The sequence below is a fragment of the Bacillus sp. OK048 genome, from assembly GCF_900103525.1.
GTDB lineage: Bacteria > Bacillota > Bacilli > Bacillales > Cytobacillaceae > Neobacillus.
The window spans coordinates 1-57,671 of sequence record NZ_FNHN01000018.1 but is presented as its reverse complement, the minus strand read 5'-3'; the positions used below and the strand labels follow the sequence as shown (position 1 = coordinate 57,671).

60 protein-coding genes, 2 pseudogenes and 1 riboswitch (1 of these 63 running past the window's edge) are annotated in these 57,671 nt (G+C 38.2%); of the genes and pseudogenes, 17 read left to right on the top strand and 45 right to left on the bottom strand.

All coding sequences use genetic code 11. The annotated features are described in order from the left end of the window. Positions 1–462, top strand: partial view of a squalene--hopene cyclase gene (gene shc, locus BLR86_RS23245; protein ID WP_090767483.1) — the 3' end only. Its footprint begins 1,404 nt before the window's first position; only the last 462 of its 1,866 coding nucleotides appear in the window; its start codon lies off the left edge, out of view; it ends in the stop codon at positions 460–462. A gap of 351 nt (positions 463–813) precedes the next feature. Here shc and mug read toward each other — a convergent pair whose 3' ends face one another. The 13 genes and pseudogenes from mug to BLR86_RS23180 form a co-directional block, all read right to left on the bottom strand. Beyond that, positions 814–1,311 (bottom strand): G/U mismatch-specific DNA glycosylase, encoded by a 498-nt coding sequence (gene mug, locus BLR86_RS23240; protein WP_090767505.1) that lies wholly within the window; start codon positions 1,309–1,311, stop codon positions 814–816. Positions 1,312–1,386: 75 nt separating this feature from the next. After that, complete coding sequence (locus tag BLR86_RS23235; RefSeq protein ID WP_090767480.1) at positions 1,387–1,956, bottom strand: YitT family protein; 570 nt, start codon at positions 1,954–1,956, stop codon at positions 1,387–1,389. An 84-nt stretch (positions 1,957–2,040) separates the two neighbouring features. Next, entirely contained in the window at positions 2,041–3,369 is a 1,329-nt protein-coding gene (locus tag BLR86_RS23230) for a Na+/H+ antiporter NhaC family protein (RefSeq protein WP_090767477.1), read from the bottom strand. A 99-nt stretch (positions 3,370–3,468) separates the two neighbouring features. Then, positions 3,469–3,576: pseudogene (locus BLR86_RS26720) on the bottom strand (cell wall hydrolase); the annotation flags it as partial. Positions 3,577–3,593: 17 nt separating this feature from the next. Beyond that, positions 3,594–4,586: an L-glyceraldehyde 3-phosphate reductase gene (gene mgrA, locus BLR86_RS23220; protein ID WP_090767474.1), complete on the bottom strand. Its 993-nt coding sequence runs from the start codon at positions 4,584–4,586 to the stop codon at positions 3,594–3,596. A 91-nt stretch (positions 4,587–4,677) separates the two neighbouring features. Continuing rightward, on the bottom strand, positions 4,678–6,558 hold the full coding sequence (gene abc-f / locus BLR86_RS23215; protein WP_254782438.1) for a ribosomal protection-like ABC-F family protein: 1,881 nt from the start codon (positions 6,556–6,558) through the stop codon (positions 4,678–4,680). A 142-nt stretch (positions 6,559–6,700) separates the two neighbouring features. Then, positions 6,701–6,835 carry an RAxF-45 family protein gene (locus BLR86_RS26905; RefSeq protein ID WP_090767468.1) on the bottom strand — a complete coding sequence of 45 codons (135 nt, stop codon included), beginning with the start codon at positions 6,833–6,835 and terminating at the stop codon, positions 6,701–6,703. 114 nt (positions 6,836–6,949) lie between these two features. Next, positions 6,950–7,363 carry a hypothetical protein gene (locus BLR86_RS23205; protein WP_090767465.1) on the bottom strand — a complete coding sequence of 138 codons (414 nt, stop codon included), beginning with the start codon at positions 7,361–7,363 and terminating at the stop codon, positions 6,950–6,952. Between the two features lie 22 nt (positions 7,364–7,385). Continuing rightward, positions 7,386–8,279 (bottom strand): peptidylprolyl isomerase, encoded by an 894-nt coding sequence (locus tag BLR86_RS23200; protein WP_090767462.1) that lies wholly within the window; start codon positions 8,277–8,279, stop codon positions 7,386–7,388. A gap of 21 nt (positions 8,280–8,300) precedes the next feature. Beyond that, positions 8,301–9,854, bottom strand: coding sequence for a S1C family serine protease (locus BLR86_RS23195; RefSeq protein WP_368086822.1), 1,554 nt, complete (start codon positions 9,852–9,854; stop codon positions 8,301–8,303). Between the two features lie 190 nt (positions 9,855–10,044). Further along, complete coding sequence (locus tag BLR86_RS23190) at positions 10,045–11,463, bottom strand: sensor histidine kinase (RefSeq protein ID WP_175493032.1); 1,419 nt, start codon at positions 11,461–11,463, stop codon at positions 10,045–10,047. Continuing rightward, the gene (locus BLR86_RS23185; protein ID WP_090767457.1) at positions 11,435–12,136 is read right to left on the bottom strand and encodes a response regulator transcription factor; all 702 of its coding nucleotides are present in this window, start codon (positions 12,134–12,136) and stop codon (positions 11,435–11,437) included. The genes BLR86_RS23190 and BLR86_RS23185 overlap by 29 nt, the downstream gene beginning before the upstream one ends. A 184-nt stretch (positions 12,137–12,320) precedes the next feature. Beyond that, positions 12,321–12,515, bottom strand: a complete 195-nt coding sequence (locus BLR86_RS23180) for a hypothetical protein (protein WP_090767454.1) — start codon at positions 12,513–12,515, stop codon at positions 12,321–12,323. Between the two features lie 235 nt (positions 12,516–12,750). Between BLR86_RS23180 and BLR86_RS23175 the strand changes: the two genes are divergently transcribed. Further along, positions 12,751–13,632: a VanW family protein gene (locus tag BLR86_RS23175; RefSeq protein ID WP_090767451.1), complete on the top strand. Its 882-nt coding sequence runs from the start codon at positions 12,751–12,753 to the stop codon at positions 13,630–13,632. 31 nt (positions 13,633–13,663) lie between these two features. On the opposite strand, the gene BLR86_RS23170 is transcribed toward BLR86_RS23175, so the two are convergent. Both BLR86_RS23170 and pssA read right to left on the bottom strand, forming a co-directional pair. Further along, entirely contained in the window at positions 13,664–13,933 is a 270-nt protein-coding gene (locus BLR86_RS23170) for a hypothetical protein (RefSeq protein WP_254782437.1), read from the bottom strand. A 152-nt stretch (positions 13,934–14,085) separates the two neighbouring features. Continuing rightward, a complete protein-coding gene (pssA, locus tag BLR86_RS23165; RefSeq protein ID WP_090767446.1) occupies positions 14,086–14,577 on the bottom strand; it encodes a CDP-diacylglycerol--serine O-phosphatidyltransferase in 492 nt (163 codons plus the stop codon). A gap of 149 nt (positions 14,578–14,726) precedes the next feature. Between pssA and BLR86_RS23160 the strand changes: the two genes are divergently transcribed. After that, positions 14,727–14,978 carry a sigma-G-dependent sporulation-specific acid-soluble spore protein CsgA gene (locus BLR86_RS23160; RefSeq protein ID WP_090767444.1) on the top strand — a complete coding sequence of 84 codons (252 nt, stop codon included), beginning with the start codon at positions 14,727–14,729 and terminating at the stop codon, positions 14,976–14,978. 207 nt (positions 14,979–15,185) lie between these two features. On the opposite strand, the gene BLR86_RS23155 is transcribed toward BLR86_RS23160, so the two are convergent. From BLR86_RS23155 to BLR86_RS23145, 3 genes are all read right to left on the bottom strand, one after another. Beyond that, positions 15,186–15,368, bottom strand: a complete 183-nt coding sequence (locus BLR86_RS23155; RefSeq protein ID WP_090767441.1) for a type II toxin-antitoxin system antitoxin — start codon at positions 15,366–15,368, stop codon at positions 15,186–15,188. A 13-nt stretch (positions 15,369–15,381) separates the two neighbouring features. Further along, positions 15,382–16,248, bottom strand: coding sequence for an SPFH domain-containing protein (locus BLR86_RS23150; RefSeq protein WP_090767439.1), 867 nt, complete (start codon positions 16,246–16,248; stop codon positions 15,382–15,384). A 99-nt stretch (positions 16,249–16,347) separates the two neighbouring features. Then, positions 16,348–17,265 (bottom strand): YitT family protein, encoded by a 918-nt coding sequence (locus tag BLR86_RS23145; protein ID WP_090767436.1) that lies wholly within the window; start codon positions 17,263–17,265, stop codon positions 16,348–16,350. Positions 17,266–18,543: 1,278 nt separating this feature from the next. Here BLR86_RS23145 and BLR86_RS23140 point away from each other — a divergent pair. From BLR86_RS23140 to BLR86_RS23125, 4 genes are all read left to right on the top strand, one after another. Beyond that, positions 18,544–19,323, top strand: coding sequence for a GNAT family N-acetyltransferase (locus BLR86_RS23140; protein WP_090767433.1), 780 nt, complete (start codon positions 18,544–18,546; stop codon positions 19,321–19,323). Positions 19,324–19,445: 122 nt separating this feature from the next. Further along, a complete protein-coding gene (locus BLR86_RS23135; RefSeq protein ID WP_090767430.1) occupies positions 19,446–19,649 on the top strand; it encodes a DUF1657 domain-containing protein in 204 nt (67 codons plus the stop codon). An 81-nt stretch (positions 19,650–19,730) separates the two neighbouring features. Continuing rightward, the gene (locus BLR86_RS23130; protein ID WP_090767427.1) at positions 19,731–19,937 is read left to right on the top strand and encodes a DUF1657 domain-containing protein; all 207 of its coding nucleotides are present in this window, start codon (positions 19,731–19,733) and stop codon (positions 19,935–19,937) included. A 16-nt stretch (positions 19,938–19,953) separates the two neighbouring features. After that, positions 19,954–20,814, top strand: coding sequence for a DUF421 domain-containing protein (locus BLR86_RS23125; protein ID WP_090767424.1), 861 nt, complete (start codon positions 19,954–19,956; stop codon positions 20,812–20,814). A gap of 314 nt (positions 20,815–21,128) precedes the next feature. Here BLR86_RS23125 and BLR86_RS23120 read toward each other — a convergent pair whose 3' ends face one another. From BLR86_RS23120 to BLR86_RS23110, 3 genes are all read right to left on the bottom strand, one after another. Beyond that, the gene (locus BLR86_RS23120) at positions 21,129–22,097 is read right to left on the bottom strand and encodes a DMT family transporter (RefSeq protein WP_090767421.1); all 969 of its coding nucleotides are present in this window, start codon (positions 22,095–22,097) and stop codon (positions 21,129–21,131) included. A 205-nt stretch (positions 22,098–22,302) separates the two neighbouring features. Beyond that, a complete protein-coding gene (locus BLR86_RS23115) occupies positions 22,303–22,503 on the bottom strand; it encodes a cold-shock protein (RefSeq protein WP_090767418.1) in 201 nt (66 codons plus the stop codon). 375 nt (positions 22,504–22,878) lie between these two features. Further along, positions 22,879–23,130, bottom strand: coding sequence for a helix-turn-helix domain-containing protein (locus BLR86_RS23110; RefSeq protein ID WP_139185716.1), 252 nt, complete (start codon positions 23,128–23,130; stop codon positions 22,879–22,881). Positions 23,131–23,274: 144 nt separating this feature from the next. Between BLR86_RS23110 and BLR86_RS26305 the strand changes: the two genes are divergently transcribed. Then, on the top strand, positions 23,275–23,445 hold the full coding sequence (locus BLR86_RS26305) for a hypothetical protein (protein WP_175493027.1): 171 nt from the start codon (positions 23,275–23,277) through the stop codon (positions 23,443–23,445). Positions 23,446–23,679: 234 nt separating this feature from the next. Here the strand turns inward: BLR86_RS26305 and asnS are convergent, their stop codons facing one another. Then, the gene (gene asnS / locus BLR86_RS23105; protein WP_090767412.1) at positions 23,680–25,071 is read right to left on the bottom strand and encodes an asparagine--tRNA ligase; all 1,392 of its coding nucleotides are present in this window, start codon (positions 25,069–25,071) and stop codon (positions 23,680–23,682) included. 204 nt (positions 25,072–25,275) lie between these two features. Between asnS and BLR86_RS23100 the strand changes: the two genes are divergently transcribed. Then, positions 25,276–25,548 carry a hypothetical protein gene (locus tag BLR86_RS23100; protein WP_139185714.1) on the top strand — a complete coding sequence of 91 codons (273 nt, stop codon included), beginning with the start codon at positions 25,276–25,278 and terminating at the stop codon, positions 25,546–25,548. Here the strand turns inward: BLR86_RS23100 and BLR86_RS23095 are convergent. After that, entirely contained in the window at positions 25,545–26,015 is a 471-nt protein-coding gene (locus BLR86_RS23095) for a GNAT family N-acetyltransferase (protein ID WP_090767407.1), read from the bottom strand. The genes BLR86_RS23100 and BLR86_RS23095 overlap by 4 nt on opposite strands. A gap of 59 nt (positions 26,016–26,074) precedes the next feature. On the opposite strand from BLR86_RS23095, the gene BLR86_RS23090 reads away from it, so the two are divergent. Next, positions 26,075–26,221, top strand: a complete 147-nt coding sequence (locus BLR86_RS23090) for a BA3454 family stress response protein (protein ID WP_090767403.1) — start codon at positions 26,075–26,077, stop codon at positions 26,219–26,221. Between the two features lie 29 nt (positions 26,222–26,250). Here the strand turns inward: BLR86_RS23090 and helD are convergent, their stop codons facing one another. Further along, positions 26,251–28,575, bottom strand: coding sequence for an RNA polymerase recycling motor HelD (gene helD / locus BLR86_RS23085; protein WP_090767400.1), 2,325 nt, complete (start codon positions 28,573–28,575; stop codon positions 26,251–26,253). Positions 28,576–28,765: 190 nt separating this feature from the next. Beyond that, the gene (locus BLR86_RS23080; RefSeq protein ID WP_090767397.1) at positions 28,766–29,650 is read right to left on the bottom strand and encodes a hypothetical protein; all 885 of its coding nucleotides are present in this window, start codon (positions 29,648–29,650) and stop codon (positions 28,766–28,768) included. 311 nt (positions 29,651–29,961) lie between these two features. Between BLR86_RS23080 and BLR86_RS26900 the strand changes: the two are divergent. Further along, positions 29,962–30,372: pseudogene (locus BLR86_RS26900) on the top strand (protease inhibitor I9 family protein); the annotation flags it as partial. 63 nt (positions 30,373–30,435) lie between these two features. Next, positions 30,436–32,424: a S8 family serine peptidase gene (locus tag BLR86_RS23075; protein ID WP_302847251.1), complete on the top strand. Its 1,989-nt coding sequence runs from the start codon at positions 30,436–30,438 to the stop codon at positions 32,422–32,424. A 59-nt stretch (positions 32,425–32,483) separates the two neighbouring features. Here BLR86_RS23075 and BLR86_RS23070 read toward each other — a convergent pair whose 3' ends face one another. The 6 genes from BLR86_RS23070 to BLR86_RS23045 form a co-directional block, all read right to left on the bottom strand. Then, positions 32,484–33,203 (bottom strand): DUF3784 domain-containing protein, encoded by a 720-nt coding sequence (locus BLR86_RS23070; RefSeq protein ID WP_090767391.1) that lies wholly within the window; start codon positions 33,201–33,203, stop codon positions 32,484–32,486. Positions 33,204–33,339: 136 nt separating this feature from the next. Beyond that, positions 33,340–33,837: a L,D-transpeptidase family protein gene (locus tag BLR86_RS23065; protein WP_175493031.1), complete on the bottom strand. Its 498-nt coding sequence runs from the start codon at positions 33,835–33,837 to the stop codon at positions 33,340–33,342. Positions 33,838–33,891: 54 nt separating this feature from the next. Further along, a complete protein-coding gene (locus tag BLR86_RS23060) occupies positions 33,892–35,400 on the bottom strand; it encodes an aminotransferase class V-fold PLP-dependent enzyme (protein ID WP_090767385.1) in 1,509 nt (502 codons plus the stop codon). A 382-nt stretch (positions 35,401–35,782) separates the two neighbouring features. After that, complete coding sequence (locus tag BLR86_RS23055; protein WP_090767383.1) at positions 35,783–36,127, bottom strand: hypothetical protein; 345 nt, start codon at positions 36,125–36,127, stop codon at positions 35,783–35,785. A gap of 144 nt (positions 36,128–36,271) precedes the next feature. Next, complete coding sequence (locus BLR86_RS23050; RefSeq protein WP_090767378.1) at positions 36,272–36,667, bottom strand: sporulation protein; 396 nt, start codon at positions 36,665–36,667, stop codon at positions 36,272–36,274. 103 nt (positions 36,668–36,770) lie between these two features. After that, a riboswitch (cyclic di-AMP (ydaO/yuaA leader) is annotated at positions 36,771–36,910 on the bottom strand. Positions 36,911–37,094: 184 nt separating this feature from the next. Further along, entirely contained in the window at positions 37,095–37,820 is a 726-nt protein-coding gene (locus BLR86_RS23045) for a polysaccharide deacetylase family protein (RefSeq protein ID WP_090767377.1), read from the bottom strand. Positions 37,821–38,046: 226 nt separating this feature from the next. On the opposite strand from BLR86_RS23045, the gene BLR86_RS23040 reads away from it, so the two are divergent. The 3 genes from BLR86_RS23040 to BLR86_RS23030 all read left to right on the top strand — a co-directional run bounded on the left by BLR86_RS23040 (position 38,047) and on the right by BLR86_RS23030 (position 40,793). Beyond that, positions 38,047–39,009, top strand: coding sequence for a MerR family transcriptional regulator (locus tag BLR86_RS23040; RefSeq protein ID WP_175493026.1), 963 nt, complete (start codon positions 38,047–38,049; stop codon positions 39,007–39,009). Positions 39,010–39,060: 51 nt separating this feature from the next. Then, a complete protein-coding gene (locus tag BLR86_RS23035; RefSeq protein ID WP_090767371.1) occupies positions 39,061–39,585 on the top strand; it encodes a MerR family transcriptional regulator in 525 nt (174 codons plus the stop codon). 239 nt (positions 39,586–39,824) lie between these two features. Further along, complete coding sequence (locus BLR86_RS23030; protein ID WP_175493030.1) at positions 39,825–40,793, top strand: NAD(P)H-dependent flavin oxidoreductase; 969 nt, start codon at positions 39,825–39,827, stop codon at positions 40,791–40,793. 47 nt (positions 40,794–40,840) lie between these two features. Here BLR86_RS23030 and BLR86_RS23025 read toward each other — a convergent pair whose 3' ends face one another. Together BLR86_RS23025 and BLR86_RS23020 are read right to left on the bottom strand one after the other, a co-directional pair. Next, entirely contained in the window at positions 40,841–41,326 is a 486-nt protein-coding gene (locus BLR86_RS23025; protein WP_090767366.1) for a nitroreductase family protein, read from the bottom strand. 20 nt (positions 41,327–41,346) lie between these two features. Next, positions 41,347–42,075, bottom strand: coding sequence for a M50 family metallopeptidase (locus tag BLR86_RS23020; RefSeq protein WP_090767363.1), 729 nt, complete (start codon positions 42,073–42,075; stop codon positions 41,347–41,349). Between the two features lie 222 nt (positions 42,076–42,297). On the opposite strand from BLR86_RS23020, the gene BLR86_RS23015 reads away from it, so the two are divergent. Continuing rightward, complete coding sequence (locus BLR86_RS23015; RefSeq protein WP_090767362.1) at positions 42,298–43,422, top strand: ABC transporter ATP-binding protein; 1,125 nt, start codon at positions 42,298–42,300, stop codon at positions 43,420–43,422. Continuing rightward, entirely contained in the window at positions 43,422–44,975 is a 1,554-nt protein-coding gene (locus BLR86_RS23010; protein WP_090767359.1) for an ABC transporter permease/substrate-binding protein, read from the top strand. The genes BLR86_RS23015 and BLR86_RS23010 overlap by 1 nt, the downstream gene beginning before the upstream one ends. 28 nt (positions 44,976–45,003) lie before the next feature. Here the strand turns inward: BLR86_RS23010 and BLR86_RS23005 are convergent, their stop codons facing one another. From BLR86_RS23005 to BLR86_RS22950, 12 genes are all read right to left on the bottom strand, one after another. Next, positions 45,004–45,621, bottom strand: coding sequence for a GntR family transcriptional regulator (locus BLR86_RS23005; protein ID WP_090767357.1), 618 nt, complete (start codon positions 45,619–45,621; stop codon positions 45,004–45,006). Between the two features lie 90 nt (positions 45,622–45,711). Next, positions 45,712–46,680, bottom strand: a complete 969-nt coding sequence (locus BLR86_RS23000) for a VOC family protein (RefSeq protein ID WP_090767354.1) — start codon at positions 46,678–46,680, stop codon at positions 45,712–45,714. Positions 46,681–46,704: 24 nt separating this feature from the next. Further along, the gene (locus tag BLR86_RS22995; RefSeq protein WP_090767351.1) at positions 46,705–47,490 is read right to left on the bottom strand and encodes an SDR family NAD(P)-dependent oxidoreductase; all 786 of its coding nucleotides are present in this window, start codon (positions 47,488–47,490) and stop codon (positions 46,705–46,707) included. Positions 47,491–47,520: 30 nt separating this feature from the next. Then, positions 47,521–48,030 carry an aromatic-ring-hydroxylating dioxygenase subunit beta gene (locus BLR86_RS22990; protein WP_090767347.1) on the bottom strand — a complete coding sequence of 170 codons (510 nt, stop codon included), beginning with the start codon at positions 48,028–48,030 and terminating at the stop codon, positions 47,521–47,523. Between the two features lie 53 nt (positions 48,031–48,083). Further along, the gene (locus tag BLR86_RS22985) at positions 48,084–49,388 is read right to left on the bottom strand and encodes an aromatic ring-hydroxylating oxygenase subunit alpha (RefSeq protein ID WP_090767344.1); all 1,305 of its coding nucleotides are present in this window, start codon (positions 49,386–49,388) and stop codon (positions 48,084–48,086) included. A gap of 98 nt (positions 49,389–49,486) precedes the next feature. Next, a complete protein-coding gene (gene nadX, locus BLR86_RS22980; protein ID WP_090767341.1) occupies positions 49,487–50,269 on the bottom strand; it encodes an aspartate dehydrogenase in 783 nt (260 codons plus the stop codon). Between the two features lie 18 nt (positions 50,270–50,287). Further along, complete coding sequence (locus tag BLR86_RS22975; protein WP_090767339.1) at positions 50,288–51,733, bottom strand: aldehyde dehydrogenase family protein; 1,446 nt, start codon at positions 51,731–51,733, stop codon at positions 50,288–50,290. 12 nt (positions 51,734–51,745) lie between these two features. After that, complete coding sequence (locus BLR86_RS22970; protein WP_090767336.1) at positions 51,746–53,434, bottom strand: thiamine pyrophosphate-binding protein; 1,689 nt, start codon at positions 53,432–53,434, stop codon at positions 51,746–51,748. Positions 53,435–53,458: 24 nt separating this feature from the next. Beyond that, positions 53,459–54,250: an SDR family oxidoreductase gene (locus tag BLR86_RS22965; RefSeq protein WP_090767333.1), complete on the bottom strand. Its 792-nt coding sequence runs from the start codon at positions 54,248–54,250 to the stop codon at positions 53,459–53,461. Between the two features lie 25 nt (positions 54,251–54,275). Next, positions 54,276–55,190: a VOC family protein gene (locus tag BLR86_RS22960; RefSeq protein WP_090767330.1), complete on the bottom strand. Its 915-nt coding sequence runs from the start codon at positions 55,188–55,190 to the stop codon at positions 54,276–54,278. A 116-nt stretch (positions 55,191–55,306) separates the two neighbouring features. After that, positions 55,307–55,846, bottom strand: coding sequence for a cupin domain-containing protein (locus BLR86_RS22955; protein WP_090767327.1), 540 nt, complete (start codon positions 55,844–55,846; stop codon positions 55,307–55,309). A 156-nt stretch (positions 55,847–56,002) separates the two neighbouring features. Next, positions 56,003–57,283, bottom strand: coding sequence for an MFS transporter (locus tag BLR86_RS22950; RefSeq protein WP_090767324.1), 1,281 nt, complete (start codon positions 57,281–57,283; stop codon positions 56,003–56,005). Between the last annotated feature and the right edge of the window lie 388 nt (positions 57,284–57,671).

Genomic DNA, 57,671 nt, shown 5'->3' with positions numbered 1-57,671 from the left:
GACCATCAAGAGGTGGATGGTTCCTGGTATGGGAGATGGGGCATTTGTTATATATACGGCACTTGGGGTGCGGTAACTGGATTGGCTGCGGTTGGGGTAGCTAGCAGCGATTCTTCGATTCAAAATGCTGTAAAGTGGCTGCGAGCCATTCAAAACGCGGATGGTGGCTGGGGTGAATCTTGTTATAGTGATAGTAACGGTAAATATACTCCACTTAAGACGAGCACTTTGACCCACACCGCCTGGGCATTGGATACTTTGATTTGTGTTTCAGATCAATCCACTTCTGAAATCCGCAAAGGTATTTCATATTTATTGCGGAATCTACAAAAAGACGATTGGACGACCGCCTACCCGAAAGGACAAGGAATGGCGGGTGCTTTTTATATTCACTATCATAGCTACCGTAATATCTTCCCGTTGTTGGCTTTGGCACATTATCGTCGGAAGTTTGAAACATAAGCGAATGGGCATGTTGTGCAATTGGAATTTGGGTGCTAAGTGGCTACCTGCCAAATATATCTTTTAATCTGCCATTTCGGAGTTCTTACCTGCCAAGATTTCATTTCACCTGCCAATCCCATTTGTTTACCTGCCTAATCAATTCCACCACCACACCGAACGCTGAAAAAGCCAGGCAGCTGCCTGGCTCTCGTCATTATCTCTACATTTCTTTCATCCAAGTTCAAAATAAGTGACCATTTTTTAGTAAAACCTTTAATATGTGCCGATTTCTACTTTTGTGCTGAACTTTTTCGATATGTGCCAAATCATTGTTTTACGTGCAAACCCGTCAAAATCAATTCTAAACCATCAAATTTCACTTAGCCCCTTATAAATCTCAACGATTTCCTCCACTTTCATCCTCACCAAACCGCTTGATGATGGAGCAACAAAATCAATCGTTCCCGGAACGACCGCTTCCTCCTGCCTCCCCCATGGAACCTTTTTCAGCCCGCTATACTCCTGATACACTCCCTTACCGACGAAACAGACTATTTCTGGCTTCAACTGCTCAATTTTTTTCCGAAGTAATTCTTTCCCCTCTTTGTATTCTTCCCTAGTGATCTCATCCGCTGCTTTCGTCGGTCTTGCCACAATATTGGTAATCCCCATACCCAGCTCTAAGAGTTTCCCATCTTCAACTGCGTCAAATTTCCGAGGAGTCAACCCTGCATCATGCAGTATTCGCCAAAATCGATTATTGGGATTGGCAAAATGATGACCCGTTTCACTAGAACGAATGCTAGGATTAAATCCGACAAATAATATCTTTAAATTCGCTTTTATATGATCATTTACTAATTTCAACAAAATAAACAAACCCTCAATTCCATAAACATTTCTCATCCTATATTACTAAACGTCGATTATTTTTCAAAACGATTAACTCCTCTCATATGAGGTTATAACCGTTGCTAATAACCCCACGATAGACACAATTAACAACGAATATAGTAATCTAGGCTCCTGAAGTAGCAACAGACTCGAGATAATAATAATCGTATCTATCGCATAGGCGATGATTCCCACATTAATCTTTGTCCATTTTGCTAGTAACAAGGCGAGCAGATCCATTCCGCCTGGACTTATGTGATTCCTTAGCATCGTTCCTACTCCAAGACCGACCAAGACCCCTCCAATGATCACCGAACTAATAATCGGTAAATGAAATACATCCTTTAGTGGCATCAAGAATTCAATCATGAAGCCTGAAAAAACAGCCCCAATCATTCCATAGAAAAAATAATCAAAATCCGTTTTATAAGCTAAGAGATAAACGGGAATATTCAAACAAATAAAGGTTATTCCAATGCTGAATTGCCATAGATAATTGAACACCAAACTAATTCCGAACATACCACCATTAATTAGATGAAAAGGCAAAATAAATCCGTTCACCCCGATGCCAATCATCGTACTTCCGAACCCAATTACAGCCAATTTTTTCAGCATGCTACCATCCCTTGTCCAAAGCTCTATATAACAACTTATATGTATAAACAAAGGAGTATATTCACAATAACAAAAAACGGCGCATTAAGCCCCGTTCCCTATCGCAGCTGCTATTCTTTTTGATTTTCGGACATGTTTGAACATGGAAACTCCTAGCGTTAAAAAAGGTAAAACCCATAAAAATAGTGCATAAGGCAAATACTCCAAGATTGGAATTCCAACAATGGTACTGCACATGATCGCGAGCACACTCCATGGCACCATTCCAGGAAAAAGCATCGTCGTATCGCCCATCACTCTAGCTAACTCTACTTTCCCATACTTACTTGTCCAATGCGGTAAAAAAGACCTTCCTGTTAAAATAATCGGGAGCGTTTGATTTGCTGCAATAAAACTAATTAATAAAGTGGCTGAAAGGGTTTTTAACGTGTCACGTGGTAACGAAGTTGACCGTTGCAGCCATTTATCTAAGTAAGGCTGGAGGACATTCAATTCCTCCAATAAACCGTTATATGCACCCGCTAGGGCTAGGAACAGCAATAATTCGTACATATGAAGGAAGCCTCCGCCAAGGCCTTCAATCCCAAACCAAAAAGCATGGGCTATTTCCGAAATTCCAGTTCCCTCAAACAACGTAATAATAGCCGCACAAAGTATACTTGATAGAAAGGCATAAAGAATGCTCAATTGGAACAGAACAAAAAGCAGCAACACAAGGGGTGGAATAAATTTTATCAGTGAAAGCTCTCCCCATTGCAATGGTGCAACATGATTTATCTTAGAAGCAGTAAAGAAATCAAAAGCCCCGTAAAAAAGCAATGACAAAATTACCGCAATAACTGTGGTAAATAACATCGCATTCCATTGTTTTTTCACTGGTAATTCTAATGTATGAGCTAAAAGCTGATGTGCACTCGAAAAAGGAGATGTTCGGTCTCCTACGAAAGCCCCGGAAACCAATGCCCCAGCTACGACCTCTGTCGGTAAATCTAGTATTACAGCAGTCCCCAAAATAGGAATTCCAATTGCACTTAGCGTACCTACTGTTGTACCAAGAAGCATTGAAAAAAGCAGTGCAGTAACAAATGTTAATACAAAAAAATAGTCCGGATGAATAAAATAAAGGGCAATTTTCACCATTTGATCGATTGTCCCTGACAAATACCAAGATGGAAGTATAAAACTGACAAGGAATAAAATAAGAATCACAATCCTAGTCTTATAAACACCTCTGATACTAATCTGCATGATTTGCATAACACTTTGCTTATTCTTTTTCGAAAGAAACACAAGTATAAGATACCCAGGTAGAAACCCAATGACGAGCGGTTGGTGAAACAGTACCGACCAACAAACACCCGCTAGGGTAACTGTGAGTAGCGAAATTAATTGCTTTACTGAAAATCTATCCATTCGATACCAACCTTAATTTTTAATATACCTAATTATAATGAATGCTGAATCTTTCGGAAAGCAAAATAAATAGAGCCGTGTTTTCCGGCTCCATTCATTTTAAAATGTATTATAAATATTTTCGCATTCTTCCCCGGTAGGCTGGTAGAAACAATGTCGCTTAAACCGAGACACAAACGGCTAATCATACCAGGTTTGCGGACAATCCCGCTGTTATAACCGATTTATCTTTTTAAAATGTCTTCTATTCTATTTAATTCTTCTTCAGAGAATGATAGATTTCTTAAGGCAGCAACATTCTCTTCTAGTTGACTGACCCGACTAGCACCGATTAAAGCGGACGTGACCCTTCCTCCCCTAAGAACCCAAGCAAGTGCCATTTGCGCCAGGTTTTGACCACGTTCTACTGCAACCTCGTTTAGCTTTTTCACCCGATTTACAACATCCGCTGTGACTTGCTCCTTACTTAAAAAGGTTTTTGCTTTTGCCGCTCTCGAATCGGTTGGAATGCCGTTTAGATATTTATTCGTTAACAAACCTTGAGCTAACGGAGTAAAGACAATCGAGCCAACTCCATTTTCCTGTAGGACATCCTGTAAACCATCCTCAATCCAGCGATCAAACATCGAATATTTTGGCTGATGAATAACTAGTGGTGTTCCTAATCGATTTAGGATTTTTACCGCTTCCTCTGTTTGTTCCGCATTATAGTTCGAAATACCGACGTACAGGGCTTTACCTTGGCGCACAACTAAATCTAGTGCACCCATCGTTTCTTCTAGCGGCGTATTGGGGTCCGGACGATGGGAATAAAAGATATCAACATAATCTAAACCCATTCTCTTTAAGCTTTGATCTAAACTAGCAATAAGGTATTTTTTAGAACCCCAATCTCCGTACGGTCCTGTCCACATGGTATAACCGGCTTTCGAGGAAATAATCATTTCGTCTCGATATGGTGCAAAATCCGTTTTTACCATTTTCCCGAACATCTCTTCAGCCGATCCAGGTGGTGGTCCGTAGTTATTTGCAAGGTCAAAGTGAGTAATCCCTAAATCAAACGCACCTCTAAGCAATTCTCTACCATTTTCGTATGTATCTATTCCGCCAAAATTATGCCATAAACCTAGTGATATCGCTGGCAATTGTAAACCAGAACGACCGCTTCGATTGTATTTCATCGCACCATATCTAGAATCATCTGCTTGATACACCATAAAAAACCCTCCCTATTTGTACTCACATTCTATTATAAACCTTTTGTGAAAAATAAAGATCCCCAAGCGTTTTTCTCTTGGCGATAAAAGCTTAAACCACATCATCCAACTGCATATATAAACTTTCTCTGACCATTTCCATTTGCTCTAATTGGGTGAATTGTTCTTGAAGCTTTTCAAGTTCTAACTCTGCTTCCATTTGCTGCTTCAAAGTGAGAATTTGGTCTTCCAACTCCTCAAGCTTTTGTTCGATATCTACAGCCACATTCTTGACAGGGACGACAACGCTTTTTGGCTTACCATCCTTTTTGGGGGCAACTTTTTGTTCAAGCTGATCCACCTTTACAGCATTTAATTTTCCTTTTGCCCAGTCATAATTACCATCAAAGAAATGAACCGTTCCAGCTTGGAGCCAATAAATTTTCGTAAACAGTTTATTGAGGAAATAACGGTCATGTGACACAGCCAAAATCGTGCCATTAAATTGCTCTAATGCTTCTTCCAAAACCTCACATGAATCAATATCGAGGTGATTCGTCGGTTCATCAAGGATTAGAAGATTAATATCCTGATACATCAGCTGTGCAAGCCGGAGGCGCATTCTTTCGCCACCGCTCAATTGCTGGACCTTACGGAAAACCGCTGGCCCGTAAAATAAGAACCGCGCTAAAATATGTCGTGCTTCCCCTTCACTTACACTTACTTCTGAACGGAAAACATCAATCACTTTTTCATCGCCAATCGCATTAAACACATGTTGAGATAAGTAACCGATCTTCACATTACTACCAACCTTAACGATTCCATGATCACTTTCGCATTCACGAAGAATCATCTTTAATAGTGTTGATTTCCCCGTCCCGTTTTCACCGACAATTGCTGCCCGATCCTTGTACTGAACAAGCATATTTACTTTTTCAAAAAGCGTCCGGCTGCCAAAGCTTTTCGAGACATCTTCAAGCTTGATGACATCTTTTCCGCTCCGGTCATTGGCTTCAAAATCAATGGCCATTTTTTTAACATCAAGCTTCGGACGTTCTAGTTTTTCAATTCGGTCAAGCGCCCGCTGCATATTCGTGGCTCGCTTATGAAGCGCTGCGCTTGGTGGATTGGCACGGTTGGCCCAATCCCGAAGCCGTTTAATCGCTTCTTTCATTTTTTTAATTTTCCGTTGCTGCTCCTGGTATTCCTGGAACTCCCGTAACAACCGCTCTTCCTTCTCTTTCACAAAGCCGCTGAAATTTGTATGGTACAGCTCTATTTCGCCATCCTCCATATCGAGTATCTTTGTTACTACTTCATCTAAAAAATACCGATCATGGGAAATCAAAATAATCGTGCCTGAATACTCCTTGAGGAATGTACCTAACCACTCAATCGCCATTAAATCTAAATGGTTGGTCGGTTCATCTAAAAGCAGGAGTTCAGGTTTCTTTAATAAGCTCAAGGCCAGGCCAACCTTTGTCTTTTCACCGCCGCTTAATAGTGAAAACGGCTTATCTATCAAGTCTGTTATGTTTAAACCATGTGAAACACGGTCCATTTCTGCATCCATTTCATAACCGCCATTTAGGATGAAATCATCTTGAAGCTTTCCATATTGATCCATTAGTCTTTGTAATTGGGTAGGGGTTAGCTCCTGCCCCATTTCAACCTCCAATTGCTGAAGTTTTGATCCTGTCTCAACCAATTGTTCAAATGCTGTTTTTAAAACTTCCTTGACGGTTAAGTCTTTATAATCTGGAATTTGGGCAAGGTAGCCGATTTTCAGCCCCTTTTTCCAATGGATCACTCCACCATCCACACTTTCTTGATTGGCCAGGAGTTTCAGTAACGTTGTTTTCCCGCATCCGTTCCGGCCAACCAAACCGACCCGATTTCCTTCGTGAACTTCAAAAGATAAATCTTCAAAGATACTAGTTCCCCCAAATGATTTTGCTATATGATTAACACTACATACGATCATGTTCATTCTCCTTTTTTTGAACACTCTCTTTAACATAAAAAAAGCAGGCATCGATAGATACCCGCGCATTTTGAAAAAATGGCATGAAAAAAGAGTGCTAAAAATGCACCCTCTTCTAACCTATTTTTATCATGGGTAAAGAGATGTGTTATCGTTCTATTTTCAATTTGCAGTTTTGAAAAAAGGGCAGACTCCCCCCTTGGAAAACTACATCATGAAAAATTGCACGGCACAAATATAGCGCTTCAAGCAACTGTACACGTACAAAAATAGAACGAACCATCTCTTTACACCTCCGTTTCAACTCAAGATACTTCTATTGTAATAATTACAAGCCACCATTGCAAGCCTATTTTTCTGACAAATCGAAAGGTTTTAACTTTTACCTTACAATAAATTAATGAAGATACTTCTTCCTCCCGCCAAACCTTCTCCGGTAGACAAATTTCCGAACATCCTCTTCCGTTATTTTTCCGTCATAGGCTGCAAACAATAAGGACTGCAGATCTCGATAATGCTCCATAACAAATAGGGCGAACTGCTTCCGTTCGCCCTTTGCCTGTTTTTTAAATTCATCATCATTGAGTATATCCTCAATTTGATCTTGATAGAAGGACTTCGTATCCTCCCATTTTTGCATTCGGTTCTCCAAAATGTCGCGGGCGTACTCTGGCAATTTTTCAATAACCAAATCAATATATCCTTGTGACCACATGACCATTTTGTCTTTTTCAGGTAATTCCATGACCATTTTCATCAGTTCGACATCATCCACTTCATCACTTGCTGCATATCTTCCGACCTGATTCACCACTTTCACCTCTACCCAAGAATTATCCGACTATACTTGCAAGGGAATTTTCAATATCATAATCCTTTTTCTTTCCTTCCAGCCAAATGGAATATTCTGATTGCATTTTTTGATTCATCAAAGTTTCTTTAATATCCGCTTTACTGTCATCAAAATTTGCTTCTTTCGCTTCCTTTTTTTCTTCCACTTTAATAATATGATACCCATAATCAGACTTTACTAGGTCACTAATTTGATTCATTGGTAATGTAAAGGCTACATCCTCAAATTCTGTAACCATTGTTCCTTTTGGAAAAAAACCAAGCTGACCGCCATTTTCCTTAGAACCCACATCCGTTGAATATTCCTTGGCTAATTCTGCGAAATCGGCTCCATCGGTTAACTTTTGTTTGATATCTTTTGCAATGGCTTCATCTTCGACAAGAATGTGGCTTGCTTTTACTTGTTCAACTTCACCAAATAAATCTTTATTTTGATCAAAATATGCCTTTAATTCTTCATCGGTAATCTTGATTTGTGGTTCAAGTAGTTTTCGTAATGTTAAATAATTTTTCAGATCCGCCTTAAGATCATCCAGCGAAGTATTATTTGCTTTAAGCATCTGGGTAAAAACTTCTTCACCACCGTAAGATGTTTTTAATTTATCCACTTCACCATTTAACTCTGCATCTGAAATGATAATTTTTTGCTTTTTTGCTTCTAAAGCAACAATTTTTTCTGCAATGATTTGTTCAACTGTGTCTGGACCATACTGTTTTACCATTTTTTCGTATAGCTCATCTTTACTAATGGCTTCGCCGTTTATTTTTGCAATTGCTTTGTCGTTTGTTAATGCCAAGCTTAGAAACACTCCGATTGCGAGGATTAGTACTACGATAATTGAAACCAATTTCTTATTTTCATTAATAAAAGCCATTTGTTTGAATACTCCCTTAGATTATTTCGCCAGCTTGACGTTTACCGTAATAAGCTTCCCGTCTCGATAAACTTCAAATTTAATTTCATCGCCGTTTTTCACATCAGCGTATAAGTATTTTCTTAACTCTGAGGAGTTGGCGATTTTCGTGCCATTCATAGAAACAATCACATCCTGCGCTTCAATTCCTCCGTTAGCTGCGGCTGAATTGGGTTCAACCGCTGTAATCATGACCCCATCTTTCACATTTTCAGGAAGGTTCCCCCAATACAATTTCGGCACTTCCGCTAAATCAGCAAGTCCGACGCCAAGATATGGCCGCTCAACTTTTCCTTTGTCAATCAACTCATTCACAATGGGAATAAGGTCATTACTTGGGATCGCAAAACCTAGCCCCTCCACTCCGCTCTCGGAAATTTTCAAGCTGTTAATACCAATAACTAATCCTTCAGGGTTAATTAAAGCACCACCACTATTTCCAGGGTTGATGGCGGCATCGGTTTGAATAACGTTTGTTTCCCATTTTCCCGCTGAAGTAGAAACGGCAATACTCCTATTGACCGCACTAATGATTCCTTGGGTAACCGTTCTTGAAAAATTAAGTCCAAGTGGGTTCCCAATGGCATACACTTCATCCCCAGGTCTAATCGTTGCGGAATCACCAAACTGAGCAGTCGCCTCAACGTGTTGACTATCAATTTTTATGACGGCCAAATCGGTTAAAGCGTCTGTACCCACAATTTCAGCACTTACCTTTTCACCGTTATATAATGAAACCTCTAGTTTTGTCGCTCCCTCTACCACATGGTTATTGGTAACAATATAGGCAATGTCTTTATTTTTTTGAAAAATAACCCCTGATCCAGTACCCCGTTCAACATTTTGAGAAGAATTACTTCCGTAAAAACCACGGTTTTGCTGCTGCTGGTAATTAACAATCCCTACAATTGTTTTTGACAGTTGCTCCACGGTGTCCGCAATCGATGATGATGATTTTGCAGAAGTTGGCTGTGCTGTTACTGTATTTGCCTCTGGGTTTGTATTTTGCAGAGATATTCCGTTTGACTGACTTTCAGCATTACTGAAATGATCCATATAGTTTGTAAAGGGTAGAACTGTCAGCGTCAATACAGAGCCCACTACCCCTGCTGCTACCATCGAGACAAAACCTTTTACCTTTTTCTTCTTTTTCTTTGAACTGTTTTTTAGCTCTACACGATTGGTAATTGGTAGCGATTCATCCGTTGCCTCTACCTCCTTACTTTCAGGCCCTGGTTCACTTGAAGTAACAATCGATTCCCGCTCGATTTCTTCATCATGTTTGGTTGTAGTTTCAGATCCTTCTGGATTGCTATCATGGATGTTTGATTCTTCTGGCATGTCGTCATGGACGATTGATTCTTCCGGTTTCTTATCATGAACAATTGATTCTTGTGGTTCGATGTCATCAACGTATGATGGTTCTGATTCAGTGGCGTGGATATTGGACCCTTCCAGCTTTTCATTTGAACCTTCTTCAAAAGGATTTGGGCTGGTATTCTCATTCTCATGTTCGAATTCATCTTTGTAATTCATACTCTTTCTACTCCTTTACACTAAAATTGTGTAATTTATTCTTATATCTATACTTTAGCCAATAAATATGAAAAAACTGTTAACAAACTATATCAGGAAATGGAAATATTTAAGAAAAATATGATAAAAAACACCCCGTAAATGCTAGATTGGTGTCTAACTTTTACGGGGCATATCAGATCTCTGCTGCTTAGTGTTTTAATCTTATGGTGAATTTAGTTCCTTTTCCTTTTTCACTTTGTACATCAATCTCTCCGTTATGAAGAAGGACGAGCTGCTTTACAATCGATAACCCTAGTCCAAAAGCCCCATATGGATTACTAGTCCTCGAGATTTCTGCTTTGTAAAAGCGGCGCCAGATGTTTTCAACTTCGCTCGGATCGATGCCAATGCCAGTATCTTCTACTTCAATGATGGTCTCATTTTTTCCGCTTTTTCCCCGGATCCAAATCGTCCCATCTGAAGTAAATTGAATACTATTCTTTGTGATATTAATGAGAATTTGAACAAGGCGGTCATAATCCGCATTGACCATCACGTCTTCAGCAGCCTCCACATAGATTTGAACATTTTTCTCCTCTGCTTGTGCAGCCAATTGCTCCTGAATAATTTCTAACACTTCTAAAAGCTGGATATCTTCTCGATATAATTGAATTTGATTCGACCTTATTTTTTCATAATCTAGGTTTTCATTTACAAGTCGAATTAACCTTTTTGCTTCCTGACTCACTAAATTGATTCCTCGTTCCTTATCTTCCTCAGGAATCATGTCATTTTTTAAACCCTCGATTACTCCACTTATTGTCGTTAAAGGTGTCCGCATTTCATGAGAAACATCCGCCATGAATTGCCGTCTGCGATTTTCTAAGCTTTCAATTTCTTCCATCGAGTAATTTAGTTTTTTTACCATATGGTTGAAATCATTGGCCAATTCGCCGATTTCGTCAAAATTTGACGACGGCACATGTACATGGTAATCTCCCGCTGAAACTAATGATGTTGCTTCACGGAGCCGCTTTATCCGGTTAACATGAATTTTTGATAGAAGCCAGCTAAGGAAAAATGAGACACCGAGTGCAATCAGAATTGTATAGATTAAAAATTGATTCACCTGACGGATCATGTCACTTGAACCACTGATAGGCGAGGTTAACAAGATTCCTCCAATAAAGTTACCGTGGTCTACATAAGGCAAGACAACAAAGGTAACCCCCTGGTCAAATCGTTTATAATCACTTTGGACGATAATCGTTTTCCCGTTTTTAATTTTTTCCCACTCGGCTGGGTTTAACTCGATAGCCGGTCCACCTCTTCCAACCGTATAAAGATTAGCCTCTTGATCAAACATACTAAAGCTAATTTTTCTTGATCGTAATACATTATTATATTGATTGATAATTTGATCCGTGAGATGTGGATTACGGTCAATATCTGAAATGATCACTTTTCCATAGGAAATCAATTCGTCTGCTTTATTCTCATACACTAAATTCCCGACATAATGGGCAAACAAAAGACTTAAGACGAGAAAAGCGACAATGATGATACTAATATGGCTGATAAATTGTTGAAAAATATAGTTAATTCTTATCTGTCTGAGCCGACTCATCAAACTTATAACCTACTCCCCATACAGTGTGGAAGAATGGCTGTGCAGTGGTTTCTACCTTTTTTCGCAGTCGCTTAATGTGAACGTCTACGGTTCGTTCATCACCATAGAATTGATAGCCCCAAACCCGCTCAAGCAGTTGTTCTCTAGAAAATACCTGCCGAGGATGTTCAACCATATAATATAAAAGGTCAAACTCTTTCGGCGTAAGGTTTGTAACAGAAGTTCCATCCACAAGGACTTCTCGAGTATTTTTACTTATTTTAAAATGTTCGGTCTGCAGGTAATCATCGTGCTGATTATGAACTTGTGTTTGATACCTGCGTGTGACCGCTTTAATTCTCGCCATCAGGGTAAGCGGGCTAAATGGCTTTGTCACATAGTCATCTGCTCCCATCTCTAAGCCAAGAACTTGGTCTGATTCTGTATCCTTCGCCGTCAACATGATAATCGGAACGGTGTATTTCTCTTCTCTGATTTTCCGGCAAATACTTACTCCATCCATTCCAGGGAGCATCCAATCGACAATCAAAGCGTCCCACGTTCCTGATTTGAAGGTGTTATACCCTTCCAGTCCGTCATTTACAAAGGTCCCTTTAATTCCTTCCTTGGCAAAAAACATTTCAATCATCGAACATACACTTGTATTATCCTCGATCACGAGTATTTTCAATGTTCATTCATCTCCTAGCAAAAACTCACCTTTTCTCCAGTTTATAACATTTTTCTTACATATCAACTATATCGCGAAATCTTCCCGAGGATTTAATAGTTTGTTCATAGTTTGTTAATACTCCATCTTTAGCAATTCAAATTTTATTTCTACATATTATGAATGAATGCTAGACAGAAAAATATTAATATCTCTTTATTCCCCTTTTTTGTTTATTCATTACTTCAAATGATTTTTCGATAATATCGGTAAGAACATCACCTTTATATACCCGACCTAATTTAAGGTTTTCTTGATAGTACTCAACAATCTCGTCTAGTTTATCTGATGTGTCTTTTGTAATCCTTACATTTAATTGAATCCTTCCATTTTCAGCCAAAAGGGACACTCCTATCTTTTGTATAGCATACTGCTAGCACTTTGCTTAATTCGTGTTATTACTTGATTATATACTATTATTCTCCCCTTTTAACAATAAAAGCTAAATAAAGAAGGATACATATTTTCCACAGTTACACTCCTTCTAATTAATTGTTAATGGATTAATAAATTAACCTCCTTTTACATAAAAAAACAGAGTTTGCCTCAAATTATTGTGAGGAGGTTTGTAGGTTATGTCTTTAACATGGTTATTTACTGGATTATTTTTGATTCACCAAGCAATCCCTCATCCCGGCGTGGAAATTACAAAGGAAGGAAAACCTATTTCCATTATCAATAAAGATGAATATTCTATCGGTGACCCAAACTATATAATCTTGGATACCAAAAAATATGATCGTCTGTTAGACCGATTCGATAAACAGTTTTCAGTAGAACCCATCGATGCAAAATTGGATCAGTATGAGAATATTATTCCCGAGCAAGTCGGACTAAGGTTTAATCGTCAGGGATTTACCGAGAGATTCTATTCCTATTTTTTTGAAAATAGATATGCTACTATAGAAATTCCCATTTACCCGGTATATCCTAAAATAGATAGTGAATTACTATCCGATATTCGCAGCGTTCGAATTGGCCGCTACATAACTTCTTTCAATCCTAGAAACAATAACCGCTCTACCAATATTGAATTGGCAGTGAAAGCGATCAATAATCATGTCGTCTTTCCTGGAGAAACATTTTCTTTTAATCGTGTAGTGGGTAAGAGAACGGTCGAAAAGGGTTATGAAAAGGCAAAAGTGATTGTGAGGGGAGAATATGCTGAAGACATTGGCGGTGGTATTTGTCAGGTTTCATCAACCTTGTTCAATGCCGTCGATAGTGCCGGACTAAAAATTGTCCAGCGTTTTTCCCACAGCAGACATGTATCGTATATTCCACCAGGACGTGATGCAACCGTAAGCTGGTATGGACCCGACTTTGAATTTAAAAATATCTATAATCAACCGATCATCATCCAAGCTAGAACAATGGGAAATCTCTTGGTCATTAAGCTTTTTTCTTCCGATGTCATTGAATATCAGCCTAAGAAAGTCCCCTTCCCACCATTATGAGAAAGTCCGCATTTAAAAATGCGGACTTTCTTTAGTGTTTTTTATCATTTTCTAATGCGCTCGCCAATAGCTCTTCAGAAAACTCTGTAAGTGCTACGTTATTCATTTGATTTACGTTAGTCATGGGTTTGAAGCTATGGAGTAGATTTTGAAACGGTTGTGTATTATATTTTCGCTTTCCTCTTGTTATTCCGAAAACGGCGGCACTTATTCCAAGTCCAAGAATAGATGCCCACATGGTTCCTCTACTCTTTCGTTTCTTACCAAACAGATTGTATAACGGATTCATCCTATTATTCATCCAAAGCGCTCCTTCATCTAACATGAAATGGCAAGGGAAATCAACCCTTCCATTAGCTTAATCTTTACATATAAGCGAAGAATATGTTTGGGAAACATCAGGTAAATAGTAATTAGTTTACAAAATCAGAATCAATAAGTACCCATTCATTTTTATAGCTTCTTTATTCGAATGGGGCTTACCATTAGAATCGACAATAATATGGTAATCAAAGCATTGCTATACAGAAATATCGTCATACAAGCCATTATTAGCCCCGCAGCTGTGATCGGCAGTCCCATATAAAAGCCTCTAGTTGGTTTGACATTAAATTTCGCCAACCGCAACGCACCTGTTGTCGGAAATAACATAAATGCGAAGGTTGTTAGGAGTGATGGAGGTTCTAATGAGTAAAATAGAAGGGCTGGGGCAACACCAAGACTGACGATGTCTGCTAATGAATCAAGTTCAACTCCAAATTCACTGTTCACCTTCAACTTCCTCGCCAGTCGACCATCAAACAAATCAAATATCACCGATAAGAAAATAAACATCGACGCCATTTGCATATATCCATTCATATTGAAAGTAATAGAAAAAACTCCAGCTAATAAATTTCCAATGGTAAAAAAATTAGGTAAAACCTTCACCATATGGTTGATCAAGCAGCCCTCCTTTTTGTGATTAATTCTTCGCTTTATAAATTACTTCTTCTATATTCTGCTCAATATTAAAAAAGTGAGTCCCTTTTATCATGAAGGTATAGAAATAATATTTCTTCAAATGATAAAAAAATGAAAGGTGGGTTAAATACATGGATAAAACATTGGGATACTTACGTGAAATCTTATCAAATTACAATGACGGGCATAATGAGGGCAGGCAAATATATCACAAGTTATCGGAAGGAAATTTTACGTCAGAGGGTGACTTTGTCCGGCATTTAAACCAGAAAGAGATCAACTTTTTGAATAAAATTCTCCCTAATGAAATTAATTATGCTAAAGAAGAACAAGATGAAAAAAGAGCACATGAATTAAATGAAGTATTCGAACTGCTATACTAGAAAAGAGAAAATAAAAAAGAGATGCTAGGAAAATATCTAACATCTCTTTTTGGGAAATATTGAAGAAGCAAGTAGAATTATTCCCTAGGTAAGCGCATACAACGACAAAAGATGAGCTTGATGCGGTCAGTTTCTTCACTTGTCGACAGGAAACGCGTAGTTTTTTTCAATTTTCTATCACCTAACAAAATAACTGCTTGGTAAAAATTATTCCTCATCTTTCCTGCCGGGTTTTTTAGATTTTTTTAGTCTCCCTGAATCTTTTAAAGCCTTTTTAATAATTATTTCTATCTGCGCATTTACACTGCGGAATTCATCTTCGGCCCATTTCTCAATTGAGTCATAGATTTCTTGGTCAACGCGCAGTAAAAATCTTTTTTTCTCAGCCACTTACATCACAACCTTAATGGATACTTCCTGTATTGATGATCGGTTGGCTTCCCTTATCTGATACCAAAGCTACCATTAAATTATTTACCATTTGAGCTTTCTTTTCTTCGTCAAGCTCGACAATTCCTTCTGTGCTTAATTGGTCAATCGCAGATTTAACCATAGAAACAGCACCCTCAACAATTACTTTTCTAGCCGCCAACACTGCTTTAGCCTGTTGTCTTTGCAACATTGCATGAGCGATTTCGCTCGAATAAGCTAAATGCATAATTCTTGCTTCAATGATTTCCACACCTGCAAGCACCAGTCTTTGTTGGAGATCCTTTGTTAATTCATCACCGACTTCATCAGAATGCTGACGCAAAGAGATCTCATAATCATTGTTAAAATTGTCATAAGGATATTGACTGGCAATATGACGCAGTCCTGTTTCGCTTTGTGTATGCACGAATTCTTTATAATCCTCTACGTCAAAAACAGCTTTTGCGGAGTCAAACACCTTATAAACCACTACTGCTGCAATTTCAATTGGATTTCCTTCCAAATCATTTACCTTTAACTTATCACTATTGAAATTAATTACTCTAAGAGAAACGTTTTTTCTTATTGTTAAAGGGACTGATAACCAAAAACCCTCATGCTTGATTACCCCCAAATAGCTCCCAAACAGGGTAAAAACCTTTGCTTGATTGGGTTGAATAATGGTAAAACCAGAGAGTAGGAGTACCGCTACTAAAAGGGATAGTATAGTGCCAACTAGCATTAATAAATTCTCACTCAGTATAAATTGCCTAACACTAAATACGGTTATTACTGCAAATATAAGAAAAACGATAACACCCAAGAATCCATTAATTTTAAACATCTCTTTTTCCTTCAATTCAATCACTCCCTTGAAAAATAATATCTTTTTGTTATCACAATGATATCACTTTAATATTAATGATGCAATATAAAAAAGCCGCCTAATGGCAAGCTTTTAATGGATGTCCCTTTTCTTAAATCTTCCTCCCCGTACCTCAGCAATGTCGGCAACGGCCAAGAATGCATTTTTGTCACTTTCTGTTACAATTTCCTTCAGCTTTGCTTCTTCAAGACGATTGATGACACAAAATATTACTTTCTTTTGATCACCAGAGTAAGCTCCTTCTCCATTTATATACGTAACACCACGACCAAGCCGATGCATGATCGCTTCGCCAATTTCCTGTGAATTGTCACTAATAATCCATACTGACTTAGATTCATCAAGACCTGTAATGGTAATATCAATGGTTTTATACGCAACAAAATACGCTATTAGAGAATACATGGCTCGGTCCCAAGAGAAAACAAAACCTGCACTTCCGAGGATAAATAAATTAAAAAACATAATAATTTCACCAACAGAAAATGGAAGTTTCTTATTAAATAGGATGGCAAGAATTTCTGTGCCATCCAAAGAACCACCGTAACGGATAACCATTCCGACACCAATACCGAGTACAATGCCCCCAAAAACGGTTGCAAGTAAAATATCTTGGGTAAATGCAGGTACTGGATGAAGTACGGCGGTACCAATCGACAGAATGATAATTCCATAAAGAGTGGATAATGCGAAGGTTTTTCCAATTTGTTTGTAACCGATAAAGAAAAAAGGGATATTAAGAATAAAGATAAAAATTCCTAATTTCCAACCTGTTAGATATGAAAGTATAATCGATATTCCTACAATCCCGCCATCAATAACATGATTGGGTACAAGAAAAATTTCTAATCCTACAGCCATTAAGGTAGCGCCTAAGGTAATGAGCATAATTCTTTGAATAATTTTACTAGTTGGTAATCCTCTGTGTTGAACTTTCTCTAAAACCACATTCTGTTTTTTATTTAATCCCATATTTGGAATTCCTGACATTATCTTGCCCCTTTCATTATCTGTTTTACATTTATTATAACAGGAAATTTATAGTATTTTGAATTTTTATGCATCTTATTTCACAAGTTTCCTAAATAGTACTACTTTCGCGAAAATAGGCTGTGTTAAACTAGGCTGTTGATTTGTGCTCCAGGCGCTTCGCTTTCCGCAGGCGGTTTTGGAAGCCTCCTCGGCGCTAAAGCGCCTGCGGGGTCTCCCCTGTCCCGTCCTCCTGCAGGAGTCTCGCGCCTTCCGCAAAAATCAACATAGTTATTAAATCAACATTTACCTTTACCACAGCCTAAAAATAAAAAGAAGCCGCCTCAAATTAGAGACAGCTTCTTGGGATTTTAACCTCTTAGGGGACCCAACCATTACATTAGCCACATTAGTTTTTTCCACTTCTTTTCAGTCATTTTTTATGAATGATTGGAAGGATAAAACAGTTAGCCAATGGGTGTTGTTCCGTTGAAGGAATTAATTCACATAGAATTAATGGAATTCAAATCCCTTTAAAGAAACAAATTTACCGATAGATTACCGATGGACTCAAATCCTTTTATTTGGATCAGCTTCTTGGCAATGTATGATTTGTATTGGTTTCAGGTTTGATAAGAATAACGATAAAGATTATTCATTTATCAGATATTGTTATCTGTAAACGAAGCATACCTTTTTAGGTGAGCATCTTTATTCAAATTTTCAGGAGCAAATAGTGACTTTCTTCTATTTGTTTCGTTATTGGTTTTATGATTCTTCTTTTCTTCATTACTTTAGGTTTCTTCACTAATGGAAGCTTCCATAATAATTTTAAGAAGGACCATTTGGTTTGAGGAATTTATCTACGTACTTTTTACATAGGTAGATAAATTTTGCTTTACTCCCAATTCCCAATAACTTTTGTCCCTTTCATTTGAATGAAGTGATTTCCTCTATCACTAAAAAGAAAGCTTTGTTAGGTCTTACACCCTTCCAACGCAAGATACATCGCTCCACCTGCCAAATATGACAAAGGCAAAACCTTTACTAGTCGTTCACAAACGGAACGAACACGGATGGTTGAGTCTCCTAAGAAGTTAATTTTTTTATTTATCTTTTACACTTATAGTATATCACCATAAACGTTCCTTAACACAGAGTGTTGTGACGAATTGGTGAACTTTTCAAAATTACTAGACTATTAAAAATTCCTATATTATATTAAACTATTAGTTTTTTTGATTGTCATTTTGTTATGATTTATTTAAGCTTTTATAAGCACAGGAGGAGAGTAATTTCATGAGGAAACTAACGAAACTTGACCATGAACGGGTTCTATCCTTTTTACGTGCTGAACCTTCCATTAATTTATTTATCATCGGGGACTTAGAAGCGTTTGGCTACGATACTGATTTTCAAGATATTTGGGCAGAATTTGATGAACAAGGAGAAATAATTGCCGTTCTTCTCAGGTTCTATCAGTCGTTTATTCCTTATGCAAAAGGAGATTTTAATGTTTCGGACTTTGTCTCGATTATATCTTCATTTCCAGAGCCTCACCTGTTATCTGGAAAAACAGAAATCGTCGAGAAATTTGAACCTTATAAAGAGCTGCATCTAGGTAAAAAACAAGAAACCTTTTTTGCTGAATGTACGAATACCAATTACCTTGATCGTTCTAACTTGGACATTAAAAAGGCTGACATTGCTGATATTGACCGAATTTTATCCCTTCGCAGATCCATTGACGAATTTCATATCAGAGATGATGCGCGCGAAATGTTACTTACATCCATGATGTCCAAGACAGCAAGAACATATTTCACTGAAGAAAATGGCTTAATGACCGCTTGTGTATCAACTGCAGCAGAAAATTCCATGTCTGCTATGATTGTTGGTGTCTGTACCAGAAAAGAATTTCGTCGAAAAGGCTTAGCAACAACCATTATGCAAAATCTTATCAGTGATGTCTTAAATGAATGTAAAGTCCTTTGCCTATTTTTTGATAATCCAGAAGCTGGCCGTATCTATAAACGACTTGGTTTTAAAGACATTGGTATGTGGACGATGTACCGGTAACGCAAAACTCCCTTTGGGGAGTTTTTTATATCCTAACTAACATCTTCTTCCAAACATAATTTTTTCGTTTCTTCACATATTAGTTCTGTAATGCATTTTTAACAGAAAGAAGGAGTAAATCCATGACAGTTGGAACACAAGTGAAACAAGCATTAGCAGGCTTAAAAAGTGCACAAGCTAGTTTTGAAACCTTTGCGCTGGCAACTGATAATCAAAATGCTAAAAAGCTCTATCAGGATGCGGCTCAACAAACTCAAACCGTCTTAGATAGTCTTGAACCACGACTTCAAGAAATAGTAGCCGAAGAGCCTCAATACAATCAATAATCAATAATATAACTAGGTTGGCACATCTGCCAACCTAGTTCGATTTCATTACAATATCCATTTAGGGAAGGAAGATCATTCATGACTATTGCTGCTAGTGTAAAACAATGCCTTTCATCAATAAAAGGAATTGAGGCACAATTATCGTCACTTGCACTTAATTCTGTAGATGAAGGAGCAAAAGACGTATTCCACCAAACAATGTTAACCATTGTTGATGTTAAAAAGGATTTGCAGAAACGTGTTTTAGAACTTGAACGCCTTGAGCCACAGTATAAAAGTTCCTGAATTGAGGTGAGAAAATATGGTAGACTCGCTTGATGTCCTTATTCGTTCCTTTGTCTTCTTAGCACTTTTATTTTTTATTACGAAAATACTGGGAAAGAAGCAAATCTCTGAGCTTTCTTTCTTTGAATATGTATCTGGGATTACTATCGGCAGTGTTGCCGGAGTAGCAATAACAGGTCTTGAAAAAAATATGTTTCATGGGATTATGGCCATTCTCATTTTTGGCTTTGTTACCCTTTTAGCTGACATTTTAACATTAAAAAGTAAATCGTTACGGGACATTGTTGAAGGAAGAGCGACTGTCTTTATCAAAGAAGGTAAGGTATTAGAGGAAAATCTAAAAAAAGAAAAATACACCATTGACGAATTATCTTCACTTCTTCGCCAAAAAGATATTTTTCGGCTCTCTGATGTTGAATTTGCAATACTAGAACCAAGTGGAACGGTAAGTGCATTATTAAAGAGGGAAAATCGCCCATTAACTCCTAAAGATTTGAATATGAAAATGCCGGCGGAAAAAGAACCACAGACCGTGATCATGGATGGTAGCATCATGGATGAGGCGTTACGGTCTGCCGGCAAGAGTAGAGGTTGGCTTAGCACGGAATTGGAAAAGCTTGAGGTTACTCTTGATAATGTGTTTATAGGTCAAGTGGATTCATATGGAGAATTAACGTTAGATCTTTATGATGATAAAATCCAAGTTCCCTTACCTTCCCAGCGCCCGCTTTTATTGGCGACGCTAAAAAAAACGCAGGCAGATTTAGAGATTTTTTCTCTTGAAACCCAAGACGAACAAGCAAAAGACATGTATAAGAAAAATGCAAAAATAGTTCAGGATGCAATCGATAAATTGACCCCATATTTGAGCAATTGAACATGATGAAGGACAAAACTCTTGATCTGCTACCGAGGTTTGTCCTTCATAACCAGGATGAAAGACATTCCTCATGCTTCCCTACCCCGAATTGTCCTTCATAAGCTGGATGAAAGACATTTCTCCTGCTTTCCTACCCCGAAATGTACTTCATAACCAGGATGAAAGACATTTCTCATGCTTTCCTACCCCGAAATGTCCTTCATAACCAGGATGAAAGATATTTTTCCTACTCTCCTACCACAAATTGTCCTTCATAACCAGGATGAAAGACATTTCTCCTACTCTCCTACCCCGAAATGTCCTTCATGAATCTATGCACTTACATTTTTCTTGTTAAGTGCATCGCCTTTATGCGACACAAAGCTATGTAGGACCATCCCCGCCATTACAAGGAACATTCCTGCCCATGAAATAACTGTTGGAAATGCGGCTTTCAAAAACAGAAGCTCTCCAGATACAACAAATAAGACTTCTAGTGACTGCGTAGCTTCAACGGCTCCTAATTTTTGCATATTCCCCCGCACCAGATCGGTCGCTTGAAAAAATAAAATTGTCGCAATTACCCCTGAAGTGATCGCTACGAGTCCCGATTGAACAGATTGTCCGATACTTGGAGATCCAGCGGTGAATAAGCCATAAATAGCTAGAACAATCCACAATGGCATGCTTGCAATCGTCATTCCTAAAACGCGTTGAAAAACATCCAGTCTTCCCCCACAGACATCCATCATTTTCCTATTTCCTAAAGGGTAAGCAAAGGAAGCAATGATTACAGGGACCACGCCTAACATTACTTCTTTGAGTGAAAGCATACCTGCATGTTCTATCTGAATAAACATAATCCCCAGCAAAATAATCATTGACATAGCCATTCCCTTGATAGGAACTTTTCCTTTCACCTGTACTGGCCCCATTTTAGTTATTACGGTTTCAAAAAAAAGCGGAGCCAATAAAGAACCGGAAATAATCGTAACTTGCCAAGTGGATGCGATTAACCAACCTGGTGCATAGGCTGCTGAAAAACAAAGCGGACCGTAAAATAGTCCAAAACCTATAAAGCTCCATACAAACCAGGCTCTAGGATCTTTTTTCATTTCTGCCATCAATGGCCTTAAATTTTTTCGCCATAAAACAAGGAGCAACAGAAAAGGGATCATAAAGAAATAGCGAAGTGATGCACTCCATATCCAGCTGCCTCCATCCAACTCCATGGATCGGTTCATGATAAATGTAAAAGCAAAAAAGAATGCTGCCAGAATGCCAAGGATTATTGGACGCATTTTTCATATTACCCCTTTTTTCTAAAAATTCATCCAACGAAAACCATCAATGGATACTTTTTCTATTGTAACAAATTTTCGAATTATTAGTCATTTAAAAATAAAGCATACTTCAAAAAATTCACCACATAAATTGTTTTGTCGTACTTCCTTTTTGAAAAAAAAAACAGACCCAATTGGGTCTGTTTTCGGGCACGCTATGTGATTATGCTTTGTGTACGTTAGCTGCTTGAGGTCCACGAGCGCCTTTTTCAACATCAAAAGTTACAGCTTGACCTTCTTCAAGAGTTTTAAAGCCTTCGCCTTGGATTGCTGAAAAGTGTACGAATACATCTTCTCCACCTTCGCGCTCGATGAATCCGAAACCTTTTTCTGCATTAAACCATTTTACTTTACCGTTTTCCATATTTGTTGCCTCCTAGTGTGATATCCACACATTGTATTACTATTCTTGCTCTTTGTGATCCAGGCGAAAAGCATAACTATTCTTCCCTTTACTATCGAACAAAAATAATTCTACCTAATCATACCAGAGAAAGAAAAATTAAGCAAGTGCTCGTCTATCATTTCTTCCTAATATCTACCAAAAAAATGTTCAAGTATGGTCACTTCTTGTGTTGAATATCTTTGTCTTTAAACATGAGAAAATCCCCCATTTGGTTTGGCTTTTTGTCAATTCCAAATTTGGGGGATTTATATTCTTCATCGCATATTATGTTTCATTTATTGAATTTTAGGAGTCGTTTTTCAGTGGTCTCGAAATAGTCCTAGTGACTTACATTCATGTTATTTTTACTTTCTTTTCTAGTTCCCAATCGTACAAATCCTCGATTGTGCAATTTAACTCTTTTGAAATCGTCATTGCTGTACTTAGATTCATCACTTTCTTAGAAATGTAGCCGTTAAGCTGTTCTAAAGGGATGTTTGTATTCTTTTCTAGGCCTTTAAGATTCATGCTGTTCTTAGTTAATAAGGCTTTGAGGTTACTTTTTTTCGCTTTATAATTAGTCAAAATGACACCTCGCTTTTCCATTAGTGTAACACAATGGAAAAATAAATGCACATCTACCACTTTTTTACATTCATTTACCAGTAAAAAACCTTAAAATTGTTCGTAACATGCGGCTAAACTAAATATGTGCTATAATTAAATTGATGAGAAAAAGGGGTGTTTAATTTGAGAAATTCAAATAACAGATTCAATAGCGGGCAAACCGTGAAACTAAAGGACACTGGCGAAGAAGTTACCATTTTAAAATGGCAATATGTTAAAAACATGAAAAGGTACTCTTACATCGTTAAGGAGCATCCCGGAACATTTTTTTTCGAAGAAGAATTTCAAAATTAATTAATAAAAAAGACCAAATCCAGTGGATTGGTCTTCTTTTATATTGGCTGTGTTAAACTGGACTGTTGATTCGAGCTCCAGGCGCTACGCTTTCCGCGGGCGGTCCGGGGAGCCTCCTCGGCGCTGAAGCGCCTGCGGGGTCTCCCCAGCCCCGTCCTCCCGCAGGAGTCGAGCGCCTTCCGCTCAAATCAACAGGTTTTAAAATCAACAATATCCTTTAAAACAGCCTTTATATTAAAATTCTGCGCTTCCAGTTGTCCTTGGAAACGGAATAACATCTCTAATGTTAGACATTCCAGTAAGATACATAATTAACCGCTCAAAACCTAACCCATAGCCTGCGTGTTTGGTGCCGCCATATTTTCGTAGCTCTAGATACCACCAGTAGTCTTCTTCGTTCATACCAAGATCGTTAATTTTTCCAGCTAGAATGTCTTCACGCTCTTCACGCTGACTTCCACCAATTAATTCCCCAATACCTGGTACCAATAAGTCTGTTGCTGCAACTGTCTTATTATCCTCATTTAATCTCATATAAAATGCTTTTATTTCTTTTGGATAATCCGTTACAAACACAGGCTTTTTGAACACTTTTTCACATAGGTAACGCTCATGCTCTGTTTGTAGGTCAAGACCCCATTCAACAGGATAACCAAAGTTTTCGCCTGATTCTTTTAAGATTTCAATAGCTTCTGTATACGTTACGCGGCCGAAATCAGACGTATGTGCAGAATTAAGGCGATCTAATAGCCCTTTTTCAATAAAGCTGTTAAAGAAGTTCATTTCTTCAGGAGCTTGTTCAAGAACATAGCCAATTACATACTTAACCATATCCTCAGCAAGGTCCATGATATCCGGAAGCTCTGCAAATGCTAATTCCGGTTCAATCATCCAGAATTCAGCTGCGTGTCTAGCTGTATTTGAGTTCTCCGCTCTAAAAGTCGGTCCAAATGTATAAACATTACGGAACGCTAATGCAAATGCTTCTGCGGATAGTTGTCCACTAACAGTCAGGTTGGTTTCTTTGTTGAAGAAATCCTTTGTCAAATCAGTTTTACCCTCATCATTTTTAGCAGGATTGTCAATATCAAGCGTGGTAACTCGGAACATTTCACCTGCGCCTTCGGTATCACTGCCTGTGATGATCGGAGAATGGACGTAAACAAACCCCTTGTCTTGAAAAAATTTGTGAATCGCATAAGATGCCAATGACCGAATGCGAAAGACAGCTGAAAAAGTGTTGGTGCGCGGTCTTAAATGGGCAATTGTTCGTAAATATTCAAATGAGTGTTTTTTCTTTTGCAAAGGATAGTCAATCGTTGACAGTCCTGCAATCTCAATAGTAGTCGCTTTGATTTCAAATGGCTGTTTTGCTTGCGGTGTATGGATAAAATCTCCTTCTACCTTAATGGATGAACTAAGTGGGAGCCTTGCAATCTCTTTAAAATTATCCAATTGCTCGTCAAATACAATCTGCACACCTTTAAAAAAGCTGCCATCGTTTAATTCAATGAAACCAAAGGTTTTTGAATCGCGAACGGTGCGGATCCACCCTGATAATTGAACCTTCTGATCTATGTAGCTTTCCGTATTTCTGTACAAATCCTTAATTAGGGATTGTTTCATATTCTTTTAAACCTCCAACTCTTATGTAAAAATAAAAATCCTCCCGCCACATGGGACGAAGAAGGTAAGTTTCCATAGTATCTTGTTCCTTATCCCTTCAATATTATATAAAACTAACAACAAATAAGCAATATTCAACAATTTTTCCTGTATTCTGTAAGATTTTTCAGAATATTGGCAGGATTATTGATAAGGCGAGTCGAATTGATTAGGAAATGTTCGATTCTTGAAGAAGGAGTGTTAATTGTGGATAAAGTTACTTGCATTGCTTACCTACTGTATCATTCTTCTAACCGTCAAGACATCAGAGAAAAGGCCATTCAATTACTAAATGGCGACGTATCTATTCGAGAATTAAAGAGAAATACCGTCATCCAAGCACATATTATCCTGGCAGAAGCAACTGTAAGAAAAAATAACCTCGACAAACTCAAGGTTCAGAAATTTGCCGAAGAATTTTTGTTACTTGAGGTTTAGCTTCCTTCGGGAAGTTTTTTTTCATAAACGAAAATTTCCTTGCCATTTTCACTTAAACCTGTTTTAATAGAAAGAAATCCTAAAGATTCCCAAAAATTCTTAACTTTTACATTTTCTTCAATCACTCCTATGCGAATACATCCTAGACTTCGTTCACGCATTTCACTTTCAAAAAGTGAATATGCCTGTGTACCAAAACCAAACCCTTGGTAATCAGCATGGATCATTAAAAGTCCCAGCCATGGGCATTGATCTTTCGGATTTTCCAACAAGTAATCCATAACCCCAATATAGGTATCATCCAGCTTGATAAATACACTAGTTGTTATAGGTTTTAGAAACACCTCTTCCATATCTGCATGGACCCTTTTGGCATTACCATTTTCAAAAACATTATAAGTTGGATTTGAATTTATTATTTCAAGCGCAATATATAGCGTTTCTTTTGTGATCTCTTCAAAATTCACAGACTATTTCTCCTCCTGTCCAAACAATAAAATTATTATATCAAAGAAAGGTGATTTTTATGGTACAAATTAATGTAACGGTTACGTTTGAAGGAAAAAGCTATTTAACAAATGTCATTGCAAATCCGAACACATCCGAAGAAGAAATTTACCGCGTTGCGTTTGAACAAGTACAACAGCAATGGAAAAATTACGAGCAACGCTAAAACAGCGCCCAATTTTGGACGCTGTTTTTTTATTCTATTTCATATAAATTCTCATGTGTCTCGTTCATCAAAGGACTTATTTCATTGGTTGCAAACATGTGGAGCCTATGCATCGCACGTGTACAGACCGTATAGAATAATTTCCGCTCACTTTCATTCCTATACGGAGAACTATCATAGATAATCACTGCGTCAAATTCGATTCCTTTTGCTAAATAGGATGGAATCACCAATATTCCTTTTTCATATGCAATGGTAGCCTTCTCAATTAAATGGAGTGGCACCTCTTCTTTCAGTTTTTCATATAACCTTTTACTCTCTGCTGCCGTACGACAAATAACCGCTATGGTCCGATGGCCTTCTACTAAAAATTCATTTATTTTATCCTGAATCAAGCCATTTAGTTCAGTAGCTTTTGCGAATTTTATGGATGGTTTTCTCCCGTGGCGATTAAATGGTTCGATCTCCTCACCACCTGCCACTAAACTGCTGGTGAAATCAACAATTTCTTTAGTGGAACGATACGTTTTTGTCAAAGTAATTTTTTCGACTTCTTCCCCGCTTACTTGATAATCTACTAGTACAGATGCTGATCCTGTCGCACCTGAAAAGATTGCTTGATTGAAATCTCCTAGAAGTGTCATCTTGCTATAAGGGAAAAGCTTTTGTATAAACGAAAACTGAAAGGGTGTATAGTCCTGTGCTTCATCAATAAAAATATGACGAATACCTGTTGATGACTTTCTGCCTTTGATCAAATCTTGTAAGTAGACAAATGGTGTTGCATCCTCGTAGAAAATTTGATTGTTTGCTAATCTATCTATCGTCTGTAAACAAATTTGTGTCCATTCATCAAGATGGATTTCTTTTTTACTAGCACCACTTTTAAATAATTGGTTATATAAGCCCATCATATCGATAAAATTTAATTTCTTCACTCTAGAAAATAACGGTTTGAATTTTTCCTTCACGACACGTTCAGCTAAAAACTTTTGCTCCTGCTCAAAATCATCAAAGCTATTATCGTTATACCGGTTTCTATCTTGCAATTCCTGGTATACCTCTTGAAAGTCATCTTTTTCAAGATATTGAACCGCTTCCTCTACCCAGCCCTTTGAGCGTTCCTGTTTGACTTTCCTTTTTAACTCCCTTAACAGCCAAGCCCTGACCGTCTCCATACGATTCGGGATAGTATAGCTTGAATCCAATGAATAAAAGTACTCACTGATTTCTAGCTTAGAAATGATTATTTCGCCTCGGAACACCAAATCTTTAAAAAGCAGACCTTTCTTTGATAGATCTTTTGCATACTGCTCAATAAGATCTTTAAACTCAAGACTTGCTTTATACCGAATCCCTTTAACCCTTGTATCGTAGTCATGACTTTCCTCATAATTCAGTAAAAACTCCATTTGATCAAAAGGATCTTCGACATCAAATTCTTTTCCAATATGGTGATTGATATATTCCATAAAGGTGGCCTGTTCCATATTCTCCTCCCCTAGTTCAGGGAGTACCGTCGATACATAGGAGTTAAAGAGCGGGTTCGGAGAAAACAGCATGATATTTTCCGACTTCAAGGTATCCCGATACCGATAAAGCAAATAGGCAACTCGCTGGAGGGCTGCAGATGTTTTCCCGCTGCCTGCCACACCTTGAACAATGAGCAGTTTGCTGCGTTCGTTTCGGATAATTTGATTTTGTTCACGTTGAATCGTTGCTACGATGCTTTTCATTTGGGCATTTGCATTATTTCCTAGTACCTCCTGGAGCATTTCATCACCGATAGTAACTCCAGTATCGAACATCGCTTTAATTTCAGATGATCGAATGATAAATTGACGTTTTAATTCCATTTGCCCGGCAATTTCCCCGTCGAGCGTGTTATAGGCAGCCGGACCCGGAGCAAAATCATAATACAAGCTAGAGATCGGTGCCCGCCAATCGTATATTAAAAAATTTTCATCCTGTTCATCCATAAATGAAGCAATTCCGAGATAAACATGGTCGACATTTGCCTCGCCTTTTTCAAAGAAGTCAATCCGCCCAAAATAAGGAGAATATTTTAATCGTTCCAGTATTCTAATCTGTTTATCCATTTGTTTAAATGTTCGTTCACGTTCGGATAACAATTCTGCCTGTTGTTTGATACTTGCTGCTGTTTCAATAACGTCGTCTGGTTCATCCATATTGACGGTGACATCTTCCCAAAAGGATTTTCTAAGCTCAAGTACGTCAGAACTGACGCCGCCAGTATTTTTCTGGAGTTTTACCTTTTTCTTTTCAATTTCCTTTATAACAAAATTTACTCGTTCTTGCTCTAATTGCAAGTCCTTGTTCTGTAAATTACTCATATAACCACTCTCCAGAAAAATTTTGGTCTTTTATATTTGACAACCATACATCTTTTGTGATATTGTTATTATAGGATATTTAATATTTATCTAATATATCCCGCTAGACCAAACCTTATTTTATCATGATTTCTTTTTGATTACAATAATAAGCCATCGCCATTAAGGCGTTTTTTTTATGTCTAAAAAATTATTTTACTCCATACTCCTCAGAATCTGTTCCTTTAACCTCATTATTTTTTCCGTAAACCCAATCTCTGTATAGACCATATAAAAGAGTCGTTAAAACTCTTACAGTAAGATAATCTACAAAATAAAATTTTTCCTTTACCAGTTTTACTTTATTAAAAAAATGTTCGAATATAACGGAAAATATCAGTAGCCTTCGTTTTGAAATCCAATTATTCTCTTTCAAAAAAGACAAACTGGAAAATAGTGAATAGAGGATGGCATACAGCGGTACAACGATAAAATGCTCATTCAATGAATGAACTCTTCCAACACCGAACCGAATCTTCCTTAGCGTAGCAAATACAAATATTAAATTAGCCTCCGTCACCATTATCATGAAGAAAAGCGATATAAACCGAATTAGCGAAATTTGTTTAGTTAATAAGCAATTCCACCAATCACTTATTTTAAAGTAAAATGGAATCAAAACTAAGGTATAGACCGTTTTCCACCAATGATGTTTATATACTTTTAACCGCAAAAATACGATTTCCACTAATGAAAAATATACTCCACCTAGTATCTTTCCGATCCAACCGATTTTTCGTGATGTTAAGAAAACGGCTGTAAATGGTACAAAAATAGTCTGGGATAAAATTGCTCCTAATGTGTTATCAAAATATTTCTTTTTCAGCACTCTCGGCTTATATTTATATGCTTTATAAAGGTTTAATACAAAAAATTCCAGTAAGTAGGCTAATGCAACATTTGACATTAACAGGATGAACAATTGCTTTTTATTTTTTGTTTTATAAAATGAGTACCCAAGTAAACAAACATGGATCACTAATAATATGATAAAAGGAATTTTATTATGTTTTGGATTCTTCATACACATACCCATTTCAAGATTAGTTTTAAGAGTAGTATTTGGAATCCTCCCCTTTTCATTCCAACTTTTTCCCCTCATCCAAAAAATTTGGTTCAAAAAGACCATGCTGCCGTGTACTTAAAGCCAGACTACAACGAAAGTCATAGCGGATTTTGTCGTATTATGAAGATTTCCCTCTATTTAATCGTATGAAAGTCTCAAGGAAAAAATCCTATATTAAAAGAATATTTATAATGTTCAATACTTTTTTAGTGCTGTGCGACTACTTAGGAGGGATACTTGTTTTCAACGCACTTTATGATGAAAAGGAGTTTGATCTGTAAATGACCAAAAAGTATAGTAGATTTTTTCTTGTAACACTTGTATTTTTATTATTTTTATCGTCAATGGGGGCAGGTGCTAGTGCTGCCAATAAAGCTGAAAGTAAACCTGCTGTGGACCTTGCTAACTTAGTTGGCAATATTAATTTCTCCTCTTCCAAAACGACTAGTGTCATTGTGGAGCTTGATGAGCCCTCGCTTGTGGAAGCGAAACATAAAGGAAAAAATCAAACAAAAGCAAATTTATCTAAGAAACGTAATCAAGTCAAAGCAGATGTTAGTAACGCTGTTAAAAGCGCAAAAGTAAATCGTGAATATGACTATGTTTTTTCTGGCTTTGCAGTAGAATTGCCTGCTAATGAAGTCCCTGCACTATTAGCTGTGCCAGGAGTAAAAGCGGTCTATCCGGATGTTACATACAAAGTAACCAGTGTAAGTAAGGGTGAATTACTTTCTAAAGACGAGTACAGTCCGAATATGTTTGCAAGTGCTCCACATATCGGTGCAAATAAAGCTTGGGATGCTGGCTTTACGGGTAAAGGAGTAACGGTTGCGGTTATTGATACTGGCGCTGATTACACTCATCCGGATTTAAAACATGCATTTGGTGACTATAAAGGATACGATTTCGTTGATAACGATAATGATCCACAAGAAACACCAAAGGGTGATCCACGCGGAGAAGAAACTGCCCATGGTACTCATGTTTCAGGTACAGTTGCAGCTAATGGAACAATTAAGGGAGTTGCTCCCGATGCGAAGCTACTAGCATACCGCGTATTAGGTCCTGGCGGTAGCGGAACAACTGAAAACGTAATTGCTGGTATTGAAAGAGCTGTTCAAGATGGCGCAGATGTTATGAACCTTTCTTTAGGAAACTCGTTAAATGATCCTGATTATGCAACAAGCATCGCATTAGACTGGGCAATGGCTGAAGGTGTTGTTGCAGTAACATCAAACGGTAACAGCGGCCCTGCTAGCTGGACTGTTGGATCACCTGGAACTTCTCGTGATGCAATCTCTGTTGGTGCGACACAGCTTCCATACAATGAATATAAATCTTCTATTACAACTACAGGAGGCGTTAGCTACTCTTCTGCAAAAGTAATGGGCTTCCCAAATGATAAATCTCTAACGGATCTAAATGGTAAAGAGTTAGAGTTTGTCAATGTTGGCTTCGGCTCCCCTGCTGACTTTGTTGGTAAAGATTTAAAGAATAAAGTCGCTTTGATCAGCCGTGGTGCTGGTATTGCCTTCGTCGATAAAGCTATAGCAGCAAAAGCAGCTGGTGCAGTTGCGGCGATTATCTATAATAATGTCGCGGGTGAAATTGTCATGGTGCCAGGTACAGTAATACCAACCATTAGAACAACCCAAGAAGATGGTCAAAAATTATTAGCTGAATTAGCAAAAGGTAACAACAAAGTAACTTTTAATATAAATAAGGCTAGTGAAGTAGGAGAAACGATGGCTGACTTCTCTTCTCGTGGTCCTGTAAACTCAACATGGATGATCAAGCCAGATGTTTCAGCGCCTGGTGTCAACATTACGAGTACTGTTCCAACACATGACCCAGCGAATCCATATGGATATGCATCCTACCAAGGAACAAGTATGGCTTCACCACATGTTGCCGGTACAGCAGCTTTACTCTTACAAGCCCACCCTGATTGGGATGTTCAGAATGTCAAAGCTGCATTAATGAATACAGCAGAAGAACTCAAAGATGCTAAAGGCAATGTCTATCCACACAACACTCAAGGTGCTGGAAGTATTCGTGTATTAGATGCCATTACAACGAAAACTCTTGCTGCACCTGGAAGCCATTCTTTTGGAACCTTCTTTAAGATTAAAGGCAAACAGGTGGAAAAGCAGCAGTTTACAATTAAAAACCTATCTAAAGAAAACAAGACTTATAGTTTCAAAGTGAACATGGGTGGAAACTCAAATGCAATAAAAGTATCTACTAGCAACAACTTAAAAGTAAATGCTGGTAAATCTCAAAGTGTTAATTTGAATGTTCAAGTTGACGCAGGTAAACTAGCACAAGGCTATTATGAAGGAACAATTACGATTAGTGATGGAACAGCAACATTCGATGTACCGACTATTTTGTTCGTCCAAGAGCCTGATTATCCTCGTGCTGAATATGTTGGAGTGAATCAACTTGGCAATGGGCAATTCGAGATTGAAGGATTATTTCCTGGTGGAGCAGAATCAGTGGAGCTTTTCGTCTATCTATCAAATGAAGCTGGAGCACCACTTGGGTATTTAGGTGACATTGCCGTTTACGAGGATGTTGCACCAGGATACACTACGTTTGCTTGGGATGGGAAAATTGCTGTCGATGTTAACGGTATTCCAAATGGATTTAAGCTTCCTGCTGGAAATTACTACAACGTCTATGCCTATGCAACCTACAAAGGCCAATCTGATCTGGCCGGTGCGAACTTCCTTCTCAAATAATAAAGTCAAAAGGTCATCGTTCCATGGGACGGTGACCTTTTGTGTTAAAATCAATATTATCACTTTTTCTCTGTTAGTTGCTGATACCAAAGCCTTGTCAGCTCCGGGTCTTTATCATTAATAAAAATCTTCTTATCTTTCATTTCAATATATATATAGGGTGAAGAACCTTTCTGAATAAAAAGTAGGCTGCTTCCATATCCAGTCACTTTAAAATGTCCTTTTGAAAGGGTTGGGAGACCCACGCCATTTGTTCTTACCGTAACCTCTGGTAAATTATCCATTAATTCTATTGAAGCAATATCCTCATATGCCCATTCATCACCATACATCCCGGTAATCTCGAAGCTGTCCTTCTTCGTTACTAGCTCGTACCCCTGATAACTAAAATAAGAAGCAACGCCTATTCCGCCAATAATGAGAATAAATAAGGAAATACTAATGATATAACCTCGTTTGCGTTTCTTAGGAACTTCATATTTTGTTAAATAAATAATGCCAGCCATTAAAAATATTGTCATAAAGCCAAATTGAACTTCTGTCGCATATTTAAACGAGGTAAACATAAGCGGGAGTAGAATCAACATGCCGACAGACGTTAAAATCAGCAAACCACCGACCTTTTGAGGATATCCGTTGCTAATTAACTGCTCTTGTTCTTCCTTCGGCCGATTTGCGAAACCTGAGATAAGCCAATATCCTTCCTTATTCCTAATTGCCCAACCTAGGAGAAGAAATATCAATATTAAGCTTACATGTACAATTAAAAGTCCCCACATTCAAGCAACCCTCCTTAATTCATACGACTTAACTCTTCATTCCGTATATACGATTCATTATAGCTGTTTGTTTCATTTTTTGTTAAAGAAAAATAAAAACGGCCAATTCTCGCTGAAATCGGCCTTTTCATTTTTACTATGGTCGAATACTTACCCTAGTCCCATTCGGTACCATACCAGCTAGTTGAAGAACATCCCTGTTTTGCATGCGAACACAACCATGGGAAACTGCTTTTCCAATCGAACTCGGATCATTTGTCCCATGGATACCATAGCCTTGTTTTGATAATGAGAGCCACAACACACCAAACGGTCCCCCGGGGTTCATTTGGCGGTTAACAATTACAAAATCTCCATTTGGAGTACTTGTGAGCATCTTCCCAACAGCAATCGGATAGATCTTTTCAAACTTTCCATTCCTGAATAACGAAAGTCTTCGCTTACCTACGGAGATTTGTATCGAATATGGAATGGTAGTTGGATCTGGCAGCCCAGGGATTTGAATTCTTTGTCCTACGTATAGTTGCTGGTGATTGACTCCTGGATTTGCGGCATAGATCCTCTCTAGGCTTACCCGATAATCTAATGAAAGCTGATGAAGTGTCTCACCAGGCTTTATGATATGAATCATGATATCCCACCTTTTTTAACTAGCATATGTTGGGATCTATTTAGCGTTGCCTAAATCCTATTCTTCCTCCAGAGTAAACAAAGCCGACATATCCGCCCGAACGTATTGATTATAGAAATAATCATTACTGGCTGAATCATAGATATAATCCTTTTTCCATTCCTCTCTATTTCTAGTTATCTCTTTTATTGCCTCTATAAATAACAAAATTTCTGCATTCGTCATCGTGGGATGTAAAGAAAACCGGACCCACCCTGGTTTTGTTGATAAATCCCCTTCATCAATTTTTCCGGCAATTAGCTTCGATTTATTTTGGTCAATTTGTAATAAATAATGCCCGTAGGTCCCTGCACACGAACAGCCTCCACGAACTTGAAATCCAAACCGGTCATTTAACAAACGAACGACTAAATTGTAGTGAATATCCTCCATATAAAAAGAAACAATGCCCAATCGATTTTTATGATGACCTTCTAATAAATGTAGATTAGGAATACTTTCTAATCCAGTCAGCAGAAGCTCTAGCTGTTCCTTTTCTCTGGCTAAAATATTTTCAACACCCATTTGTTCCTTTAATTTGATACATAATGCTCCACGGATTGCTTGAAGGATCCCAGGCGTTCCTCCGTCCTCCCGATTTTCAATGTCATTAATGTATTTGTATCCGCCCCAGGGATTTGTCCAAGTAACCGTGCCTCCTCCAGGATGATCCGGCACTTTGTTAGCATAAATTCTTTTATCAAAAATTAAGACACCACTTGTGCCAGGTCCGCCTAAAAACTTATGTGGTGAAAAAGAAATTGCATCTAGTTTTTCCAGAGGGTCTTCAGGGTGCATATCAATTTTCACATATGGTGCAGAGGCAGCAAAATCAACAAAGCAAAGTCCGCCATGTTTATGCATGATTTTTGCCAATTGATGATAAGGGGTCTGTATTCCCGTCACGTTCGAGCATGCGGTAAAAGAGCCAATCTTAACAAGTCTATCTCGATAGTTGGAAAGTAGATGTTCAAGATGATTCACATCGACATTTCCAAAGGAATCGGGCTTAATGATCTCAACATCTGCCACTGTCTCAAGCCAAGAAGTTTGATTAGAATGATGTTCCATATGTGTAAGAAACACTATGGGCCTTTCCCTTTCAGCGATTTTTATACTGTCTTTCCACTGCTCGGGGACTCTTAGCCCCAGTAACCTCTGTAATTTATTCATTACCGACGTCATCCCAAAACCGTCAAGAATGATGGCGTCGTCCTCACTGGCATTTACATGGTCCTTGATGATTTTTCTTGATTGATTATAGATTCCAGTCATCATTAAACTCGTAATGTTTGATTCAGTATGAGTATTTGCCATAAATGGCCCAAATATCTCTGAAATTTTTTGCTCGATTGGACGAAATAATCTTCCACTTGCAGTCCAATCACCATAAATAATTGTTTTTTTTCCAAATGGGGCTTCAAATTCTTGATGGATGCCGATGATTTGAGACCGAAACTTTTGAAAATATTCCTCAAGATTTTCCGGCAGCCGATACCATTTGCTCCCGATCCTTGCCGTAATCATACTTCAACACCTCTCCATCTAATCCTACTAATTACTATATGCAAAGGGACATTCGCTTGCCGACAATTCTTATTTAATGAAAGGCTTTGTTATTATTCATTGTTGATTTTCGTGTAGAAAAAGTTTTAAGCGGAGAATTTCCGGCTAATGTCGATAGTGGAGGCTTAAGGAACAAATATAAGCGGAGATATTCCGACTAACTGTTCACAATAAGACAAAAGCCATCGTTTTGGAACGTATAACCGGAAAAACTCCGCTTATTTTAAGGGAAATATGGGAATTTCTCCGCCTATTTTTCAATATGAGTGAAATCAACATTTACCTTTAACACAGCCTAATAAAAAAAGCCTGATCATATGATGACCAAGCATTTTTATACTTATTACATTGTATTTTTTGTAGATTCTTTTCGATTGACTTCATCGATTTTTTGAACGAACATTTGAAAAACTCGTTGTTTTTCTTCTAATTCTTTAATATATTCTTTTAATTGATTATAACTTTCTTCGAAAGGTTTATGATACCTTTGGCGTATGTTTTCAATAATTTCCTCATTCACAGTCGATTGAATGACTTGCTTGGTAATTCCATATTTGTACGAATATACCTTTAATTCCTGTGCCACTTCTTCATATTCTTTATCAATTTCTGTAAGAACTACTGAAATGTCATCCTTCCACTCTTCTAGTGATTTTTGCAGATAGGATTTAACCATTGTTGCTTCCATTATTGCACCCGCCCTATTAAAGTCTTATGTAACTTTATTATAGCGGTAATTGTTTACATATTAATTTCTAGGTGTTTACAATACTATATCAAAAAATAGGTATAAATTCGGATTTACATAGAAAACTAGTTTAATAGATACATTCTATGAAACTGCACCAATTTTAATAGGTACATTTTGTGTAATATTATTTGAATTTCCTAAATCGATATTGATCATTAAGGAATACTGAAAGTTGTTTTGACTATGTTGAATTTCGTTAGGTACATCGATTAAGAAAGTAATCTTACCCGTTTGGTTGGGAATGGATTCAAGAGAACAGAAAACTGAATGACTATTAAACGTTTCTTCCACGAATGCCTGTGAATCAATACCAACAAGATCAATATCGTATCGCTTTATTTTATTTTTAAGCAGTCCACCTGTTATCTCAATCGTACCGTTAATAATACTTCCGGCTGTGTATACTTGCTTATCCAAATGCACCATTGTTTTTGGCAAACCAATTTTTAGTTTTGTTAAATAATCTTTTAATGTCATTTTCTTCACCTGTTCCCTATAAATAGGCATAATAAAAGACCAGCAATAGTATTCAAGCAACTTTATGTTAAAAAACAAAAAGGCCCTGTACTTGGCGGTCTATGACCTCCTTCGCATTAGCCGACGAAGTTAGCTGACGGGTAGGATGGCGAAAGAAAATCTCATCCTTTCTACATTGTAGAATTAACCCCACTTAATTGGTTCCTCCGTACCCTAGATAATGGGTTTAGGCCGAATATTTAATTGTACTTTTGATTCTGACGCTAATTCTATCCTCAACCCGATTGGTTGTAAAGAGTGATTTTCACTTAAATTGGGCGTTTAATGTCCAAATTCAAGTAAAAACTATGACTTTGCGATTGATTGCTCATGAAACATCGAAATCTCGTCGCTTAGTATACCTACTACTGGTGCATAGCTAGAACGTTCAATGTGAAATCAAATTTGCAAACTCCTCAAGAGTAGTCGAATACTTTACATAAAGTCGTGGCAAATAAAAGTATTCGTCTTTTATTCCTTTTTTTGTATACATTTCTGGTGTTGTTGTTACACCAAATGAATAATACTTTTTCGCTTCTTTCGCAACATTTTCATTAAAATTTCCATAGGGATAAGCCAGTGCTATTACAGGTTTTCCTGTCATTTTTTCTATTTTCTCCTTCGAGCCCTGTAATTCAATTTGAAGAGCCGCTGTTTTTGTCAAATCTGGGTGAGTAGCTGTGTGGGACTGAACAGAAATCACACCAGTGGCGGCCATCTTTTTTAATTCAGATTGGGACAAGCGATTCCTTTGACCGACAAAATCAGAGATAACGAAGAAAGTTGCCGTCGGTTTAAAGTGATCATCTGTTAACTTTTGAAGGATCTCAAAAGCATTTCGATTATTTTTATACCCATCATCAAAGGTAATAAAAATCGGTTTGTTAATTTTGTTCATATCCTGCCATCTTTCAAATGTTAATAACGTATATCCTTGTTTTTTCAAAAAGGTCATTTGTTTTTCGAAATTTTCAGGTGTTACATATAATTCCTTTGAGCCTAGTCCCTTATATTCATCAATTGAGTGGTAAATTAAAATTGGCACCTTCTGCTTTGCTTGAACATGGGCTGGGAGGAACACCATAAGCAGAATGATCAATAAACTCCTAAACATCGGCCTCACCTTTTCATCGATTTATTTCCCACTAGTATTCCTCAACTAGAATAATTTATCTCTCGGATTCCGATTACATCCTTTTTTGCATGAATTTGTTGTTATTTCGTGATATCCGTCTTGTTTTGATAGCTTTTGTCACCCTGCAGGAAAATCGGGTGCTCTGTAGAGAATTTACTATCTAAAGATGTTTTACCGTAACTTAGATAGAAGGGGTTGGAACACGATGAAAACTTTCACATTAAAAGAAGTTTCTAAAAAAATAAATATCACACCCGCTACACTGAGAAAATGGGAAAAGGAACTTGACGAATATCTTTATATTCCTCGAACAAAACAAGGGGCAAGAATATATTCACAAGTAGAAATAGAGTTACTTTTAGAAATTAAGCAAATGTACGAAAACAAACTCAGTACCGCAACGATTTTACAAACGTTGCAAGGTGGTCCAGAACTCGAAGAAGAACTTTTTGAATATGAAGAAGAGCTTCTCGAATTGGAAGAAGAGCTTTCTGATTTGGAAGAAGAACAACTTGAACAAGAAGACGAATTTTCTGATTTTAAAGAGGCAAATACCAAATCCAATTCGCAGGAATTAACCTTTGTTTCCCCGGTATTTGAAAAGGAAGTTGCAATAAAAAACGCAAATGAATTTTTCATTGCCATGGATACCTATAAGCAAACCTTTTTAAATGAAGTAAAAGAAGAAATACGAAATGTCCTTCGCAAAGAGGTAGTTGATGAAGTTAAAAAGGAAATTGTAAATGGAGCCGCCTTCACTGTAAAATCACTGTCCGAATCCATTAATCAATCTACCGTCACTACAAAAGCCATGTTAGGAGAACTTTCGGTTCATTTAGACAAAAATGCAGAGCAGACAACGGAAAGGCTGCTTTATTTATCAAAAAGTATTGTCAATGCCTCTCAAGAAACCTCTGAAGATATTTATTCGCTATCTAAGCAATTATCGGAATCCACCGAGGAACTAGCTCATTATGTAGATATCACAAATACAGAAATTACTAGCCTGTCAGAAGCGATTGAAAAGGATCGTGGTGACCGCGGCAAAGAACGGGAATTATTCCGACATGAAATCACACAAAGAGAAGCTGCTTTTCAGAATTTGTTAACAAGCTTTCGAGACGTAGCTGTTGCAAAAGATAAGAAATGGTGGAAGTTCTGGGAATAAGAATCAAATGACACTTGCTTTGGTCAAATATATCAAGCGGGGGGAATTACAATGAACACAAGTGAAGTAGCAAAGTTATTAGGGGTGTCGGCAAGCACGATTCAGCGTTGGGTAAAACAGCTAGAACTGCCCATGGACCGAAATGAACGCGGCCATTATCATTTTAATAACAAGGATATCGAACTCCTTAAAACGATTCAAACGCAAATACAAAATGGTACCTTACTTCAAGAAATTGTTCCTATCAAAGAGAAGAAACCTCGTAAAGGACTGGTAAAAGCACCTGAAAACAATGCTGAACTGGAAAGATTGTATATGATTGTTACTGAATTGGAAGCAAAGGTGAATTCAAAAGCAGACTCTGTTGCCTCCTATCAGCTGCTGCAGCATCGCCGCGAGATTGAAGAATTGCAGGGACAGGTCAGGGAATTAACGAACCAGGTAAAGTCGCTGCAGTCACAGCTATTCGAGGCAAATAAATCCTCCCTTCCTGATAAACCGCTCGTCTTAGATGAAGGGAAGATAAAAAGAAAAAAGAAAAATATTGTTAGCACCTGGTTTGGATTTTTAGGATAAGAATAATAAGTGCCGAATGTGTTTATCAACATATTCGGCACTTTTGCATTTCAATCTCTTATTTTCAATTCCTTACTGGGCATTTTTACTATTACCTGCTTTTATGACCTGATGATAAAAATCACATACACAAAAGAAAATTAGTGGTAGGATGCAGAGTATGCTCTAAATTCAAATCTTAAACTAATGAAACGGGGTTATTCATTTTGAACTTTCCACAATTAAAAATTGCACATATTATGCCAAAGGTTCCCATTTTTCAAGGTGGTATGGGAGTTGGTATTTCATTAAGTAAACTCGCTTCAGCTGTAGCCAATGCCGGTGGTGTCGGTATTATCTCTGGTACAGGTATTTCAACAGATGAAATGCGTGACCATATCAGAAAAGCAAAAAGTCTAGTTAAAGGCGCTGGATATATTGGCGTAAACGTACTATTTGCGATGAATGATTTTGCTGAAAAGATGAAAGCAGCACTTGAAGAAAAGGTTGATTTTATTATTTCTGGGGCAGGTATTTCAAGGGATATGTATGCTTGGGGTAGAGAAGCTGGTATACCCGTCATTTCCATTGTTTCTTCTGCCAAATTGGCAAGAATCTCGGAAAGGCTTGGAGCTGCAGCTGTTGTCGTCGAGGGCTTTGAAGCTGGCGGGCACCTTGGCACGGACAGACCAATGTTTGATATTCTTCCAGAGGTACTCGAGGCTGTTTCAATTCCAGTTCTTGCTGCGGGTGGAATTATGAATGGCGAAGATATTGCAAAAGCCATTTCAATGGGAGCTTCAGGGGTACAGATGGGCACAAGATTTGCAGCAAGTGAAGAATGTGATGCTCCTCTTTCATTTAAGCAAAAATATGTTGAAGCACAAAAAGAAGACTTGATTTTAGTCAAAACAACGGTGGGCTTACACGGAAGAGCCATTGCCAATAACTTTACTAAATTAATCAGTGGGTCTGACAAATTAAAAATTGCAAAATGTCATGATTGCTTGAAAAATTGTTCTTATCGCTTCTGTACACTTGATTCCATGTTCAGAACTGTTGGAGGGGATACCGAAAATGGGCATGTCTTTGCTGATGCACAAGGTGATGTGGAAAACGGACTTGTCTTCGCTGGTGCAAGAGTGGGTGAAATCAAGGAAATCCTCCCGGTTCAAACAATCATTGATCATCTGACAGCAGAGTATCAAAATGCGGTAAAATTTGCTTAATCTATAGGAAATGAGCCAACCTCAAAAATGATGGGTTGGCTCTTTTATTATGGTAATTTTTTTATTTTATTGATAATCGATGTCCTTGGTTTTGGTTCTGGTATCTCCTCGGGATAGCCAATGGCTAAAACTCCGATTAGATCAGAACTGTCCGGTACTCCGAGAATTTCTCGATTTTTCGCAGTAATTCCAATGGAAGACCAAAACGTACCTACACCGCCTGCCCATGCTGCTAAATTAAAGTTCTGAACAAAACAGGCAGTCGCCATGGCGTTTTCATCTTTCTCTACCGCTGAAGCACCGTGTTTAGATACAATAGCGATTACTACAGGAGCACTACCAAAATTCGTCTTATGATTCAACCTAGCCCTTGTTTCTGGTCCAACAAAATACACTTCCCAAGGTTCGGTCATTCGATGATTAGGTGCCATTTTTGCAGCCTCTAACCAAGAATAAATTAATTCAAGTGAAACATCATCGGTTTTGAACTTTTTAATTGTACGTCGATTTTGGATCGCCTCTAAAACATTCATTTATTGTCTCCCCTATACACTTAATATTCTTTTTGACCTTCTAACTGATAAATCCGCTGTATCTCCCCTTGACCTATATTGAACAAACCTCTTTTGAATCCAAGCAAAATGAGAAATAGTGCTTGAGCAAAGAAAAAGATTCCCCATCCTTGCGCAGGGATAATCGCGGTTAATTGAGATAAGTTTGTTGCGTCTCCTGCTGAATGCGGCTGAATGAGACTGATGATAAAAATATCAAATGCTGTACTAACCGATTCTACCAACAATATCGATGCAATTAACAAAACGAGATTGTGAATCACCTTTTGACTTCCTTTGATCAGCAAGGCAAGAAATAAAAAACCGAAAGAGGCTAGCCAAAATAAACCATAAGGATTTCGGACCCATAATAGTAAATTAATTACGATCACTCCTAATAGTAAATCAATGAAAAGTGTATATTTTTTCTTTTTAATTAACCAAAACGACCCATATGCCATTAGTGAAGAAATCATATATCCTGCTATACATGTAACAAAGTCGATGACCCAAATCGATTGTGTTCCATGAGTAACACCATCTGCATTCATGAATAATGATATTGTTTCCACATTCCCTCCGAATAGAGCTATGAAAGCGTGTCCTGATTCATGGATAACCGTATTTATGATTCTAAAATAATCACCAATGATCGGGATTTGTATTAAAAGGAATGCTGTACCAAGGAAGATGAAAAACTTAAGACTTAGTCTTTCTTTTAGAGATTTCATGATCCTTCCCCTCTTTTCTTATCCTTTGGTTAATTTATTCCATTCTAACACTTTTCTTTATTTTCAGTAAATTTAAACTCCTAAAAAACCAAAAAAATAGACTCGTACTTATGGGTTGTGTTTCAACAGTTTTTTTAAAAAGGATTCGACAAACCAACAACTTATATGTTACCATCAAGTTGTCACTTTTTACGAATACTCATTTTTTAAGGAGGTATAATATTGATAGAATTTAAAGAGATTGTAAAAAAATATAGAAATAAAACGATTATTAAGCCATTTTCGATAGATATTGAAGCGGGGCAATTAGTTGTTTTTATCGGACCAAGCGGCTGTGGGAAAACCACTTTGCTAAAAATGATAAATAAATTAATCCAGCCATCTTCAGGGAAAATTATTGTTAACGGAAAAGATATTTCTACAATAGATGCGATTGAGCTTAGGAGAAATATTGGCTATGTGATTCAAAATACTGGCCTTTTCCCACATATGTCGATTCAGGAGAATTTGGAACTGATCCCTAAACTTAAAGGTGAAGATCCAGCTTCCATTGCTAAAAAAACAGAAGAACTACTCCATGTTGTCGGGTTAAACCCTTCTGAATTCTTGCACCGCTTCCCGAAAGAATTAAGTGGCGGGCAACAGCAAAGGATTGGGGTAGCAAGAGCATTCTCCACTGATTCAGATATCATTTTAATGGATGAACCCTTCAGTGCATTGGATCCTGTTACAAGAAACTCGCTTCAGGATGAATTGGTCCAAATGCAAAAGGAACTCAATAAGACGATCATTTTCGTCACTCATGATATGGACGAAGCGATTAAGATTGCCGATAAGATATGCATTTTAAAAGACGGCGATATTCTCCAGTTTGACACCCCTGAAAATATTCTAAAAAACCCAGCCAACGAATTTGTTGAAGGATTTATTGGGAAAAGACGAGTTTGGAACAATCCGGAATTACTTATGGCGGAGGATATTATGATTTCCAACCCTGTTAAGATCACTGCTAAACGAACCGTCTTACAAGCTATTGAAATCATGAAATTTAATAAGGTTGATAGCTTAATGGTCACCGATAAAAATAATATTTTAATCGGATTGGTGACATTAAAAGGAATTCAATTATTAAACCGAAATTCCGAGATTGATAGTGTAATGGAGAAAAATGTTCTAGCTGTTTCTGAGGATCATAACTTAATTTCCATATTAGCGACCATGAATGAACATAAAATTGGTTACGTTCCTGTGATCAATCAAACAAAGCAATTAACTGGCCTTATTACAAGAAGTAGTATTTTATCGGCTTTAAGCAGCCAACTAATTGATTTGGAGGTGGCCTTTTAATGGCTGATTTTACTAAATATTTAAGTGCGAACTACGAACAAATCCTAAATTTATTAGGTCAACATATATATTTAAGTGTTATTTCCGTATTGATTGCGGTCATTATCGGGATTCCACTTGGAATTTTGATTTCAAAAGAGCCAAAACTTTCAAAGCCAATCATTGGAACGACCAACGTGATTCAAGCTGTACCAAGCTTGGCATTACTTGGATTCCTCATTCCTTTCATTGGAATTGGCAGTGCCCCGGCAATCGTCATGGTCATTCTGTATTCCCTTCTTCCTATCGTAAAGAACACATATACAGGATTAACGAACATTGATTCTGATATTCTGGAAGCCGCCAAAGGTATCGGTCTGACCAAGAGTCAAACAATGAAAAAGGTTCAGCTGCCACTAGCCTTTCCGATGATTATGGCGGGTATCAGAATTTCTGCGGTAACTGCTGTCGGATTGATGACAATTGCTGCCTTCGTTGGTGCAGGCGGTCTTGGTTATCTCGTATTCTCCGGTGTACAGACCGTCGATAATTACATGATTTTAGCAGGAGCCATCCCTGCATGTATTCTTGCTCTACTAATTGACTTTATCGTTGGGAAACTAGAATCTTCATTCTCTTATACGAATAAACGAACATCCTCATCAAAAGTGAGTAAGAAAGTAAAAAGACTAGTGATTGGGTTTGCTAGTATGATCATTATTGCAGGCGGTGCCTATACAGTTTATTCAAAGGTTAATGCCGCAGATAAAATTGTCATTGGATCTAAAAATTACAGTGAACAGCTGATTTTAGGGAATATGCTTGCGGATTTAGTAGAAAGTAAAACTGAACTTGTAGTTGAGAGAAAACTGAACCTAGGCGGGACACAGGTAGCCTTTGGTGCAATAAATAGCGGCGACATCGATGCCTATGTGGAATATACAGGGACTGGTCTTGTAAATATACTGAAGCAAAGTCCACAAAGTGATCCTGATAAAGTGTATGACTACGTAAAAAAGGAATTCAAAGAGAAGTATGGTATTAACATGTTAAAACCGCTTGGATTTAATAACACGTATGCTATTGCCGTACGTCAGGATACAGCAGAACAATTTAATCTGAAGGCTGTCTCCGATCTTGCTAAAATAAGCGATGGCTTGATTATGGGGCCAACGATTGAGTTTGCTAACCGAGAAGATGGATTAAATGGCCTAGAGACAGCCTATAATATGAAATTTAAAGATGTGCAAGCAGTTGACGGTGGATTGCGCTATACCGCTCTTAATAATCATAAAAGTGATGTCATTGATGCCTTTTCAACCGATGGATTAATTGAGGAATTTGGATTAAAGGTATTAGAGGATGATAAAAACTTCTTCCCTCCATACTATGCTGTTCCCATTGTCAAAGAAGAGACGTTAGCGAAACATCCTGAATTAAAAGATGCTCTAAATTTACTTGCTGGTACGTTGACAGATGATAAAATGCGAAACCTGAATTACAAAGTAGATAGCCTGAAGGAATCCCCAGCTAAAGTAGCAAAAGAGTTTTTACAAGAAGAAGGTCTACTGTAAAAAAGAAAGCCGGCGCTGCCGGCTTTTTCTAATCTTCCATGAAATGTACCACTCGCTCATAGGTTTCATCATCCCCGATAATGAGTAAAACATCTCCCTCGAGAATCAATGCATAGGGTCCCGGAGAAATAATCAATTCACCCCTTCTTTTCATTCCAATCACGGTTCCTCCTGTATTTTGCCAAAATTTCACTTCAGAAATCGTCTTATCTATATGTATACAACCTGGAAATACCTCTACTTCAATCGGTGCCAATGGATTAGTATGACGAAGCTTTGTAGAATAATCCATGATCTTATTTACAGTATCTAAAAGCTGCCCTTCAATCTTATTTTTCTCTTTCACGAGTGTGTTTATTTCTTTTTCTAAGTCTTTGATACTTGCCAAATTCGAAAAACGATGAATATATTTATAGGCATTCTCCCGTGAAGAAATAACAATTCCACTGCCTTTTGTCGATTGAACAATCTCTACATCTTCTAAAATCTTGATCGCCCTACGAACTGTTTCTGGTGAAACTTTATAATCACTTGCTAATGTCGACCTCCCGTGTATCTTTTCACCCACTTTAAATTTACCGTCGTAAATTCGATTGGCTAAATCGATGGCAATCCGTTCATAAGTTGGTATTTGTGCCTTCTGCATATGTTCCTCCACTTAATCTAAGTCAATGATATTTAATAGTTCTACTATACGCTAAAAAGTGCCAGCCACCAAGGGTGTCTAGCACTAGTATCAAATATCATATCTTTCGAGTAACTCAATGATTACTTTAAAATCTGAAGTAGTATCCATATATGCATATCGGCCATTTCCATTATAGAAATTGCCCGTTTGAATCACAGGATAGCCCATACTCTCTAGCAACTTGATTTTTTCTTCCATATTTTTTATAACGAAGGAAATATGGTGAACACCTTCCCCATATTTATCAATGTGCTTTTTCCATGTACTTGGAGATTTTCCTGGTTCAATTAATTCAATTTGAAGCAAGGGTGTATTAATAAACATATACTTAGAATCACCTTCGGTTGGCTCCCCTTCAAAGACTACGTTTGTCAAATCACTAGGCCCAGATTGAATCACTGGAGGCTTTTCAACACCAAGCAGTTTACAGTATGCCTCTGCAGCCTTCTCAAGATTTTTTACGACAATAGCAAGCTGTTCTACCTTATTGGTTCCAAGTAACGGAGCATGAGAAGCTTTACTCGGAGCTGTACCCCGTGGTTCAGCACTTTCCAATAGTTCTACAAGCGTTTTATGATCATCCAACGTGTCAACATATACATACCTGCCATCACTTGAGGTAAATTCACCACTTTGAAGTAAGTGATAGCCATATCCTTCAAAAACCGGCAGCTGCTCCTTAATAGACTCGACGTCAAAGGCAATATGATGAATTCCTTCACCAACCGTATCTAAAAACTCCCTCATCGTACCTGGTTCATTATTAGGTTCGATTAATTCGAATTGGATGGTTGGTGTATTCATAAAGACTAATTTGCTCCTGGAATTCGTAGGTTTCCCACGAAAAACCACTTTGGAGACCTCGCTGTCCCCTGTTAAAAACCAAGCAGGCTTTGGGATTCCAAGAAGCTTAGCAAATAGTTCCGATGTCTTCTCAATATCCTGAACAACAAATGCAAGTTGATTTATTCTATTATTTCCAGCTAACGGTTTTTTTTCTGTAATCGACTCTGTCACAAAAAGTCACCCCTATTAGATTAATCAACTTAGCCCGCGAACTGCTAATCCCCCATCACTTGAGATCACTTCCCCTGTAATGGCTCTTGCCTGATTGGAAGCCAAAAGCAGATAAGCCCCAACATGGTCTTCGGAGGACATTGCGATTCGAAGTGGATTCCGCGATTTGATACTCTTCTCTTTCGTGTTGTTGTCTACCATTTTTACAAATGGCTGAAGCGGAGAAATCACATTGAGTGCTGTCAATGTTCCACCCGGAGCAACGGCATTCACACGTATATCGGGCGCCAATTCAAACGCAAGCTGGCGCATTAAGCCAAGTTGGGCATGTTTACTGGCGGTGTACCATACCCCGCCACCATCCGGATAAAAACTTGCTCCAGACATGGTAAAAATCATATTCCCGCCCGTTTTCTTCAATTCATCAACTGACGCCTTTGCCCCATTGAAATAGCCTTTCACATTGATATCGAACAGGACTTGATAGGCATTTGACATTGCTTCGGGCGTAACACTTTGAAATTTAGCAAACCCATCAAATACACCTGCATTCGCCACAAAAACATCCAGTTTTCCAAATGTTTCAACGGCCATCCGGACAGCATGAGCATGTGCTTGATAATCTGTTACATCTCCCTCGATACACTGCACCGCCTCGCCAAACTGTTGTTTTAATTGGTTCAGACCCTCTGCTGATTTATCGAGAATAGTTAGTACTGCCCCTTCATTGATAAAAGCTTCTGTAACCGCTTTTCCAATACCAGAGGCACCACCAGTTAAATAAATGGATTTTCCGCTTAACAGAGACATAAATACTGCACCCTCCCACTCCTAAAGCTACTACACAAAAATAGCCAGATTTCGTGTATTAATGGTCGTTTGATCGACAATGAAAAAACGTTTAGACAGCTTCCACTCACCATTTTCATAAATAAATTCATCTTGACGTTCACCGGAAATTAAATCGTGATGGATATCTGTACTCCGACTGCGATAAAGTAGTAAATAACTGTTTACTACTGCTTTTTCATTGGGAACATATTCAATCAGCCTAACGTTGCTGACAAACCTTTTAGTTCGTGATGGTGGAATTTCCGCCCACGCATAATCCGTTTTTAAACGGTCCACACGGATCTTCAATAATTCAATGTCGTCATCAAAAGCAAACATATCTAGGGCGTAATCGGGACGTTCTGTGCCCTCTTTATTAACACGAACAGGCATTTGGTACGATAACGTTGGGTGCATTAAGCTAAACCAGCCATCAAAATCAATATCATCAATCAGTTTTGCTTCCTGATAGAGCCATTGTTCAAATTCATAGGTTGCTAACATCTTCTCAATAGACATAAGCTTCTCCCCCTATTCATAATAATTTTTATAAAAATCGTGTGAGAGTCATCTCACTTGGTCATCAGGTCGAGCCAGTAACGGTAAAAATTTCTTTGATTGGCTTCAGTAAATTTATCATCATAAACAACGCCAGGACCAACAAAACTTGGTACTGGTTGTCGGTGCAAGCCCATTGTATAGTTAAATGTCAGCTGTTTTATTAATGGCATCGTACCAGATGCTGCAGCGGTAATATCTGTAAATACTTCCGTATCATCCTGTTCAAAAATACCTGAAGGACTGAAGGTTAATATGAACGATTCACGGGAACGCATTTTCCAATCCACAGGAGCATTTTTCTCTACTAAGAACCACGTAATCACTTCCATTTTGTCAGCCGCTATCGGTCTCCAAATACGCATAGAAGTATTAGAGATTAATTGTCCTTTTATTTTTGTATGAGAAATTAAAAATGATAAATTCGGAAAGATATTCCCAATCATATTTTTTAGATTAGCTAACACTTCGTATTGGTCATCCGTTAAATTTGCTTTGTATTCGTCTTTTAATTCTTCTGGAAACGCAAAGTCAGGATTTGGTGTACCAAGGTTTAAGCCATGACCATTTGTTGTGTGAATCTGATAGCCTTTTTTCGAATAAGTAGCACTTGGCACCATTCCTAATTTAGCAATCGAACCGTGGGTAACCATGGTATGATAGGAGTCACCTACGAAGTTATCTGCTCCAATTTTCCAATTCGAATGAATGACAAATCTTTGCGGCGGTCCCACTACTTCCATTTCTGCTCTTCCTGCAAAAATATCAATATACCATTTAAACTCGCCTAAAAAGGCATCTAAAGACTCTGCTTCATCATTCCATGTACCAAATATTAACCCTTTATAGGACTCTACTCTGATTTTATGCAGCCCCATCTGGGACTTATCCAAGGTATCGCCGTAAATATCTTTTTGCAGTGGAACACCGACACAATCACCATTATTTTTAAAATTAAAGCCGTGATAAGGACATGAAAACGATGATTTATTTCCAGCATCTGCCCGGCAAAGCTTCATACCACGGTGTGTACACATATTATACAGACCGCGAATTTCATTATCAGCACCACGAGAAAGAATGACAGAATAGCCAGCAACATCCCTGGTAATGAAATCATTCTTATTTGGAATTTCTGATTCATGCCCGATGAATATCCATGTTTTTAAAAACACTTTTTTATGCTCTAAGTCATAAATCGTCGGATCACCTAGAAGGTAGGCAGGGATAGATCCCGTATCTGGTTGAACGGTTTCATGCAAGAATTCAGTTGCTTCCTTTTGAGACATTTCTTCTAAATTTACGTTCGTTTTATACATTGCCTTCTCCCCCTTAATTTAAATTGGTGCTGAATCATTCCTTCAGGGGAATACGCAAACAACCATTAACCTAACCCCTGTATGTTATTCTTAAAGCATTACCCAACTTGGATAACAGCATCTTTATTTATTAATGATGACAATACACTTAGTGCAGCCAAATAACTTGTTTTTGGATTATTCGGCATCGGATCATTTTCAACCTTGAGCGTAAGTTTTCCAAATGACCCTAATGCCTCAATCGAATGACTGTTTTTCGTAATCGCAGGATCAGAAATGATCTTAACTCCGGTTTTTTCCGGTCCTACCCCAGCTATAGATAAGATAATGGAAACATTTATGTTTTTCGGGAATAACGCTATAGCTTCACGAGCAGATCCTTCAAAAAGCACTTGCTCTCTATCTAAAAGTGCCCCTGGTAAAGCATGAGGCGGCTTCCTCGTAATAATCGAAACGCTTTCAAGTTCACCATTGGATTTTGCTGCTTTCAGAATATCTAATCCGCCAATGGCCCCGGATGGCAAATATATTTTTGTACCATTTCCCTTACATATTTCCTCCAAGGACTGTGTATAATCCAGATCACTTAGAGCACCAACACTGCTTAACACGATATCTTTCCCGCTTGTTAGAATCGATGCCGCATGCTCTTTCACTACTTCGACAGTAGCGGCTTCGATGACGAGATCTACATTTGATTGTAAAAGGGATGAGATATCCTCAAAAATTTCAGTATCATATTCAGCGGCTAGCTTCTGTGCTGATTTTGGATTGCGGGTATAAATACCAACAATTTTGGAATTTGCCAGAAGTTTATTGATATTTATACTTTGAAGCAGGAATCTTCCAATATTTCCTCCACCGATTAAACCAATATTCATCCGAAGAGTCCCCCTTCTTTAGTTGGCTAACCCATAGGAATCTGCAAAATACTCCAGCCCACAGTGCCTTGTTTCTCGAGACAGTCCACTTTCTTTTAAACCAGGGAAATCAAGATGAAGGTCTTGGAAAACGGTATGGTTATTGTGGAAAACTGCTCCGGCTTCCAACTGATCGGCTAATGTAATCGCCGTGTCTTCATCTTCTGTCCATACAGAAGCCCTTAAGCCAAATTCACTATCATTCGCAAGTCGAACTGCTTCGTTTGTATCAGAGAAGGATAGAACTGGGATGACCGGACCAAATTGTTCAGCACGGACGATTTCACTGTCTTGCGCAGCACCAGTAATAATCGTTGGTAAAATAAAGTATCCTTGGTCCCATGTATCTGGATCCAACTGTATTCCTCCTGTTATGACCGCAGCACCAGATTCTTGTGCCCGCTCAATCAGGCCATTTACATAATCATATTGTGCTTTATTATTTAATGGGCCCATTTCAACATCAGGCTGAATCCCATTACCAACCCTGATTCTTGAAAATTCTTTCTTTAGCTTTGCTATAACTTCTTCATATCTCGATTCATGTACATAGATTCTTTTAATCGCGGAACAAACCTGTCCTGCTGCACGAAGGACTCCGAATCGAATGCGGCTAATGGCATCTTCATCAAGGTTCGCATCTTCGAGGATAATGGCGGCATCATTCCCACCAAGCTCCATATAAAGTTTTTTAACCGATCCTGATGCCGCACGCATAATCTCTTTCCCTGTTTCGGTACTGCCCACAAAAGCAATTGTTTTGACTCTTGGGTCGGAGCAAATAGCGTTTCCGATGACACCGCCAGAACCCGTTACGACATTAATAACTCCATCTGGGAAGTAAGAAGCAACTACTTTTAAAAAAGACATAATCGTCAATGGACAATTTGTTGCTGGCTTTACGACTACTGTATTTCCTGTCAAAACAGCTGGAATCACTCGCTTAAAAGTTAAAATCATCGGGGAATTCCAAGGTGAAATAACAGCAGTTACCCCGCGAGCACGCTTCCGAATTTGTACCTTTTGATTACCGGGTAAAATTCGAGGCTGCCACCATTCAAGCAATTCATCTGCGGCGTGGTGCATAATATCTACACAGCGAAGCAAATCCTTTTTTGCTTCGACTAATACTTTTCCATTCTCGCGAACAAGTAATGTTACATTCTCTTCAACTAGCGTTTTTATTTCCTCAGCTGCCAAATGCATCCTATTTGCCCGATCCTCTACCGCAGTACGGGACCAGGTTTCGAATGCCTTTACAGCAGTTGTAATCGCCTCGTCAACATCAGCTTTTGAACATAAAGCGACTTCACCAACAATTTCTTGATGATTAGCTGGATTGATTACATTAGCTGTTTGTTCCGCTTGTAACCACTGCCCACCAATCAAGTATTTACCTGAAACAACTGGAAATGTTGAGATCAACCTAATCCCCCCTTAAATCTTTCTAGGTTTAAATGCATCTGCTGCTCCTGGAGGTCCACCAAATGGTTTCGCCATTGGCCCAACTGCCTCCATATCAACAACAATCATGGTTGGCTTTTGGCAATCAACTGCTTTCTCAAGTGCTGAAACAAATTCTTCTGAAGAGCCGATTCTAGTAGATTCAAACCCCATAGATTGCCCTAACAAGACAAAATCAGGACTTAATAGGTCCACTGCTACTTGCCGTCCGTAAGCGGCGTCTTGAATATTTCTAAGCACACCGTAGCCCGCATCATCGAATAAAACCACTATTAATGGTAAGTTTTCTTGAGCAGCAGTAGCCATTTCACCTACATTCACCATAAACCCGCCATCGCCAGCCATCAATATTACTTGGCGGTCTTTAAAAGCCATTTGTGCACCAATGGCAGTTGGTAACCCTTGGCCAATTCCTCCGCCAGAAGCATGAATCGAAGTACGAGGTTGATAGATTTCAAAAAGACGACTTCCCCATACATTTGCCTGTACTGTTACATCACGGACCAATATTGTTTCGCGCGGCATTACTTTTCGCATACCGTCAAGGATTTGTTCATATGGACCAAGTGTTTCCCTTAGGCTCGCACGTAATTCCTGTCGAACTGTTTGCACTTCATCAAGATATAATGGATCTGGATTTATTGTTTTTTGAGATAAATCTTTAACAAGTGAGCTTAGTATCTGCTTTGCATCTCCAATTAATCCATGTGTTGCCTCGTAATTTCGATTAATTGCCTGCCAGTCTGCATCTATCGCAATATGTTCTTTTGGAACAGGTACTTTCCAGTTTGCCGTTTCGTTCCCTCTAAACCTTACTCCAATGCTAATTAATAAATCTGAATCCTTTAGTAACTTTTTGGTTAGCTCATAAGCTGCAAAGTGTCCAATACATTGTGGATGATCCTCTGGTAAGCTTCCTTTACCCGATTGGCTTGTTATAACAGCTGCTCCAATCATTTCGGCTAATTGCTGTACTTCCTTTGAGGCACCTGCGCTAATTACGCCTCCACCTGCCCAGATAACCGGACGACGGGCAGTACTGATTTTTGAGACAACTTCTTCAGGTAATTCTAATGCCGTATTATTATTTGGAGCTAAGATTCTAACTTCATCAAGTGAATGATTTGGAATGATCGCCGATTGAAAATCAATCGGAATTTCAAGTGAAACGGGTCCGGATGGTGCTGATAATGCATCTTGTATCGCTTGTCTGACCACAGCCGCGGTTTGCTCCGGTTTTCTTAATCGAGTTGCCTTTTTACATGAACCTTCCATTATAGACAGCTGATCCTTACATTCGTGAATATATCCTCTTCCAGTTCCTAAATAAGGAGAAGCAACCTCACCGGTTAGATGAAGGACAGGCACCCCAGCTGCCCATGCTTCAATGAGCGATCCGGCTGCATTCCCGGCACCAGTTCCAGTACTAGTGATGACAACACCCAATTTCCCTGTAGCTCTTGCATAGCCATCAGCCATATTTACTGCTCCACTCTCACCGCGGGAACAAACAAGGTGAATGCTTCCTTCGCGAAGAATCGCATCATAGATAGGCATATTATGGATACTAACAATACCAAAAGCTATCGTTACACCTGCTCTAACTAACTCTTGTACAACCGCATCTGCTGTTGTAAATTCAATTTGACCTTGTTGACTCATAATAAACTCCTGCCTTTAATCATATTAAAGCGCTTTTCCCAGCGCTCCAGCTGTTTCAATGGTTGAACCAGACACATAACTTGCTTGCTTGGATGCTAAAAAGAGAATCACGCCTGCTACTTCTTCCGCTTCACCTACACGTCCTAACGGAATATTTCGTTTTTTTGCTAAATCAGCATAATATTCTTCCGGGTCAATATCAGGTGCGTTTTTCAACCTTCTGCGCTCCCATTGATCCGTACGAATCAAACCTAGGCTCACAGAGTTTACTAAGATATTATCCGAAGCAAGCTCCTGTGAGAGCGTTTTACTTAAATTCAACAGCCCAGCTCTGGTAGCAGCTGTAGCAATCATATGTCTTTCAGGCTCCTTCGCAAGTGTTGCGTTGATATTAATAATTCTTCCACCGCCCCGTTTCACAAGGTATGGATGGACAGCCTTTATTGCATAAATGATCGCAAAGTATTTTAATTGAATTTGTTCCTGCCATTGTTCATCGGTTACGTCGAAAAAATATCCCATTACACTTTGTCCTGCAGAATTCACTAAGACATCTATACCATCAAAGTAAGCAGCAGTATCATTGATAAATGTGTTAACATCCTCTTTATTTGTAACATCACAGGTTGCCGCATAGATAGAATCTGCGGGTCCAAACTGTAATAGGTAATCATATGCCTTTTCTTTCCGCTCTTTACTTCTTCCGCAGATCGATACCTTGGCGCCTTCTTGAAGGAACATCTCAGCAGCTTTTAAACCGACACCTGAAGTTCCTCCCATAATAACAGCCACTTTTCCTTTTAAACCTAAGTCCATATTGACACCCCTTATTTTCAAACCTTTATAGCAAAGTTTTCACATTTACCCAGCCAGGGTCTGGCTTTCCACCCATGGCGGCTCGAGTTTCTGGCTTTGGTGGTCCAGCTATACCCCATTGATCCATCAAATGAGGGACACGTTTCCAAACCCGTGCTTTCCATTCTGCTTCATCTTCAATCGTCTCTAAATAGCAGGTATACTCCATGACAAACTTGGCAGGATCTTGGAAGTAACAGAAAATATTATCGCCAGGTCCATGGCGCCCAGGTCCCCAAATCTCTTGATAGCCACCTTTTCTTACATTGGCAATTCCCCGCATTACTTCATCAACTGTATCTACCTCATATGCAATATGGTTGACGGAAGCATGTTGATCCTGATTAAAAGCAATCGAATGGTGTTTCCGATTACAACGTAAAAATGACATTTGGTGCTCGCTCCAATCGGTCACTTTAAAGCCAAGTACATTTGTATAGAAATCGGTTATCATATCAAGGTCAGCGGTATTCATTACCACATGATTTAATTTAACAGGGTCAACATTTTTCTTATTCCAGATGGTAGTATGCATTTCCACCCACGCAGAAAGCTCGATACAGCGATTTTCAGGGTCAACAAACCGCAATCCGTAACCTTTGCCTTCTTCATCTAGATACCCAGGATCGGATACGATTTTTACTCCTTTTGAAGCAAGTGTTTCTGCCGCTTTATCCACTGCATTTTTATCAACCATACCAAATGCAATGTGATGAAGCCCACTGTTTTCTCCAGCATGTAAGCTTAATATGTGATTTTCCGGACCCGCACCTCGAAAATAAACGGTTTTATCATCTTGTGCAACTTTATCCAATCCCCAAATTTTCTCATAAAAATCAGCTTGTTCTTGAAGAACTGGGGTAATTAAACCGATATGTCTTAAGTGTGTGATACCAACCATATTTACACCTCCACTTTTCTATCAATCTACCAGAATTATAGCTCATTAACATAACAGGGATGATCCCAATGTACAGTTAGAGGATCATCCCCATCAAAGAAGATTTTGGTGAAAAATTAATTATTTCCGTTAATAATTGCTTCTCTTTCTTTCGCACGTTGGATACGAAGTTCTTCTAGTGCACTGCCTTCTACGTAAGTTGGTAAGTTTGGTTTAACTGCTCCAAGCATGACGAGCATTAATGCTTCTTCATCGCCATCGTTGTGGATTCCACGATATACCCCAGGAGGAGAACTAATGCAATCCCTTTCATTTAAGCGGATTTCATGAACTTCATCTTTACCTACTTCTTGAATAAGCGCCTTCACACTGCCTTTTAAAATGAAGAAAACTTCTTCCACATCATCGTGTAAATGTAATGGACCTATACAGCCTGCAGGTAGCACCATTGTGCTTAATGTGAAGTGTTCAGCAGCGATTACATTAGAGTCATTATTGGCTGTTGCTCCACGACCAATATATCTCATTTGTGCCCTTTTGTATTTTGGATCAATTTCTTCCTGAAACTTTAAAACATTCCAATCTAAACTACGGTCTTGTAATCTAGCCACATATTTCTTTTCAAATTCTTCAACATTAAATTTTTGATCTGCCATTAAAATCGCTCCCTTAATTGATAATTTTTTGTTCATTGTTTTGTTTTAAATACAAAACATTGTTTTCTATATAATTTAATATTAAATCCCAATCCTTTAATTGTCAATTAAAAATATTAGGAAAATTCAAAACGTTGTTTTGTATAGGTAACTTATTTAAATGATAGCTCTAGTAGACTCCAATTTATAGGTTCTAACCTCAACAGCTTCTTTTTTTAATGTAAATAGATAGGCAGCAAATCCTAACCCTGCAGCCACAATCAACATCATGATCGATGGTCCAAAATCACCACCAGAAAGATCACGCATCCAGCCCATAATATAGCTGGAAAACCCACCAAGTATGTTCGTGAACCCCATTAGCCCAGCGGCACGACCTGCTGTTGCAGGGGTTGAATATTTAACAATAAATAAATTACTTAAATGGAAAACTCCTCCTTGAGTCCCCATTGCTAGGCCCATACAAATACCTGCAAGGACAGGGTGCGGTGCAAGAATGGCTGCTGCTAGAAAAATAGCCGTCATACTAAATAATATGGTCGCAAGCAGGCTTGGACGCTTTGTTTTGTCTGCTAAATATCCACAAACTAACACAAAGCCTAGCGCAAACAACCAAGATAGAGAGGTAATACCTGTCATTGCCTCTCTTGAGAAACTTTTTGCTTCCACTAAATAGGTAGGGAGCCAAATGCTAATTCCAAAAAACAAAAATGATGACATGAGCATTCCGAACCAAACGATCCAATAACGGTAGTCCTGAGTAAAATTTTGTTTTGGTTTATTTTTTTCATTTTCATCAATTTCCCGTATGTAAGCTAATTCCTTTTTGTTAATACGAGGATGTTCTTCTGGGGTATCTCTCGTTAAAAATACAAACATAGGAAGTACTATTAATAGATTAAAACCTGCTAGTACGAAAAATGCTGCTTCCCAATGAAAGGTAGCTAAAACGATTGTTAAAATGATAGCACCGCAGGCAGGTCCAAAGTAGTTTCCAGCCAGCCAAGAAGATTGAGCACGTCCTAGTTCACGATGGTTAAACCAGTTAGAGATAAACTTACCACAAACAGGTATCATCATCCCTTCTCCGAAACCTAGAATTACACGGCTTACGAGAAACATTTCATAGGACGTAGCCAGTCCGCCAAAAACCATCGTGATGGACCAAATACAAAGTCCCATTATCGCTGTTTTTCTCGCACCAAACCTATCAATAATATATCCCCAAAAAAGGTTTGAAAAAGCATAGGAAACAGTAAATATGAAAGTGATAAAGCCAATTTTTGCGTTCTTATCAGCCCCTGTTAGACCAAGATCTTCTAAGAATGATGGATCCGTTTGGATAACTGAAATACCTAATTTATCAATTTGTCCAAAAAACCAAAAGAAAAAGATTGGGACTGCAATATAGAGCCACCTTTTGTTACCATTTAACATTAAATTCCCCCCTGCCAGTTGTGTTTTGTATGAAAAACGCTGTTTAACTAATATTAAGTTTAAATTTTTATGAATATTATGTCAATGTAAAATAGCGAATTTTGTTTTATAAATAAAATATTGTTTTATATTCAAAACATAATTATTTTTTGATTCCACAAAAAAAACTTGCTATTTGCAGAGACTGCTGAAAAAGTCTCAATATAACCCTTGTGATGATTAAAGGAAGAGGAAACTCTTCCTCTTTCGTATGCATTGATTTAGTTGCTGAAGTAAAAATGATATTATTAGAGAGAAAACATTTAGAAAATGGGTGAAACTATGCTTCCTAAAAAAGAATTAGTGCTAAGTTCATACAGTGCACTTTATGATATATTGATCCCAGAAG

Bases quoted from the DNA above. Each gene is read 5' to 3' on its own strand.
- BLR86_RS23235 (WP_090767480.1), bottom strand. From the start codon at position 1,956: ATGCTGAAAAAATTGGCTGTAATTGGGTTCGGAAGTACGATGATTGGC.
- BLR86_RS23230 (WP_090767477.1), bottom strand. From the start codon at position 3,369: ATGGATAGATTTTCAGTAAAGCAATTAATTTCGCTACTCACAGTTACC.
- mgrA (WP_090767474.1), bottom strand. From the start codon at position 4,586: ATGGTGTATCAAGCAGATGATTCTAGATATGGTGCGATGAAATACAAT.
- abc-f (WP_254782438.1), bottom strand. From the start codon at position 6,558: ATGAACATGATCGTATGTAGTGTTAATCATATAGCAAAATCATTTGGG.
- BLR86_RS26905 (WP_090767468.1), bottom strand. From the start codon at position 6,835: ATGGTTCGTTCTATTTTTGTACGTGTACAGTTGCTTGAAGCGCTATAT.
- BLR86_RS23200 (WP_090767462.1), bottom strand. From the start codon at position 8,279: ATGGCTTTTATTAATGAAAATAAGAAATTGGTTTCAATTATCGTAGTA.
- BLR86_RS23195 (WP_368086822.1), bottom strand. From the start codon at position 9,854: ATGAATTACAAAGATGAATTCGAACATGAGAATGAGAATACCAGCCCA.
- BLR86_RS23190 (WP_175493032.1), bottom strand. From the start codon at position 11,463: ATGAGTCGGCTCAGACAGATAAGAATTAACTATATTTTTCAACAATTT.
- BLR86_RS23175 (WP_090767451.1), top strand. From the start codon at position 12,751: ATGTCTTTAACATGGTTATTTACTGGATTATTTTTGATTCACCAAGCA.
- BLR86_RS23170 (WP_254782437.1), bottom strand. From the start codon at position 13,933: ATGAATAATAGGATGAATCCGTTATACAATCTGTTTGGTAAGAAACGA.
- BLR86_RS23160 (WP_090767444.1), top strand. From the start codon at position 14,727: ATGGATAAAACATTGGGATACTTACGTGAAATCTTATCAAATTACAAT.
- BLR86_RS23145 (WP_090767436.1), bottom strand. From the start codon at position 17,265: ATGTCAGGAATTCCAAATATGGGATTAAATAAAAAACAGAATGTGGTT.
- BLR86_RS23140 (WP_090767433.1), top strand. From the start codon at position 18,544: ATGAGGAAACTAACGAAACTTGACCATGAACGGGTTCTATCCTTTTTA.
- BLR86_RS23135 (WP_090767430.1), top strand. From the start codon at position 19,446: ATGACAGTTGGAACACAAGTGAAACAAGCATTAGCAGGCTTAAAAAGT.
- BLR86_RS23130 (WP_090767427.1), top strand. From the start codon at position 19,731: ATGACTATTGCTGCTAGTGTAAAACAATGCCTTTCATCAATAAAAGGA.
- BLR86_RS23125 (WP_090767424.1), top strand. From the start codon at position 19,954: ATGGTAGACTCGCTTGATGTCCTTATTCGTTCCTTTGTCTTCTTAGCA.
- BLR86_RS23120 (WP_090767421.1), bottom strand. From the start codon at position 22,097: ATGCGTCCAATAATCCTTGGCATTCTGGCAGCATTCTTTTTTGCTTTT.
- BLR86_RS23115 (WP_090767418.1), bottom strand. From the start codon at position 22,503: ATGGAAAACGGTAAAGTAAAATGGTTTAATGCAGAAAAAGGTTTCGGA.
- BLR86_RS23110 (WP_139185716.1), bottom strand. From the start codon at position 23,130: ATGGAAAAGCGAGGTGTCATTTTGACTAATTATAAAGCGAAAAAAAGT.
- asnS (WP_090767412.1), bottom strand. From the start codon at position 25,071: ATGAAACAATCCCTAATTAAGGATTTGTACAGAAATACGGAAAGCTAC.
- BLR86_RS23090 (WP_090767403.1), top strand. From the start codon at position 26,075: ATGGTACAAATTAATGTAACGGTTACGTTTGAAGGAAAAAGCTATTTA.
- helD (WP_090767400.1), bottom strand. From the start codon at position 28,575: ATGAGTAATTTACAGAACAAGGACTTGCAATTAGAGCAAGAACGAGTA.
- BLR86_RS23080 (WP_090767397.1), bottom strand. From the start codon at position 29,650: ATGGGTATGTGTATGAAGAATCCAAAACATAATAAAATTCCTTTTATC.
- BLR86_RS23075 (WP_302847251.1), top strand. From the start codon at position 30,436: ATGTTTGCAAGTGCTCCACATATCGGTGCAAATAAAGCTTGGGATGCT.
- BLR86_RS23070 (WP_090767391.1), bottom strand. From the start codon at position 33,203: ATGTGGGGACTTTTAATTGTACATGTAAGCTTAATATTGATATTTCTT.
- BLR86_RS23060 (WP_090767385.1), bottom strand. From the start codon at position 35,400: ATGATTACGGCAAGGATCGGGAGCAAATGGTATCGGCTGCCGGAAAAT.
- BLR86_RS23055 (WP_090767383.1), bottom strand. From the start codon at position 36,127: ATGGAAGCAACAATGGTTAAATCCTATCTGCAAAAATCACTAGAAGAG.
- BLR86_RS23050 (WP_090767378.1), bottom strand. From the start codon at position 36,667: ATGACATTAAAAGATTATTTAACAAAACTAAAAATTGGTTTGCCAAAA.
- BLR86_RS23045 (WP_090767377.1), bottom strand. From the start codon at position 37,820: ATGTTTAGGAGTTTATTGATCATTCTGCTTATGGTGTTCCTCCCAGCC.
- BLR86_RS23040 (WP_175493026.1), top strand. From the start codon at position 38,047: ATGAAAACTTTCACATTAAAAGAAGTTTCTAAAAAAATAAATATCACA.
- BLR86_RS23035 (WP_090767371.1), top strand. From the start codon at position 39,061: ATGAACACAAGTGAAGTAGCAAAGTTATTAGGGGTGTCGGCAAGCACG.
- BLR86_RS23030 (WP_175493030.1), top strand. From the start codon at position 39,825: ATGCCAAAGGTTCCCATTTTTCAAGGTGGTATGGGAGTTGGTATTTCA.
- BLR86_RS23025 (WP_090767366.1), bottom strand. From the start codon at position 41,326: ATGAATGTTTTAGAGGCGATCCAAAATCGACGTACAATTAAAAAGTTC.
- BLR86_RS23020 (WP_090767363.1), bottom strand. From the start codon at position 42,075: ATGAAATCTCTAAAAGAAAGACTAAGTCTTAAGTTTTTCATCTTCCTT.
- BLR86_RS23010 (WP_090767359.1), top strand. From the start codon at position 43,422: ATGGCTGATTTTACTAAATATTTAAGTGCGAACTACGAACAAATCCTA.
- BLR86_RS23005 (WP_090767357.1), bottom strand. From the start codon at position 45,621: ATGCAGAAGGCACAAATACCAACTTATGAACGGATTGCCATCGATTTA.
- BLR86_RS22995 (WP_090767351.1), bottom strand. From the start codon at position 47,490: ATGTCTCTGTTAAGCGGAAAATCCATTTATTTAACTGGTGGTGCCTCT.
- BLR86_RS22990 (WP_090767347.1), bottom strand. From the start codon at position 48,030: ATGTCTATTGAGAAGATGTTAGCAACCTATGAATTTGAACAATGGCTC.
- BLR86_RS22985 (WP_090767344.1), bottom strand. From the start codon at position 49,388: ATGTATAAAACGAACGTAAATTTAGAAGAAATGTCTCAAAAGGAAGCA.
- nadX (WP_090767341.1), bottom strand. From the start codon at position 50,269: ATGAATATTGGTTTAATCGGTGGAGGAAATATTGGAAGATTCCTGCTT.
- BLR86_RS22970 (WP_090767336.1), bottom strand. From the start codon at position 53,434: ATGAGTCAACAAGGTCAAATTGAATTTACAACAGCAGATGCGGTTGTA.
- BLR86_RS22965 (WP_090767333.1), bottom strand. From the start codon at position 54,250: ATGGACTTAGGTTTAAAAGGAAAAGTGGCTGTTATTATGGGAGGAACT.
- BLR86_RS22960 (WP_090767330.1), bottom strand. From the start codon at position 55,190: ATGGTTGGTATCACACACTTAAGACATATCGGTTTAATTACCCCAGTT.
- BLR86_RS22955 (WP_090767327.1), bottom strand. From the start codon at position 55,846: ATGGCAGATCAAAAATTTAATGTTGAAGAATTTGAAAAGAAATATGTG.
- BLR86_RS22950 (WP_090767324.1), bottom strand. From the start codon at position 57,283: ATGTTAAATGGTAACAAAAGGTGGCTCTATATTGCAGTCCCAATCTTT.